Origin of the sequence: Pseudomaricurvus alkylphenolicus, assembly GCF_011683955.1 — a bacterium.
Taxonomy (GTDB): Bacteria; Pseudomonadota; Gammaproteobacteria; order Pseudomonadales; family Cellvibrionaceae; genus Pseudomaricurvus; species Pseudomaricurvus alkylphenolicus.
Genome location: NZ_JAAQPI010000001.1, coordinates 57,672 through 115,342, shown reverse-complemented (window position 1 = coordinate 115,342; position 57,671 = coordinate 57,672). Strand labels below are relative to the sequence as shown.

Here is a 57,671-nt window from a genome sequence, read left to right as displayed (position 1 = left end):
TGTACCGGTTTCTGTCTCCGCACTCTCTTCTGGAGACCTCGAAGGGCTGAAAATGCGAGATACCGGAGATGTCGCCGCGCAAATCCCTAACTTGCAAGCGTCAGGTATCGCTGGCGATGGTATGCCGATCTTCTCGCTGCGCGGCGTATCCATGAACGATTACAGCTTTAACCAGAACAGCCCGGTTGCCGTTTACAGTGATGAAGTCTACAAAGGCAATCCGTCGTTCCTGGGGGTACAGATGTATGACCTGGAGCGCGTAGAGGTTTTGCGCGGTCCGCAGGGCACCCTGTACGGAAAGAACTCCACCGGTGGAGCGGTAAATCTGATTGCCCAGAAGCCGGGCCCTGATCATGAGGCATACATCACCCTCGGCGTAGGAAACCATGATCTCAAAAAAGGTGAGGGTGCTCTGAATTTACCCCTCACTGATAATCTGGCCGTGCGGGTGGCCGGCACCTGGATAGATGCCGAAGGCTGGCTCGATAATAAGACCCCTGGCGTTGACGATGGCAACAGTATTGATGAATACGGTGCGCGGTTGAGTGTGTTGTGGAACGCAACCGAGAGCCTCGAATTGCTGCTGCGGGCGGCTAGCGGCAAGGCCGAGGGCGTGAATTTCGGGATCGTGGCTGAAAATATCAGCCCACTGGGGGTTGGCGCGGGCGTCTATGGTCTCTATAACTCCTTGGGAGCTACCACCCGTTCAGACTCCCTCCGGACAGGCCTTGATCACTGGGAGTTTGAGTCCGAACAGGATCTCAGGCGCCTGGTGGAGAGTGATTCTGTATCCCTCACCGTCAACTGGGACCTGAGCGATGAGCTGACGTTGACTTCCATCAGCTCCTATGACGAGGGTGAAGCCTTCGCCCCTGAAGACTCCGATGGAACTGCTAATGATCTGGTCAACGCCTATCAGTCCGTAGATGCTGAACAATTCTCCCAGGACCTGCGTATTACCTCGAATTATGACGGGCCTCTGAATTTTATAGCCGGTCTTTTCTATGCCAAAGAGGAAGTGCAGAGTCAGACCTCTTTGAAGTACCTCCAGGATCTGGATTTAAATGTTGATGGGGATCTTAACGCTGAAGATTGTAGCGATCCGCTGTTTCTGGCGTTGGGGATGCCCGATCTGGTAACGCCGGAAGGCATCGCCCTGGATGCGACTCTGGGTGGTTTTGGTATGAGTCTGGCGGACCTGGCTGGCTACGGTTGCCAGACCAATAACAGTTTCGATCAGGAGCGAACCAGCAGGGCGGTCTATCTTGACGGTCACTATCATCTGGACCAGAGCTGGACACTGCGCTTTGGGGTGCGCTACACCGAAGACAGGACCGAGCTGACCGATTATGCGGCCGGTTACTATGGCAACGATAGTGTGCTGGTTGCACCGACCATCGCGATTGGCAAGCAGGAGTTCACCGATAACGAAATCACCGGTAAATTGGGGCTCGATTATACCACCGAAGCTGGCCACTTGATTTATGCCAGCGTCAGCCACGGTTACCGTACCGGCGCCTTCAATGCCCAGGCATTTCAAGATCCTTCTGAAGTGACCCAGGCCGAGCCGGAAACACTGGACGCTTTCGAAGTGGGTTTCAAAATGACTGTGTGGGACAGCCGCCTGCAGTTGAACGGTGCAGCCTTCCATTATACCTATGAGAATCAGCAGTTCCTGAATGTCGATCAGAATCTGATTCAGACCCTGATCAATATCGACGAGTCTGAAATCTCAGGCCTGGAGTTGGAGCTGGTGGCACGCCCGCTGGAATCGTTGATGGTGCGCGCCGGTGTGGGCCTGATTGACGCCGAGGTGAAAGAGGGGATACTCACTGGTCAGGACCTCGCTGGCAACCAGTTGCCGCAGGCGCCGGACCTGAACTTCAACTTTTCGGCAGACTGGGATCTTCTGACCAACAGCACCGGTACCCTGACTCTGCATGTCGATACCAGCTTTACGGACAATCAGTACTTTGAAGTGGCCAATGTCGGTCACACCGAAGCGGACTCCTATTGGGTGACAAATGGTAAGCTTAGCTTTGAGTCGGCTGATTCCGCCTGGGCTTTCAGCTTGTGGGGTAAAAACTTGTTTGAAGAAGAGTACGTCACCTCTGTACTCGATCTGCAGGCCTTCTTTGGTTATGACTATACCCATGTAGGTGCTCCACGTACCTTTGGTGCTGATGTGACTTTTCGGTTCTAACAGCACGCCGCGCTAATTAAATGCAACCGCGCATCAAGCTCAAGGCGGGGGCATTTGGGTGCTCGGGCCAACATTCGACTATTCTTAGCAGAAGTGGTCAAAGGACAGTTCCAGAAATTGAAAGCTTTCTCCTCCTAGGGAATCGACTTAAGAGAAGTTATTGTAATTCAGTCACTTAGCGTATTTCCCTGCCCTCGCCATAGTGGCGAGGGCAATTTTTAGAGCTGTTCTTCGGTCGAATGAAACCAGGAGGGAAGGTAGTGCCAACCATTTTCTCAGAAAAGCTGTTCCAAAGATTTGAGGACCAGTTTCGTCCCTTTATCGACAAACTTGATATTCCGGCAACCATATTTTCCTGCCCGGATGTGGAGATCTCTGGCGCTAAATACCTGGAACTTCTGGAGGCCGTTGCCAGAAATACCAACCCTTTTATTGGCCTGGATATGGGGGAAGGCCTTGCCGCCCAGGATATGGGAGTTCTGGGCCACGCGATGGCCTCTGCGGTAACCATCGGCGAGGCCCTTGCGATAATGTCTCGCTATCTCTATGTTTTTGCCCAATCAAACACGATTCGGCTGGATATTGCTGGCGGGAAAGCTGTGTGTACCTACACCGTGAAAATTCTTCATCCAGGGCTTCATCGTCAAGATGCCGAGCTTGCTGTTGCTTATATTACACATTTGATCCGTGACCTTTCGAAAAGGGAATTCCATCCGGATTTCGTTGAGTTCGAACACAGTTCCTTAGGGGATACCAAAAGGTACTGGCAACAGTTCGGCTGTGAAGTCAAGTTTGAACGTCGAGCAAACAGAATTCAATTCGACAAAAAAGTATTGGACTATCCGGTTGTTTCGGCCGACTCGAGACTCCTTGAAGCCTTGACGTTTTATCTCGATGACAGGCTGAAGGTCCGCTCCGATGACAAGGACCTGCTGGCCAAAACCCGACACCTGATTGCCATATCTCTGAGTAGCGGGGCCCCTGACCTTAAAAAACTGGCCACCCAGATGGGTATGAGCAGCCGTTCATTGCAGCGCAAGTTAGGTGACAAGGATATTGTTTTTAGCGAATTGGTGGATTCGATTCGGAGCTCCATCGCGATGGACTACGTTTATCACACCGAATACAGCTTGACCGATGTGGCCTTGATGTTGGGTTATAGCGAGTTAAGTACCTTTTCGCGAGCTTTCAAGCGTTGGAGTGGAATCAGTCCGCTGCAAGCCCGTGAGTCCAGAGACGACGCTCAATTGCAAGGCTAATTCCCTTCCTCGCCGAGACAACACTACCTCTCGGGCGCCCCCAAGGCAGAGGTGTGGCCACATATGCATGGTTATTGGCCTGCTCAGCGCTGGTTAGCCCGGCCCCTTACGGGCTACATTTATCCATCGGCTGAATCAACTAACCGTTCGCAGAGAGCAAACCCATGAGCGAAGTTATCGATACTTACTGGTCCTTCCGCAGTCCTTATTCGTACCTGGCGATCCCGGGGCTACTGCAACTGCGCGAGGATTATGACGTGGAAATCGCACTGCGAGTAGTGCTTCCCATCGCCGTGCGCGCACCGGAAAAGGTCTTCGATCCGGATAACCTCAAGCCTGTGCTGTATATCGTGATGGATAGCCAGCGCCGGGCCGAGTATCTGGATATGCCCTACAGGTTTCCACCTAATCCCGACCCGGTAGTCCAGGATATGGCAACCCTCACCGTGCCGGAAGAACAACCCTACATTTATCGCCTCTGCAAACTGGGCGTGGAAGCGCAACGCCGTGGCAAGGGTCTCGACTTGGCAGCGGCGGTATCACGCCTGATCATGGGCGGCACCGACAAATGGGACGAGGGCGATCACCTGGCCAACGCGGTAGCCTCCGCTGGTTTAGAGCTTGCGGAGCTGGAGGCTGCCAGCGCCGATGGTGATCACATGACTGAAATTGAACAGAACCAGCAGCAACTGGATGCTGCGGGCCATTGGGGTGTACCCACCATGGTGGTGCGCAATGAGCCCTTCTTTGGCCAGGACCGCATTGATACCCTGCGCTGGCGTTTGGACCAATACGGACTGAAAAAGTAGCAACTCGCAATTAGAGAGGTAAGAGTACATGGATCTTCAAATCAGAGGCAAAAAAGCGATCATGGCGGGCGGCAGCGCCGGAATGGGACGAGCGACCGCCGAACGCCTTGCTGAGGCCGGTGCTGATCTGGTCATCACTGCGCGCCGGGAAGAGCGCCTGATAAAGGCAGCGGAGGAAATATCTGCAAAATATGAGGTGAACGTAACGCCCGTCGTCGCTGATTCTTCGAAGGAAGAAGGCAGGCAGGCCCTGTTTGAGGCTTGCCCCGACCCTGACATCCTCGCAATTACTATCAAGCCACCCGCGCCCAATGGTGATTTTCTCAAAGTAACTCCGGACATGTGGCGCGAATCCGTGGAAACGGCCCTGATCGGCCCCATCGAGATTATGCGCAATTACATTCCCGGCATGAAGGAGCGGGGCTTTGGTCGTATCGTCAACATCGCCACGTTTTCTGCAAAGAACCCGATGATCTGGCGGTTAATGTCAGGTCCCGCGCGCTCTGCCCTGATCAACTACACTGCCAGTGTGTCTCGGGAGATTGCCCAATACGGCGTAAACATCAACAACATCCTCCCCGGCATGTTCGCCACCGAAGGTGCCAGTGAATTAGCGTTGACCTACGCCGACGCCTTCGGCCTGGAACCCAATGAAGAGGTGGCCATGAATCACTTTATCGAGAACAATAAGATCCCAGCCGGATTCCTGGGTGATGCAGCTGACATGGCGCCGATGGCGGCATTATTGTGCAGCCCACTGTCTCGTTTTATCGTGGGTCAGAATATTGTGATTGATGGCGGGCAGCACTACTCGTTGTTTTAAATCTTCAAGAGTCGGAAGTGGTTCTATCATAATTTTTGGTAGAGCCTTCCGATGAATTTCGTAAAAGCCAATTCCTTGATGGATGGTTTCAGCCTGATGTGTCAGACCTGCTTGGAATGCATCTCTATACTTGTTAGTATAAAGATTGGACAGATTGAGGCGTTCTAATGACTAAAGGTTCCAAAAGCTTTGCCCGACGTATTGGCGTAGACACCAATGCAGACTTTGAGGAGCGCAAATATATGGTGTTGCGCGAAGCTGCACGAGCTTTTGTTGAAAATGGTGTTGCCAAAACATCCATCGACGAAATTGCTCGTCGACTGGGTGTTACCAAACCGACTATCTATCACTATGTCGGTAACAAAGAGAATATTATTACTGAGTGCCTTAAGCAGGGAACAAGGGGTTTGGATATCCTGCTGAATCAGCTTGAAAGCGAGGAGCTTTCAGGCATGGATAAATTACGTGGATTGTTGAAGGCTTATACCGAGAACGTTGCCAACGACTTTGGGCAATGTCTGGTGGCTATCGATGTCAAGCAGTTGAAACCAGAGAGCCGCAAGGCATTTGGCAAGGCCCGCCGGCGATTCATAGATTTGGTTCAGGGATTGATTCAGGAAGGTATCGATGACGGCTCCATCCGCCCTCAGGACCCGGTTTTAAGTGCTTATGCGATTATTGGTGCTTTCAATTTCATTCCCCAGTGGTATTTCCAAGAGGAAATTGATACAGAGCAGCTGTTTGATGGTTTCTTTGATGTTATTGGTGAGGGCCTAAAGCCTTGACAGGCTGCCAGTAGGTCTCCTTGTTCACTTTCACTCATTCCTCAACGCAGCTTATCGAACTCACAGATCGTTAAGCGCTGACGTTTCAGTTTTCCACCACATTTCCCCCTTCTTTTGGTTTTCTGTATTGCGCAATATAAGCGGCCAGGGGATTGACTTATCTCTGTTTATACCACAAAGTATAAACAGTACGGATTTGCTTTGATCGAGGAATATTGCATGACTGACGCATCGGGAAGTGACGAGCTGCGGATTTATGATCTGTTACAGAAGAACCTTAAAATGCACCCCGACGATGAGGCAGTGATTGATGGGGATGTTCGTCTCACGTATAGAGAGCTCCAGCAAAGGGTCAATCAGTATGCCCGTGCGCTTCTTGCTACTGGAGTTCGGAGGGGTGATCGTGTTGCCACATTGGCACCGCCTTGTGGGCTTTTCTTTATCAGCTATCTGGCGGCGGTTTCCATTGGAGCCGTTTGGCATGGACTGAATCCTCGTTACAAAAGCCGGGATTATCAGTATCTGCTGGAGGATGCCCAGCCAAAGGTGGTCTTTACCTTCTCTCCCTATGATGAGCGACATTACGATGAAGAATTGCAGGACCTGACGGATAAGGTGGAGACTTTCGTTACCCTTGGGCAGCCGAGAGGATCAGCGTTGGCCTTGGAGAACTTTCTGGACCATGGGGAGGGGATAACTGATTTACAGTTGGATCAGGCTCGCAACACTGTGCAACCGGAAGATGTGGCGGTTATTGTCTACACCTCTGGTACCACGGGCAATCCGAAGGGGGCCATGCTGTCACAGCGGGCTATTGCCAAGTCGGCACAAATCAATGCACGCTGGATGGGTGAGGGCTTGCGCAAAGTAATCTGTCCCGCGCCTATCAATCATGTCGGCTGTTTAAATAATATCTGCATGAATGTATTCGCCTGGGGTGGAACCATCATCTTTTATCATCGCGTCGATCCGATAGCACTATATCAACTGAATCAACAGGAACGGCCACCCTATATGGTCACCAGTCCAACGGGTTTTAATATGCTGCTGGACAGCCCGGCGTTCGAGCTGAGTCTGATCGATTTCGTTGAACTTATCGTCTATGGTGGTGCCACTACTGCCCAGAGTACTCTCGAACAGTTTGTGCCCCTGGGAGCCAAAATGTCGTCGGTATATGGCCAGACGGAAACCTGCGGTATCGTTACCGCTACTGCGTTTGATGCATCACTGGAAGTAAAGGCCGAGACCATTGGGGTGGCGCTGGAAGAGGTGGAACTGAAAGTGATCAACAGCTCCGGTGTCGAGGTGGGAGTAGGGGAGCCAGGCGAGCTGCTAGTGAGAGCGCCTTTTGTAATGAGCGGGTATTACAATCGACCTGAGGCAACTGCGGAGGCTTTGACGGAAGACGGATTCTTGCACACCGGTGATATCTGCAAGTTAAGAGCGGATGGCAACTATGAGTTTGTGGGTCGAATCAAAGAGATGTTTAAGTCCGGTGGCTATAACGTGTATCCGGTGGAAGTCGAACAGGCCATCTGTGAACATGCCGATGTTGCACAAGCGGCAGTGCTGAGTATGGCGGATAAAAAATTCCAGGAGGTGGGGTTTGCGTTTGTGGTACCAAAGGCCGGCGCCAACTTGGATGCTCCTGCTCTAAAAGCTTTCTTGAATGAGCGCATTGCCAACTTCAAGATCCCCAAGCAATTTGAGTTCTTGACCGAAATGCCGCTGCTGCCCAACTCGAAAATTGATAAGCAACGATTGCGCGAAGATCTGAATGAGCGCATTGAAAGCGGTCAGCTCGGATGAGCTGACCCATCATTTTCTCGTAGCCAGGCCAGCAAGGCTCGATTGACTGCTTGAGGTTGCTCGAGTTGTAAAAAATGCCCCGCATCGTCTATTAGCTCAACAGAAAGGCCTGCGGGAAAATCTTCCTTTTTCATGCATAGCCGAAATGCTTCAGCCTTGATGCAGCCATCGTTCAAGCCTGTCAGCCCTAGTGTTGGGATCCTTATCTCGCCATTCAGCAGTTCGCGACTCAACTTTCCTTGTGGGGAGGTTGTATCCAGCGCCAGCCGATAATATTGAAGGCTCGCTTTCAGTACACCGGCTTGCTGAAAGCGTCTCTTTAAGTCCGGCAGTTCCTGAGTTACTCCGGCCCAATTCGGAGACCACTTGCGCCAAAGATATTCCAGAAAGGCGTAATTTTTACGTTTTACCCACCAGTCCGCAAAGCCTCGTAACTGAAAGAAAAATAAGTACCAGGAGTTCTTAAGTTGCTGAGGAACTCTCAATCCCTCTTGTTGAAATCGACCGGGATGGGGGACTGATAACAGGCTCAGTGAGTGCCAACGCTCAGGAGCCATTGAAGCGGCTGCGGTTGCTATGGTAGATCCCCAGTCATGACCAATCAGATGTGCTCTGTCTGCGCCCAATTGGTCAAGCCAGGCCACTGCATCTGAAGCCATATCTGCCGCGTGATACCCTTCGAGGCTGCCTTGGGAAGAAGGCTCATACCCGCGCATGGTCGGGGCTATCGCACGGTAGCCGGCGGCGGCAAGAGCTGTGAGCTGATGTCGAAAGCTGCAGGGGCCATCAGGAAATCCATGGAGTAACAGCACCAGAGGCCCGGAGCCGGCGCTCAGAGCGGTGAACTGTCGTTCGCCATTTCGCAGAATAATTGATTCCAGTGAATCGATATTACTGATGCTGTTCACGGTGATCGGCCTCCTGTTGTCGAACCGGGATAAACAAATCGATAGATGCCTCCATATTGCGCATACTTTCTTCACTGGTAACAAACCCAGTTTTGACAGCATATTGCCCCATCACCGCTAAACCCAGTGCCATGGACAGGTTTAGCAACGTCAGTTGATCGCTGTCGTCGTCACTACGCCAACCTGCTTTTTGGGCCTCTAGCGTGAAACTGTGTACAAAGGCTGTGTAGTCGCGGTGAGATTTGGTAAACGTTTCCCCGGCCAATCGTGGGAGTTCCGGATGGGTGAGCACTACAAAGTGGGCAGGGCGCTTGGCTGCGTGCAGCACATAATGCTTCAGGAGTGTGTTCAAACGCTCAATAGGATCGTCGCTGGAAATGCCTGCTGCCCCAGCGACAAAGTCCTTGAGCGCATCGAGAGCACGGGCGGCAAGAACGGAGATCAGTCCATTTCTATCCTTAAAATGCCTTGATGGCGCGTTGTGCGACACACCCAGATCTTTCGCCAGGGCACTTAGTTTCACTGCGTCCAGGCCCTTTTCCTCAATGACCTCCTCGGCTCTTATAAGCAGGGCTTCTCTCAGGTTTCCGTGGTGATAGCTCATATGTATATACCAGTGGGTAAAAAGTTGTTGACAGCCCTCCTGTGGGGCCGCTAACCTAATGTTGAAGTTTACAACATTGTGCGGAATCGTCAAATTTAATCACAGGCAGCTGCACTCGATTATCGTGCCACCAGGAGCCCACCGATGGATTCAATTACTGTGCGTCAGATGGACTTTCATTTTGACAAAGACATGGAGCTGGTGTTTGTCGACCAGGATCCGGCCATGTCTTATATGTTTCTCGGCAGCTGGATGCTGTTGCCTTATCTGGAGCCCTATCTGATTCGCTCTGTGCGCATGGCCATGAAGCAGGTTAATGACCAAGAGTTGAAGGAGGAAATGCAACGTTTTTGCGCGCAGGAGGGTAACCACTATAAAGAGCACGCGAAGGCCAATGAAGTTGTACGACTGCGCAGCGGCGCCGCAGATAAACTGCAGGCATTGGAAGACACAATCGATGCTGAGTACAAGCGACTGAGCAAGGAGAAGTCCTTGCGTTTTAATCTTGCCTACGCTGAAGGCTTTGAGGCGATGACCTCTGCGACTTCACGGGCTCAGTTTGAAGTTGGTTTTTTTGACGCGATGCACAGTCCCATCCGCGAGTTAATTGAATGGCATGTGTTGGAGGAGCTAGAGCACCGCAATGTGGCGTTTGAGGCCTACGAAGCTGTTAGTGGCGGTTACTTTTACCGTTTGTTCGTCGGGCTTTGGGCTCAATGGCACTTTATTTCTCTGAGCATGAAGTTGGCCAAAATTCTTCGTGACGCAGACCCAAATACCTTTCAAAAATACAACAGTCGCTCCCAGCGTTGGTTGCGAATAAAACGCACAAGCAAATACCTGCTTAAGGCGCTGCCCAAGGTATTGAATATCTATATGCCTTGGTATTCGCCGCGTAAATTTGAACTGCCAGCTGTGCTCGCACAGGTACAAAAACGGTACAACGAACTGGCCACGACTACCCGTTAAGCTCCACGGGCAATAATCCAATTCAGTGAGAAAACACTATGAATAAAACGTCTGAACCACAAGACAAAGAAGCTATCCTGATGAAGCTCGCCGAATCCGCCAAGAGCATGCCCTTGATTCCTGAGCACGGTGTTGCCGACACCCTTCATGTGGGTATTGAAGACATGCCTTGGGTAGATCTGGGCAATGGGGCCGAGATCCAATTACTCCACGTCGATCTTGCTCAGGGGCTTTGGATTACTCGCAACCGCATGCAGCCTGGGGTTGCGGTTGAAAAGCACTACCATACCGGCAGTGTTTTTGCTGTAACTCAAAAAGGTCGCTGGTATTACAAAGAAACACCCGATCAGATCAACAGCCCCGGATCTTATCTGTTTGAACCGCCAATGTCCGTTCACAGTTTGATGGTACCTGAAGATCAAGATGGGCCGACTGAAGTCTGGTTTGCAGTCTATGGCGCTAACATCAATCTTGATGACAATAATCAGGTGACTTCTATTGTGGATGCCAATGCGGTTCTGCAAGGATACCGAACTTATTGCGATGCTCTCGGGCTGGGCTACGACAAGCTGATTGTCGTGGGCGAAAATCTTACCGACGATTGAACGAACAGGAGGCGTCAACATGCAGGCCGCTATCATCCGAGATAAACAATTCTGGATTGAAGACATTCCCACACCGCAGCCGGGACCGGGGCAAGTGTTAGTGAAGGTGCTGAGCTGTGGGATCTGTGGCTCGGATATTCACTTGTTCAATCAGGGGCCGGATTTGGTGGCCAAAGCGGCTGCCGCAGGCGCCCCAATCGACGATATTGGCACTGATATGGTGTTAGGGCACGAGTTTGTGGGCGAAATCGTTTCCTTTGGGCCCGAGACCACGGAAGCCTTGGCAGTTGGGGATCGGGTTACCAGCGTTCCGTTCCTGATGAAGGACGGGGTCGTAATTCCCATCGGTGCCAGTAAGGCGACTACGGGTGCCTACGCACAGTACTTGTTGTTGACAGAGGCTGCGTTAGTTCTGGTTCCTGAATCTATGAGCAATGACGCCGCGGCGTTGGCCGAACCCCTGGCTATAGGGGTTCACGCGGTGGCGAAAGCCAACGCGGTTAGCACCGACGCGGCGCTCGTTATCGGTTGCGGGCCTATTGGCTTGGCGACAGTCGCGGCACTGCGTATGCGAGGTGTTACGCAGATCATTGCGGCGGATTATTCAAATCGTCGCCGCCAGCTGGCGGAGCAAATGGGAGCGTCACGAGTCGTCAATCCCGCTGAGGAGAACCCCTATGAGGCGCTGCAGTCAATTACCGCCACTGACAACATCATTTTCGAGTGCGTGGGGCTCAAGGGCCTGATCCACGAGATAATTGTCGGAGCGCCCCAGGGGTCTCGAGTGGTGATAGCGGGTATATGTATGGAGGAGGATTTGTTTATGCCCATGCTAGCTGTCAGTAAGGAGCTGTGCCTGCAATTTGTGACTTACTACACGCCGGAGGAATTTGCAGAATCGCTTCAGGCATTAGCCGAGGAGCGTTTTAATTGGCGACCCTGGATCACCGGTAGAGTGAATCTGCGTGGCGTTAGCGACGCATTTGAGGCGTTAAAAGATCCTGAGCAGCACGCCAAGATCTTAATTGAGCCTTGGTCTTGAGGCTCGTTTTACCTCTCCTACTTCTCTACCTTTAGGTCGCAATTGCGGCCTTTTTTCGGACTCGTGCTGCCAATCCGGAATGAAGAACGGGATATTAATGAACAATTTATCCATAAAGTTTCTTGACTGCCTGTGTATATACCAAATAGTATAAACATAAGTGACTACCGCTCGGTATAAACAGTGGTAGGCACTGAATTTCAACAAAGCTCATTGCAGAGAACTATCATAAAGACAATTACAAGAGGCGACTCCCATGGAACATATCGGCTTAATCCGTTTTCCCCGTAACCTGATAAGCGCTACTCTGCTGGCTGCATTGTCGCCTGGCGTAATCCACGCTGATGAATTCACCGACTTCTCCATAGAAGAAATTGTGGTGACAGCGCAAAAGAGGGAACAGTCATTAACAGATGTGGCTGGCTCACTTCAGGCATTTACCGGTGACAACTTAGAAAATCTGGGTGTCACTGGGCTGGAAGACATTGCTGGCATGATTCCCTCTGCATCTTTTGTAAACGCTCCCGCCGCCGGTTGGCAGACGATGCAAATTCGTGGGATTTCCAGTGGTACGACCGGAGAGGCAACCACAGGATACTACATAGATGAGTTGGCATTCGGCGTGCCAAATTTGCAGGTGGCACCTCCGGCTCGTTTTTTTGACCTTGAACGAATTGAAGTACTGCGCGGCCCTCAGGGAACACTTTACGGACAGGGTTCTATGGGGGGCACGGTGAAAATCATAACCGCTGATGCTAATCCCAATGAATTTCAGGCGAAATTCCAGACCGGTATCGCCAGCGCCAGTGGCGCGGATCTGAGTTACTATGCAGATTTTTCTGTCAATTTGCCGCTGATCGAAGACAAGCTAGGTCTGCGTGTCAGTGGTGGTATGGATAAGACTTCCGGTTACGGTAAATCCCCGGACTTTCCCGATGAAGACAAGCTGGGCGATTCAGATTCCAGTAATGTTAGAGTGAAACTCAACTTCACACCCAATGATGAATTGAGCATTGAAGCGACACTTTGGCATATGGAGTCCAACCAGGATTTCAGCAGTTTTGTGGATGCGAAGGGTGAGCTCTATCCAGCTTTGGATCAGGCAACCGCTGCCACTTTGGCACCAATTGCCGGCGCTGCTGATCTGGCGGTTATTCTCGACCCCGTGACCTTCGCCGTTGTGGGTCCAAACCCGGATCCAATGGCTGGTGGTACCTTCTACCAAGATGCCTACAGTGACTACCTGCAGGCGCGTTCTGAGTCTCACAACGAGTTGGATTCGGGCTTGGATATGGCTTCGGTCCAGGTTGACTGGGATTTGGGCTTTGCCACGCTGGTCAGCGGCACCAGTTATATGGATCACCAGTTGCCTTGGACTCTGGAGTTTGCGGGGGGGCTTTCTGACATCACAGCCCTCTATGAAACAGAGAGTGTTACTCAGGAACTGCGTTTGGTCTCCAACGGAGATTCGAACCTCAACTGGTTAGTCGGGGTATTCATTAGCGAGGCTGAATTTGAATCCGAAACTTTAACGACTTTGCCGAATTTGGGACCGGTTTACGGCCCTCTCATCGGAGGCTTGACAGGAGATACCCTTGTCAAAGGAAAGGCGGATATCAGCACCCGTTCTGTATTTGGTGAAGTATCTGCGATGTTGTTCGACGGGGTTTTGGAACCCAGTCTGGGCCTTCGGTACTTTGAGGATGAACGCACTTTCACCGGTATTAGCGAGGGTGGTTCATCTTCCGGAACCTCGAACTCGCTGAATCCTCGATTAGCCGTTAAATGGAATCTGGCAGAAGAGGGAATGGTTTATGCGTCTGCAGCCAAAGGTTTCCGAAGCGGTTCAGTGCAGGGCACAGATTCGGTCGCAGGCGCTGCCGCGATGGGCATTAATACCGAGACATTGTTGGACGAAGACTCTCTTTGGAGTTTTGAGCTGGGCAGCAAGTGGACATTGCTCGACGGTAGTTTGGTTCTTGATGCAGCGCTCTACCACTCCCAATGGGATGATGTGCAACTGCAATTCAGTACTGCCACGGTGGTTGCCAACGCCAATGCCGGTGATGCTGAGATTACAGGCTTTGATCTGGGTGCTATGTATGCCACTCCTGTAAAAGGATTGACGCTTCAGTTGGCGGCGAATATTAATCGATCAGAATGGACGTCCGTGGATCCGGTTATTGCTGCCGTATTGCCGGGTGTGGAAAAAGGGGGAGAACTTGCCAACGCCCCTCAGCGATCAGCAACATTTTCGTTGGATTACCAAACCCAGGTATTTAGTGAACTAGAGGGCTTCGCGCGTTTTTCCTGGTCTCATCTGCGTCCACAGATGGAGGTTACTTCGGGCAGTACCACTGAAGAAATGAATGATCTGTCACTTCGGTTGGGGGTAAAAGCTGGCGACTGGGAATTTACCCTCTTCGGCGAAAACCTTCTTGATCAGGCTGGCCCCATAGGGTTAACAAATTACACCCCTGCGCCAGAACAACGACTCTACCCACGTAAGCTGGGTTTGAACATCAAGTTCCAAATGTAAGGTTATTAACCACTTTTTCTATTTTTATTGAGGTTTATCTTTATGCGCGAAGCCGTTATCGTTTCCACCGCTCGCACTGGTATGGCCAAGTCGATCAAAGGCAGTTTTAATAATACGCACCCCATCGCTTTAGCCGGGCATTCACTTCACAATGCCATCAGCAGGGCGGGCATTAGCGCCGATCAATTGGAAGACGTGATTCTCGGGAGTGGTATGCCTGAAGGCGCGACCGGGTTCAATATCGCTCGTACCGCTGCGGTGAAAGCCGGTTGCCCGGTTTCTACGTCTGGTGTGACGGTTAATCGTTATTGCTCGTCCGGTCTTCAAGCCATTGCCATGGGTGCCGGCCGTATTCTCAACGAAGGGGTGCCGGTATTGGCTGCCGGCGGCGTGGAATCAATCTCCATGGTACAGATGTCCGGCAAAATGAATATGCATCAAGCGACTGAGGCGGAACTGTTTTCGAGTAAACCCGCGTTATGGATGGGAATGATCGAAACTGCAGAAATTGTGGCGGAGCGATACGGTATTAGTCGCGAAGATCAAGATGAGTACGCTCTGCAAAGCCAGCAACGTACCGCGGCGGCACAGGAGAAAGGCGCTTTCGACGACGAAATCGTTCCTATGGATGTCAAGTGGGCCAAACTGGACAAGGCCACCGGTGAAACCACTTTGATCGATAGGTGCGTAGATCGCGATGAGTGCAATCGCCCTGAGACTACCCTGGAGTCTCTAGCAGCGCTGGAGCCCGTACACAAGGATGGCCTGGTGATAAAAGAAGGCCGCTTTGTTACGGCCGGCAATGCAAGTCAAATGTCTGATGGCGCCAGCAGTGTTGTGATGATGGAAGCCAAGCTTGCAGAGCAGCAGAATTTGACTCCGCTAGGGGCATTTCGTGGTTTTGCGGTAGCCGGCTGTGAACCTGAAGAAATGGGTATTGGACCGGTCTACGCAGTGCCCCGTTTACTTGAGCGCAATGGCCTAAGCATCAGTGATATCGGTCTGTGGGAACTAAACGAAGCGTTTGCCTCACAGTGTCTGTACTGTCGAGATGCGCTGGGAATAGATCCGGATATATTTAACGTTAATGGTGGTGCCATTTCCATTGGTCACCCCTACGGAATGACGGGCGCGCGTTCAGTAGGCCACGCCTTAATCGAAGGAAAGCGCCGCGGCGTAAAATTCGTTGTGGTTACCATGTGTGTTGGCGCAGGAATGGGTGCCGCAGGATTGTTTGAAGTTTATTAAAGGGTTGGCGACATGATCAAAATTGTGAAAAGCAAGGAGCTGCCATCACTACTTGGCTATCAAGCAGAGCCGACCGAATGGTTTGAGGTAACGCAAGATCAAATCAACAAGTTCGCGGATACCACGCTCGATCATCAATTTATTCACGTGGACCCCGCCAAGGCGGCGGAAACTCCATTTGGTGGCACCATTGCTCATGGGTTTCTTACACTATCGATGATTTCCCATTTCTCGCAATCGTTTTCTGTGGTGGCGGAAGACGCGGTTATGGGATTGAATTACGGTTTTGACAAGGTGCGTTTTCTAACGCCTGTCAAAGTAAATTCTCGGATTCGTGCCCATGCCGAAGTGACGGAAGTTACCCAAAAGTCTCCCGGGCAATTTCTAATACGTTACAACATCAGCATTGAAATCGAAGGCGAAGATACACCGGCCCTAATAGCGGACTGGTTGGGTCTGTTGGTCGTTCCGGTTTGAACATATATTGCAGCACTTAAAGGTTACGAGGTAAAAAATGACAATTCGATTTGACGGTCAAGTGGCCATTATTACGGGAGCCGGAAACGGACTTGGCAGGGCGCATGCTCTGTTGCTGGCCGAGCGTGGTGCCAAGGTAGTCGTTAATGATTTGGGTGGTGCTCGTGATGGAAGCGGACGTTCCTCAGAAGCGGCCGAAGACGTTGTGACGTTGATTGAAAAAAATGGTGGGGAAGCTGTCGCACATGGTGCTAATGTGGCCGACTTCGATGAAGTACAGGACATGGTTAAAACCGCCATGGAACGCTGGGGCCGTATTGATATTTTGGTCAACAACGCCGGGATCTTGCGTGATAAGACTTTCAGCAAGATGTCGCTGGACGATTTTCGCTTAGTTATGGACGTGCATGTGATGGGTTCGGTTCACTGTACCAAGGCTGTGTGGGATATCATGCGAGAGCAGAACTATGGCCGAATCGTGATGACCACCTCTGCGAGTGGTATGTACGGTAACTTTGGGCAAGCCAATTATGGTGCTGCCAAAATGGCTGTGTTGGGTCTAATGAATACATTGGTCCTGGAGGGCGAAAAGAACAATATCAAAGTCAATGCATTAGCCCCAGCGGCGGGTACTCGCATGACGGAAGAGTTGATGCCAGAAGAGCTGTTTAAACTGATGAGCCCTGAAGTCGTGAGCGCAGGTCTGGTAACGCTCTGTGCTGAAAATGCTCCGAATCGGCAGATTCTTTGTGCCGGCGCAGGTGGCTTTGCCAGTACTCATCTGTACGAAACATCGGGAACTTACATAGCGCCTGAGCAGCTGACACCCGAAGCAGTTTTGGATCGAGGCAGCGAGATTTTTTCGCGAGAAGGTGAAAAGGAATTACACGGCGCTGGTGAACAATCCCTAAAGTTTGTCACTCAAGCGATGCAACATTATGGCATCGAAATGCCGAAAGATTGAGGTAGATGTGATGGAATTTGTGAAAACTGAAATCAATGGACGCATTGCCAAGGTGAAGCTGTCTCGCGGGGATGGGCGCAACGCGCTGTCCCATCAGGCTATGACAGAGCTGCGTGATACCGGAAGAATGTTACAAGATCAGCCAGAGATAACCGCTGTTGTGCTATACACAGACGGAGGCAATTTTTCCGCTGGAGCTGACCTTAGCGATGCCAGCCATTTCCGCGATGACGCCAGTCTGCTTGAACTCCGTCACATCATGAAGCTAGGGCCGGATATGTGCAAGGCTTGGGAGGACATCGAAGCCTACACTATCGCGGCCATTGAAGGCTATTGTATTGGGGGGGCTTCTGCATTGGTTGCGGCTCTGGACTACCGGGTCTTGGCTAGGGGAGGGCATATGCGTCTTCCGGAGATTGGCCTCGGTATCAATATGAGTTGGCAAACCATACCCAGATTAGTCGCGCAAATTGGTCCGGCTCGGACAAAACAGTACGTGACCCTGAGCGAGTTAATTGAACCTGAAGAGGCGTTATCCTGGGGGCTGGTTGAAGAACTCGCCGACAATGGTACCACGTTGGAGCGAGCCATGAGTTTTGCCGAACGTGTCGCAGCTCTGCCGCCGCTTCCGGTGAAGATGACCAAGATGGCGGTCAATGCGACCGCCAACGCTCTGGCCCAGGCAACCAGTTATATGGACAGGGACCAATACATGTTGACAGTACAGACTCAGGATTTCAAGGAGTCGGTCAATGCCTTTTTTGAAAAGCGTGATCCTAAGTTTACTGGAAACTAAGGAGTGCCTTTAATTCTCCTGTTGGTAAAATGTAATTATGGTTTTTCTGCTGATGTCTGGGTAGGTGCGAATTCTACTGCGACAGGAGCATAACCCGAAATCTGGAACCCTACTTGATACCCTATAAAGGTAATAAATTTTGTGAACGGCTGAACTTGTCGTCCCTTCGGCCAACGCGACTTGCTCTGCAGCGGGACTGGCAAAGATCGCTGCAGTCGTTGGATCTACTCAACGAGCGGGGAGAGTGCTACCAGGCAGAAGTTCTGAAGTGCGCCGGAAGAATAGGCTGATCGGTAATGATCTCTTAGTGGGTTGTGCTTTTCGTTCCACAGAGACATGCCCGTTCCATCAGCCTTGAATTCCAATTTTCGAGTACGATTAGTAATCCATAATGGGGTTATATACCCCCCATACAAATATACTTGCTTTCCAGGTGCTCATCCAATCCATATCTGGAGCCCTCACGTCCGATGCCGCTCTCTTTGATGCCCTTGCGCCAGAATTGCTCAAAAGCGATCTGGAGAAGTACCTCTTCGTCAAATTGTCTGGGGCGCATCTATGTCTCCTTTCATTGATTCCAGTATTTACACAAAGTCAAAAACCTTGTCTTGTCAATGTCGAGACTTTGATGAAATGACGGCAATTTACACCCAGTCAATATGGCGGCGATTGGAGCCCTGGTTCAATCGATCCAGCTATCGAAGAGGCATAAAGTGAATGTATGTACTGGATGACTACAACAAGATTATGTAAGTTCTTGTACTTGACAAAGGCTTCTTTATCAAAACAAAAAGAATAACTGTCTACAATCAACCTCAATGATCTGAGAGAATTACCTCCTTAAGGTGATCGCCTTTCAGTGCCTGGCGTATCACGACGTAATTTATGACATAGTTAATGACATAGTTATTGATATAGCCAATTGTGAGGATCTCCAGATGCATCTTCAGAAATATCCGGCTTTTTGGGTTCTTTCCCTTTTATTCTGCCTACTGTCGAATACGGTCTTTGCCGGCTCTTTAAATTCCGGTGATGTTTCGCAGGTGCTACAAGGCGCCAAGCGTATAGAGACGTCAGACGGATGGTTTGAAGTCATCAAGCTGCCCATGGAGGTTTACGCTTTCCACGAGCCAGGCCACATTGAACAAGTAACGTCTTTCCTGATCCTGGGCGAAACCCGGGATCTCCTCTACGACACGGGTATGGGCATAGCCAGTATCAAGACCGCCATCAACGAAGTACGCCGTACCGAAGGTCTTCCTGAAAAGGAACTTATGGTGCTTAACAGCCACGGTCACCTGGATCATATCGGCGGCAATCACGAGTTCGACCGTATTTACTTCTACGACAACGAATGGCGGGTGCGTAAGTTGACCGAAGGCATTGTGCCCGGGCAACCGATGTGGGTCCCGTATTACGCGGAGGTGACGGGAGATCCCGCACCGCCAACTTCTTTCTCCCCGGAAACCATGGGGGTATTGCCTGTTCCGAAGGACAGGCTGCACAGACTGGATGTCAATCAGGATATTGATCTGGGTGGACGCCGTTTAAAGGTGATACTGTCCAGAAGTCATACCGACGATTCGCTGATTCTCTTTGAACCCGAGCAGGGCCTGCTATTTACCGGCGATGTATTTGTGCCGGCAGGCTTTTATGTGCGGGATTTTGACGAATTGTACAAAGATCTGAAAGTGCTTAGCGGTTTGAATGTGAGCTATCACTACAACACCCATGGGCCACAAATGTTGGAGAAACATGTACGTAGCCGTGTACAGGCTGCGGTGAAAAAAATTACGTCTGGTGAGGAATCCTCCAAACAGGAATTCTATCTGGGAGCCATGCGCAAGGTTTACCGTGTTGACGGGTATACGTTCTGGTATTTGCCGGAATTTCTGATGTATTAGTGCGTCTTTTTTCATCTGCCAGAGGCTAAGTGAATCTACAGCCTGGTACCGTCGAATTGCGGTCGTGTGCGGTTGTCCTCTTAGGGCAAGTTTTTGTAGCCGGAAGATATTTATCGATGTGGGTACTACGGGTAATTATTGACGGAGTATAGGGACAAAAAACCTAGGGACGACCCATGAGGCCAAAGTTCTGGAGAGGAGAAACAAGTGCCAGGTGATATTTTTATTGAGGATTTGTCGGAGCCGGTATTTACCGAGCAGCAACGTGCAATCATAGAGCAGAGTCAAGACTTGGTGGTTGATCTTAGTCGCGAATCCATTCTGGCGGAAGCTGAGCGGAAGACGGGATTAAGCGACTGGGGGCCAGAGGACTTTCTAGAGCGGCTGGACCTGCTGTGCGAGGAATGGAACGCCGACCAAGGCCTGACCAATCTCGGCCGCGACTCGCTTCGGTACAAGCTCTTGCAGGACGCCACAAACCGACTGATGATCCAGGATCAGTTCAATCGGCATCCGGAAATTCACTCCGTGCAAATCGAGGCACCCATCATTGTGGCGGGATTGCCTCGCTCAGGTACCACGCATCTGCTTAATCTGATGGGCGCCGATTCGCGGTTGCGGGCTCTGGAACTCTGGGAATCCTACGAGCCTGTACCCACCCCGGGTGAGGCCCTCCTGGAGGATGGTACCGATCCCCGTTTTCAGCGCTGTGCCCAGATGTGGGAAGATCTGAAAATGATGCTACCGCACCTGGAGGCGATGCACCCCATGACGCCAGACCACATACACGAAGAGCTGGAGTTGATGGGCCCTAATTATGGTTCTTACATCTATGAATGGCTCGGTTTTTCGCCGCGTTGGCGCGACCATTACTATGGCGAGGATCAAACCTATCAGTATGAATATATGCGAGATGTGCTGAAGCTGCTCACCTGGCAAGATCGAAACACTGACAGGCCCGCGCGTTGGGTGCTCAAATGCCCTCAGCATTTGGAGCAGCTTCCCGTGTTAAATAAGGTATTCCCTGACGCAACCATTGCAATAACACACCGTGATCCGGTCTCGGTGATTCAGTCCACGGTAACCATGATAGCCTATGGACAGCGCTTCAATCGTAAAAAAGTAATGACAGGTCAATTGCTGGAGTATTGGACGGATCGGGTCGAGCGGTTGCTGCGAGCATGTACCAATGATCGATACAATCTGCCGGAGTCACAGAGTATTGACGTACCTTTCCATGAATTTATCAAAGACGATACTGGTATGGTGGAGAGAATCTACAGCAAAGCCGGGCTGGAGATGACTGACCAGGCCAGGGCGGAACTGAGCCAATTTGTGGATTCTCATAAAGACGATTATGGCAGGGTTGTTTACGATCTGAAGCGGCAGTTTGGTGTGGATCCGGACGACCTGCGTGAGCGTTTCAGCTTCTACTATGATGCTTTCCCCGTTAAGCGGACCAAAGGCTAATAGTTAACCACTGAGAATTGAGCGAACAGGCTGCCTTTGTTTTTTCAAAGGCAGCTGTCGGATTGCTTAGGCGACGTAGGCGGGGTAGTCGCAATAGCCTTCTCGGGTATTGGTGTACAGTCGGCTTTCATCTGTGGGAGCCAATGGATAGTCATTACGGAACCGATCAACCAAATCCGGGTTGGCGATAAAGGCATTGCCAAAGGCGATGGCATCCCCTTCCTGCTTATCGATTGCCTTTTCCGCGCGAGCCTGGGTATAGCCGCCGTTTAGAATCAAAGGCCCTTTGAAGTACTGTTTGGACAAACCAATCACATCAATGGTGCTGGCTCTCATCAGATGCAGGTAGGCAAGGGGGAGGTGGCTGATGCCCTGCAAGAGGCCCCGTGTGGACTCCTCTGGATCGGGATCCTTAACATCATTAAACGGGAACCCGGGGCATATACGCAGCCCCACTCGTTCTGCGCCATCAACGGCGGCCATGGCCTCAAGTGCCTCCAGGAAAAAACGCACTCTATTTTCCAGTGAGCCACCATAGGCATCAGTACGATGATTGCTTCCCGGTGACAGAAACTGGGCCGGCAGATAGCCACTGGCGCCGTGCAGTTCCACGCCGTCGAAGCCAGCTTCATAGGCGTTTGCCGTGGCTTGAGCATATTCGTGGACGATGTTCTTTATCTCTGCGACATCGAGTTCGCGAGGCATGGAAAAGGGCTTCATACCTGCTTCCGTGTACACCGCACCATCGGCGGCAATGGCGGAGGGCGCAACCGTCTCGGCTGTTTTGCTCTTATTATCCGCATGAGAACAGCGGCCGACATGCATGACCTGCAACACAATGGTGCCGCCCTGATCGTGTACGGCGTCAGTTATCCTTTTCCAGGCGTCGATTTGATCTTGGTTGACAATACCAGGTGTGCGACAGTAGCCCTTGCCGTTTTCCGAGGGGTAGGTACCCTCGGCGATAATCAGTCCGGCCGAGGCGCGTTGGCGGTAGTACTCCAGCATCATCTCAGAAGGGGTGCCGTCATCAAGGGCGCGACTGCGGGTCATTGGGGCCATAACTATGCGGTTGTTCAGTCTCAATCTGCCGAAATTGCAACTCTCTAACAGTCGGCTCATCACGCTTTCCTCAATATATTCAAAAACTTAATACGGGTATTTGGGATAGATTACAGTACTTGATCATAGCGGATCAGGCACAGGGGGACTTGCCAAAACCAATTGAAACCTGTTCTTGAGCTTACAGCGACAGGTCGGGAAATCGGAAGCAATCAGACTTGCCAAGCCGGGGGAGAGGTCTGGTCGCAGAGCGGCGTTGCGGACCGCGGTCTACCCACGAATCCGCAACCTCTGTCATCAGGACGGGGTCTTTTCAGCGTAGAATTGACTGAAATACTTGCGCCATTGGGCAATGGGACCGTCACCGTCACAGAGGATTGGCTGATGCCGGTACTTCTTATGGTTCCAGACGGGAATGTCCACTTCAGCAAAGCCGGCGGCCTCACCGAGATCAGAAGAACCGATGGCTTGATCGTAGAGTAGCTCGGTTTTGATTTGCTGCTCGGAACCTTTAGGATGCTTCTCGAATGTAAAGAGATAGCGGCTCAAGGTCGATTCCGTGGTGATGGGCAGTGGAATAGCAAACATCAAAATGCGGGTATCGCCATGAACGTGATGAATCACCTGAATGGATGGGCCGTAGGACTTGCCGAGCACCTTCATATGTTCATCGACGTAGATGTCGAAGTTAAAGATATGGCCGTCGGCGCTGCTGACGCCCTCTGGCATAATCGGGCTGCGATGGAGATACTTGATGTGGGGGCAATCAACGGAGTTCTCTCCCAGCTCCTGTATGCAGGTATCAATGGTCCACTCGCCCAGGCGCGGCTCGATATAGTTATCAGACTCCAGCTCAGGCACGTCGGGTATAGAGAAGCTGGGCTCGGCGTTGTCCGGATGATACCAGGCCCATATTAATCCGTAGCGTTCTTGAGTCGGGAGGGTACGGAGTACCGATTGGCGTTCGCAGATTTTCGGAGTGTTACCGTAGGGAACATCTTTGGTCCAGCCATCGGCGTCAAACTGCCAGTGATGAAACGGGCAGCGGATGTTATTGCCTACGACCTCACCACCGTGGCCCAAATGCGCGCCCAGATGTGGGCAAAACGGGTCACTCATGCCGACGGAGCCGTCCTCTCCTCGAAATAGAACCCATTCTTGATCAAACGCCTGGATGGTTCTTACCTCGCCGATGGCGAGTTTTGCGGACAAATCAATGGCGAACCATCCGAATGGAATCGGGAATGGGCAACGCTCCAGTTCCTTGGAGGTGGCGATATGTCTCACTTTGGGTGGTTGACTCATGTTAACTTCCTCTAGGTGATGTAGCCTAACAGTTGGCGTGATTATTCCGGTCAGTGTACTTCGTTATATTCAGGGTGCTCAGAGCGACACTCACATCGCTACAAGCAACTTTCACTGACATTCTTTCACACAAAAACAGCAGGCGTTTATCCCGGAGGGACAAAAAAATTATCTTTGGCTAACAAAATTTCACTCTTATCGGTCTGTATCGCCCCCAGATAGATACCTATTAGGACACCTGTTTCTATCGCCTCTACGGGGTTTGTCATTTTGAGATAAGACAATGTAAGGGTTCGCAATTGTATCGCTTGTCCGCTGGGGATAACTTTTCTGCAAGTATTATCAAAAGTGCAGGAGACAAGTTTATGTTAGTTCTTAAGCCCGGGGCTCGTTTAAAGAGTGCGGTATGCGATACCGAAGTTATGGTCGTGAAAGGTTCAGGCGAGGTTGACCTTCGCTGCGGTGGCGCCTCAATGGTTAACGCCACCGAACAAGGCGAGGGCCAGCTGAACGCTGATTTCTCTGCCGGCTCTCTGGTGGGAAAACGCTACACCACTGAAGACGCCGCCATCGAGTTGCTGTGCACCAAGGCGGGAGAGGGTTCACTGTCACTCGGGGAAGCTCCGCTGGGTATCAAACAGGCACAAACCCTGCCGTCGTCGGATTGAATCTGCCATGAACATTTTTACCTTGCTGAAAATGTCCGCGGAGTGCTTTCCTGACCGCATAGCGCTGACCAGTGGCGATGCTCACATCAGTTACGGTGAGTTATTGCAAGCAGCCGAGGGGGCTGCCGAGCGATTTCGCAACAGCGGCTGCAAATATGTATCGGTCATTGATGTCAGTAGCCCGGCGGTGCCAATAGCTTTGTTTGGCGCTGCCGCAGCGGGTTTACCCTATGTGCCCATCAACTATCGTTTGACCGTTGATGAGATTCAGGCACTGAAAGAGCGAATCGAGCCCGCCTACATAGTGACAGAGGACAATCGGGACAACTTTATTGAGGAATCTCTGGCCTTTGACGGGCAAGCCCAGGAACCGCCGGAAGATCCGCAGGCCATCGCCGTGCAATTGTTTACCAGCGGCACCACCGGCAAACCCAAGGCGGCAGTGCTGCGTCACGAAAACCTGATGAGTTATATCCTTGGCTCTGTTGAGTTTGCCAGCGCAGATGAGGCCGACGCCAGTCTGGTGTCCGTCCCTCCTTATCATATCGCCGGTATTTCGGCGGTTATGAGTTCGATTTACACCTGTCGTCGTCTTGTGCAGTTGCCCAATTTCGATCCGGTTGAATGGCTCCGACTGGTCAGCGAGGAGCGGGTCACCACGGCTTTTGTGGTTCCCACCATGTTGTCCAGAATCATTGAAACCATGGAATCGCAGAGCACAGCTCGGATGCCGAGTCTCAGAGCGGTTGCCTACGGCGGCGGTAAGATGCCGGTGGCGGTTATCCGTCGTGCCCTGGAGCTGTTTCCAGAGGTGGCCTTTACCAACGCCTATGGTCTGACGGAGACCAGTTCGACCATTACACTGCTGGGACCCGACGATCACAAGCTGGCACTGGCGAGTACCGATCCACTGATTAGAAAGCGCCTGGGCTCTGTCGGCAAGCCACTGCCGACCATTGAGGTGCAAATCCGCGACGACGACGGAACCGTATTGGGCAGTAATCTGGCCGGAGAAGTTTACGTTCGCGGGGGCCAGGTGTCTGGCGAATATCTGGAACGCAAGGCCGTTCAGGATGATGGCTGGTTCCCGACCAGAGACAAGGGCTACCTTGACGAGTTCGGATACCTCTATCTGGATGGTCGCGCCGACGATGTCATCGTGCGTGGCGGTGAAAATATTTCACCGGGGGAAATCGAAGACGTTCTGTTGGCTCACGACTCAGTAGCCGATGCCTGTGTTGTCGGTATTCCCGATCAAGATTGGGGAGAGGCGGTGGCCGCCGCGGTAGTGCTGAAGCAGGGAGTGCAAGTGAACGTCGATGAGCTGCAGACATTGGTTCGCGAGCAAATGCGTTCATCCCGGGTACCGGGCCAGATTCGATTTATGCAGGAGCTGCCCTATAACGATATGGGCAAATTGCTGCGCAGAGTTGTGAAAGAACAATTAAGTCAATAATAAATTCGGAGAATAATCTATGACCACACCACTCGAGGGAGTTCGTGTACTGGACCTGTCCCGGGGTACCGCAGGGCCGATGGTTTCAATGGTTTTAACCAGCAATGGCGCTGACGTTATCAAAATTGACCCCCCGAGTGGGGACGACTTTGCATCCCAGTTGGGATACAGAGCCTGGCAGCGGGGCAAGCGCAACGCCGTTTTTGATTTGAAGAATGATGCTGATCGCACCGATTTCCTGAATCTGGTCAAAACAGCGGATGTACTGTTGGAGAGCTATGCCCCCGGGGTTACCCAGAGACTGGGCATCGATTATGAAACAGTTTCCAAGATCAATCCTCGACTGGTGTACTGCTCCATCACCGGCTACGGCCGCAACAATGAGTTGTCGGATCGGCCTGCCTACGAGGCTCTGGTGGCTGCCCGTCTGGGTTTCCATTTTGACCAGCGCGGACGGGTTGGCGGGGTTTTTCATACCTCCGGTGGCGAAATCCCATTCGAGGATGTGGAATTCAATCAGGACGCGGTAGAGGGGCCCAGGCACCATGATCGCGATGGCCCTTTATTTAACGGTAACAACTGGCTCAGTTCAGGGGCTACCTATGCGGCGCTCACCGGTATCAGTGCAGCGCTGTTTGTGCGTGAAACCAGCGGCCGTGGCCAGTGGGTGGAAACCAGTCTGTTACAAGGTGCTTTGAGTGCCGGTATTCTGGCCTACAGCCGGGCCGACAAACCGGAAGCTCCGCATTTCGCCACCTGGATCAATGATTCGCGCTCACCGAAAGGCAATTTCGAATGCTCTGACGGTCGCTGGATCATCAATTGGGTGCCCAATCCCAACTTTATTTTGGGTTCTTCTGAAGGAGATACTTTAAAACCCGCGGCGGAAGGCCCCACCATGTCCGTGAAGCAAGACCCCGATCGAATCATGCCGGGTGTAGAGGACATGATGGTGCTGGATCACTATCATCCGCAGCTGGCCGCTGCCTATAAGCGATTCCCGTCGGATGACTGGGTAGAGGCGGGAGCTGGCACCCAGTGTATTCAAAAAATCCGTACGCCTGAGGAAGCCCTGAATGATCCGGAGTTTCTGAAAGACGGCTGCGTTGTCGAGGTTGAGGATGCGGAGCTGGGCACCACCCGTCAGTCTGGCGTATTGTTCAAACTTGAGAAAAACCCTATATCCATTAAGGGCGGCGTCGCCAAATCCGGGGAGCACACGGAAGAAATCAAACAGGAGGCCAAGGCGGCCGAGTCATTGGCCATTGATGCCGGCAAAGCGCCAGCACCTGAGCATCCGCTGGCGGGCATCACGGTGATTGACCTTGGTTTGGCCATCGCCGGCCCCTATTGCGGGCAGGTGCTGGCGGATATGGGGGCAAACGTCATTAAGGTCAATGCCACCTATGACTGGTACTGGCATTCCAATGCCATTGCCATGTCGGCTAACCGTGGCAAGCGCAGCATCGCGGTCGACATGCGCAGTCCGGAAGGTGTGGAAATCATCAAAAAGCTGATCGCCAAGGCCGATGTGGTGATTCACAATATGCGTTACAACGCTGTCGAGGACAAGGGGTTGGATTATGAATCCCTGAAGAAATTGAATCCCCGTCTGATCTACTGCCATACCCGCGGGCACGAGAAGGGTCCCCGTGAGAAACACCCGGGCAATGATCAAACCGCTTCTGCGCTCACCGGTACCCAATGGGAAGATGGCGGTTGTCGTCGAGGAGGTCGCCCTTATTGGACCATGACCACACTGGGGGATACCGGTAACGGGTTTTTGGCTTCAATCGGCATTCTGCAGGCACTGAGGCAAAGGGAATTAACCGGCGAAGGGCAATTTGTGGACACTTCCATTGTCAATGCTCACCTGCTGAATACCTCGCATGTGATAGCGCCTGCCGGTGATGGAGTCTTTGACAGGCCACATCTTTCCGGTGACGGAATGGGTTATTCAGCCGGCTACCGACTCTATAAAACCGCGGACGATTACCTGTGTATTGCCGCCCACAAACAGACGCACTGGGATCAATTGTTTACCGCTGTTGGTCACCCCGAATGGGTTCAGGAAGGGCGTTTTGCCACGGTCGAAGCGCGCAAAGAAAACAACGATGCACTGGAGACCGTGTTAGCGGATATCTTTGCGTCGGGCACTGCCGCAGACTGGTTTAAACGCCTCGATGAGGCGGGTGTCCCCTGTGAGATCTCGGATTCCGAGTTCAGTCGGGCTATGTGGCAGGATAATTCGTTCCTACTGGAAAACGGGTGGCTGGTTAACTTACCCCACCGCGTCCTGGGGCGGGTTGGGCATGTCGGTATTGTCACGGATCTGTCAGAAACACCTGCTGTTGTTCAGAGCGGACCGCTGATTGTGGGTGAACAAACCCGGGAAATACTGGCTGAGCTTGGTTATTCAGAAGAGCAGCAGACAGCGTTGTTTGCCGAAAATGTTGTCTCGGATGAATCCTGTTATATGTATGACATAGGTGAGGCTATCTAGTCCTACTCTGTCACTCAGAAAACTCCTCTGCGTGGGGTGGATTAGGCGAAGCCGTAATCCACCCCACGTTAGGCGCTGTGTCCTTCAGGGCGTAATCAACGCCCCTCTTTCACAATAATGAAACTCCCTATTCATATATATAAATATGTTATATATATTTGCTTGTATATTGCCTGCAGGATGGAATTTTGGCTTGGAAGATTATGGTAAGAGAATTAGTGACCCTGCCAATTCACTTCTTGTTTGCGTCAACTATGATGGATACAAGTCGCATGTAGGTGGAATGGTGTGCAAGTGGACGCCATTCGATCTGAAGTCATAAAAATACAGAGAAGAGAACGATGAACAATAACACTGCAACTCATTACGCTAAAAAGGTCTTTAAACCCACCTGGATGGCTCTGGCTATTCAGCTGGCAGTTCCCGGTGTACAGGTACAGGCAACTGAGACCTTCGCGCTTGAGGAAATTGTCGTTACCGCGCGTAAGCGTGAGGAAAGCCTGCAGGATGTCCCTATTACGGTATCCGCGTTCGACCAGAACGCATTGAAAGAAATGCAAATTAACGATGTTACCGACCTGCAGAGTTCCGTCAGTAACGTCTATATCGCAGAAACCGGCGGACTGACCTCAGGAGCCACCAATGCCTCTATCCGTGGTGTTGGTGCTCCCTTTGGTGGCTCTTTTGAGCCCAGTGTTGCGATTTACATTGACGATACCTACATCCTGGGAAATTCCGGGCAGTTCGTCAATCTACTGGATATTGCACAGGTTGAAGTCCTCAAAGGTCCTCAGGGTACCCTGTACGGTCGAAATACCACGGCGGGGGCAATCAAATTTACATCGCAGCAGCCAGCCGACGAGTTTGGCGGGAACGTTGAGGCCCAAGTTGGCAGTGACGGCATGTTGGGTATGAAAGCCACTGTGACAGGCCCTCTAACCGAAACCTTGTCTGCAATTGCTTCTGTAACCTACAAAGAACGCGATGGTTTTCAAACCGATGTAAACACCGGAGAAGAATTCTGGACTGAGGATGTAAGCGGCGCTCGAATCGCTCTGGCCTGGGATCCGACTGACAATCTGTCGGTTAATTTTTCTTACAGCACCATTGAAAACGACTCGGTGGGGCGTGTTCCTTCCTCGATTTACAATTCGCTGAGTCGCGAGGAGCAACTCCAGATTGCGCAAGCGGCAAACTTTGTTCTGCCCACTGGTCTGGAAGCCTACGAATTTCTGCCCACGGATCGCTCAACAGATGCTCAATATAACAATGTAGACGATGTCAGCACTGAACTGGATCTGGGCATTTTCAATGTGGAATCCAAACTCGCCAATCTGGTGGTGAGTTATGACATCAACGATTTCTGGTCGGTGAAGTCAATCAGTTCCAGTTACAGCAACGAGACACTGCGTAACACGGAGGTGGACGGCACCGCGTATGGATATATCGTCACTAAAGATGGTCCGCATGACAAACAGTTTTCACAAGAGTTGCAGTTGTCCTACTCTTCAGACAATCTGAATATCATCGCCGGGCTTTACTACTTCGATCATGAGAATAATCCAAGTGTTGAAGACACCGTATTAACATCTGCCCTGTTTAATAATCTGACCGTCGAAGGGGTCCGCGACGCCTTTACCGGAATCCTGGGATCACGGCCCAGCGTTGAAGATACTCTTAATCAATGGTTGCCTCTGGCCGGACAAGAATTAAATCCCGGATTGATTGTGCAGGGAGAATCATTGGAAGCGAAATCCGAGTTGGAGAGCAAAGCTGCCTTTGTCAACATCCAATGGGATATTACGGATCAGCTGACACTCAACCTGGGTGGCCGTTACACCGAAGAAGAAAAAGACAGTCTCAATATAATCCAGACCACTAACATTGTGGGTGCCTTGTTCGTCGATGGCATCGGTAACCAGTATTGGTACGATGACAGAATTGCCGGCGCCACCGAGGCCATGACAGCACAGCTCGGTGATCCCTTGTTCACCCAATCAGTCATGAGCCTGGATGGCGGCGTGGATGTGATCGAGGAAGAGGGAAATTGGAGCAGCTTCGACTATTTGATTGGTTTGAGTTACCACATATCAGACCTGGGTATGGTATACGGCAGCGTATCGACCAGCTTTAAATCCGGCGGCTTTAATGGTATCCCTGACCCGGAAACATCGACCTTTGATGAAGAAACCCTGACCGCCTATGCGATCGGTTTTAAGTCTACCCTAATGAATGGTCGTATGTTGTTCAATGTTGAGTGGTTCAGAAACGAAATCGATGATGTCCAGTTCCGTAACTTTATTGTTCTGGAAGACTCGGAAGGGAATCTTGACCTGGAGGCCGTGGTGGGCAATTTCGGTTCGGCAATCACCGAGGGTGTCGATATGACCATTGGCTACGCCTTGACAGAAGACTGGCGATTGGACATGAACCTCAGTTACCTCGATGCCGAGGTCACAGAATCTTTGGAACAGCAGGAAGTTGACGGTGAATTTATGACAGTCGACGTCGCTGAACATATGGAGATGGGACGCGCCCCGCAGTGGAGTGGCAATGTCAGTACTCGATATAGCCTGTCACTGGATTCTGCCGGAGCTGTCGAGGTTTTCTTGCAGTATGCCTATGTGGACGAAACCCCGGCTACTCAACCCTGGGACAGTCGTTCCGTGGCTTTGCAGGAGGCGATATCGGAATCACACGGTCTTTGGAACGCCCAGGTAACCTGGTACTCGGCCGATGACCAGTGGCGAGTATTCGCCGCGGGCAAGAATCTGGGTGACAAGCGCGTATTGACCGATGCCGTTGATCTCGGGTTGGGTGTGGTGACTGGCGGTTACAATTCTCCGCGGACCTGGTCAATGGGGGTTGAGTACAGCTGGTAGAGTGTTTTGCCGCTGAGGCTACAACCACTTATCTCGCAACAAGGCTCGCCCCCAAAAGGGGCGGGCCTTGTTTCGTTTTACGTCTTTTGTATGCGGTTTCATTCAATCCTAAACCGTTTGTTCGAAAGGGATAATTCTTTGTTAGGTTGCGATCTTTATGATTCACAGCAAACCCACATACTAATCCCGTCCATTCTAATAACCAATACTGACTAACTGCTGCGAGGTGATCGAACGATGAATCCCCAGGATGATCAGGTACCGGCCGTACGGCGGCCCGATCCGATGTATACGGCCGAAAGTGCCTTTTTTTGGGAGGCTGCGGAGCGTGGCGAACTTATGGCGCAACAGTGTCAAGGGTGTCAGCAGTATCTGCATCCCCCTCGCCCTATGTGCCCGGAGTGTCTGAGCATGGACCTGCAACCGACACAATTGTCCGGTCGCGGCAAAGTGTACAGCGTTTGCTCGCCCCAGTATCCACAAATTCCCGCTTTTGATTATCCGCTGTTGACGGCATTGATCGATTTGGAAGAGGGTATTCGCCTGCTGTCGAATCTGGTTGATGTGGAGCTTGAGTCGGTGCAACCAGGCATGCCGGTTGAAGTCTGCTTTGCGGCGACAGTTGGTGGCAGAGCGGTGCCTCAGTTTCGGCCGGAGGGCAACAAATGAGTAAGCTGAACACAGCAATTGTCGGTCTGGGTCAAACCGAATTTTCCAAGGATGCCGGTCGCAGTGAGTGGCATATGGCCTGTGAATCCATTACCGCTGCATTGGATGATGCCGGTCTTACCCCGGCGGATGTGGATGGCATGTGTACTTTCTCCATGGACAAAGTGGAGGATGTAGAGCTGACCGCCTCTCTGGGTATCGAAAATCTGCGTTACTCCTCACGGGTAGGGCACGGCGGCGGCGGGGCCTGCGGAATCTTTACCCACGCCGCCGCTGCGATTCAGTCGGGTCTGGCGGAGGTCGTTGTTGTCTACCGATCGATTCGCTCACGCTCCGGCAAACGCTTTGGCGGTCCCACACAGAGCAACGACGCGGGTGCGGGAACCGGCACCAGTTTTCTGGAGTGGAGCATGCCGTTTGGGGCGCTGTCACCGGGGAATTGGTCGGCCATGAATCTTCAGCGCTATATGGACGTTTATGGCGTGACCAACGAGGATGTGGGGCGTGTGTCTGTCACCATGCGCAAACACGCGGCAACCAATCCGGCGGCCTGGTATTACCAACGTCCGATCACCCTGGAAGAGCAACAGGCGTCCCGATGGATTATTGAGCCTACCCTGCGCCGTGCAGACTGCTGTCAGGAAAGTGATGGATCGGTGGCCATGGTTCTCACCACGGAGGCCAGGGCCAAAGACCTGAAGCAGGTACCCGTAAGAGTTTCGGCAACCAGTCAGGCAGTACCCAAGGCGGTTGAGGTTGTGACCAATTACTATCACGGTGAGCTGTCGCAGTTTAAAGAAGCGCAATACCTCGGACGCGAATTGTATCGCCAGACGGGTTTCGGCCCCAAGGACTTTCAAGTGGCGATGCTCTATGACCACTTTGCCCCCATCGTACTGATGCAATTGGAGGCTTTCGGGTTCTGCGATTATGGAGAGGCCAAAGATTTTGTGAAGGACGGGCATATTGAATTGGCGGGCAGCATCCCGGTCAATCCGAACGGAGGTTTGATCGGCGAAGCCTATATTCATGGGGTCAACAATGCAGCCGAAGCGGTGAGGCAGGTTCGCGGGACCTCCGTCAACCAGGTTGACGACGTCGAAAATGTCCTGGTATCAGCAGGTATGAGCGGTGCAATCTTCAGTGCGATGTGATTTCGATGTCGGTAAGGATCTGGACCTCGAGGGGCAACAGATCCTGGCGACCACCGTTTTCGAACCGGTAGGGCCGGTCAAGGCCCTGTTGGTGTGTTTTCCTGGCGGAGGATGCAACCGCGGATGGTTCGATCTGCGCCCGAAAGGGGATGACAGCTACAGTTTCGGCTTGCACTTTTGCGCCCGGGGCTATCGAGTTGTAACGGTTGACCATTTGGGTGTTGGTGACAGCACAAAACCTGATAATGGGTTCGACGTCGCGATTGAGACCATCGTTGACGCCAATACCAATGTTGTCAAACAAGTACTCGGACGATTCGGAAACAACGTGCCTTGTATTGGTGTCGGTCACTCCATGGGGGCAATGCTCACAATATTGCAGCAGTCTGTCAGCGCCAGTTTTGACGCACTCGCCCTGCTCGGTTTTAGCAACTGTGGTATTCCTCACTTGCTATGTGACAGGGCGCGCTCATTTATCGGACGGGCAGAGCAGGCAAGAGAAGTGCTGGCCGAAATAGCGGACGCCCAGTTCGGTACCGGTTATGTGGATCTTGATCTTAGCGGTCGCGAAACCGAAGGCGGGCGTTTGTCTCCGCCAGTGGCTGCGGCTCTGGCCCAAAGCCGAGGACGGGTGCTGGCCATGCCGGCGGCATTGAGTATCATTCCGGGCTGCGTCTCAGCCGAATGCCGGAGGCTGGAGATGCCGTTATTTCTCGCCGCTGGTGATCGTGATATCTGCGATCCGCTGGAAGCCATGCGCTCGCAGTTCCCCGCCGCCAGGGAGGTGACCTGCCACCTGCTGGAGGATGCCGGCCATATGCATTTTATTTATCCGTCCCGTATTCAGCTCTTCGAAGCGATGCTGAGTTGGCTGGACGAATTGGTACCTGTCATCAAACGTCAATGATGGCGTCATTTATCTATTGGGAAAGGCAAAAAATAACATGACTAATGAAGTAAACAAGAAAACGGCACGCAGATTCTTCGAGGATATGGGCAAGGAAAATTGGCGTGACACGTTGAGTGACATTTTCGCGGAAGATTTAAAGTGGTGGATTCCAAAGGGAGCCGCGGGGGACTACCCCGGTGAACATCAAGGAAAAGATAATATCGTATCCATGATGAGCGAGGCTGCCAACGGTGCCTTTCATCCCGATACTCAAAAAGCCGATGTGCTGCTTGAGGTCGCCGGTGACAACTGCGTAATCATGGAAACTGTGATTGTCGGAGATACCACCATTGGTCCCCGTTACGAAAACACCTACGTGTTTATTTTCAAATTTGACGAGTCCGGGAAAATCAATGAACTTCGCGAGCATGTCGATACCCACGTCGCCCGTGAACTGTTTGGCAATCTTTAACACTTAAAATCAACCTGTAGGAGGAAAGCAAGTGGCCTTAATCAAAGAGAAAGACGTTCTTGCTTGGGTGGAAAAAACCGCCGGAGAGAAAATTGTTGATATAGAGCGGCAGTCAGGTCGCGAATCCGGCGGTCGGCCGGGGTGGTTCGTGACTCTGGAAAGCGGCACCAGGTATTACGCGCGGGGTTGCCGGGACGAAGACTGGGGCTTTACCAGCAGCTACAGCCTGAAAACGGAGGGCGACATACTGGAGCTATTGTATAACGAGGGCATCAAAGTACCCAAAATCGTCGCTCGCAATGCGGAACCGCCTGTTCTTCTGATGGAGTATGTAGAAGGTGAGAATGACTTCACCAAGATCGAAGACAGCGCTGAACGGGATTCTGTGGCCAGGGATTTCGCAGCGATTATGGCGAAATGGCACGCAATCGATGCGTCAAAGTTTGAAGCTCTGGGTTTAAAAAAGCCCCAAACCGCCGCGGACTATGTGCTTCAGGATCTGGAGGTATGGGAAAAAGGCTGCTTTGATAACCTGATTGAACCGGTGCCCCTGATTACCTTTGCCTGTAAATGGCTGCGTGCCAATATACCGCCGGCTCCCGAACGAGCCGTGCTGGTACAGGGAGATACAGGACCGGGACAATGCCTCTTCAAGGACGGCAAAATTGCCGCCGTGGTTGACTTCGAGTTGGGTTTTCTTGGCGATCCCATGAGAGAGTTGGCTCAAATCCGTACCCGTGATGTCTGGTACCCGACGGGCAATCTTGGCGTGTGGTTCAATGAATACGCCCGAAAATCCGGTGTAGAACTGGATATCGATAAACTGCGCTATTACAACGTGATTGCGATGCTGATTACAACACTGGCGCTGGCTCCTGTTGCAGAAAAACCGTCGGCTGAAGATGATCATGCGGAATGGTTGGCGCAGGATGCCTGGTCTAAATTGGCCTCCGCAGAAGCGCTGGCGGAAGCTGTAGGCGTTGACGTGGAAGCACCGGCGATTCCCGACCTGGACAATAATCCGGGGTTGCGGGCTTGCGATATTCTGATTAAGAATCTGAGCGACGAGCTGTTGCCAAATACCGAGGACAGTTTCCTGCAGCACCGCATCAAAATGGATCTGAGGTTGCTGGAACACGCCAAAGCCACAGCCGGTCTCAGCCGTGAACTGGATATTCAGGAGCTGGACGATATGGAAGCGCTGCTGGGGCAAAGACCTTCGAGTTTGAAAGAAGGGCACAGACTCCTGAACGATCTGGTGTCGGCGGCAGGCGCTGATCAAAACGAAAAACTGATCAAGTACTTCTATCGTCATGCGGTCAGGCAAGTTGCTCTGATGGGCAAAGGAATGGGAAGAGCTCAGAACGCTGTGACCGCACCCTTGCCTGAAGTTGAGCCGCTTGCTGTGGCGTGATTCAGACAGAAAATCATGAGGCCAAAAAGGGGGATTCCCCCTTTTTGGCTTGCACGGAAAGGTGTTAACTGTGTAATCTGAAACAGGACAACCATACCGAATTCCCGCTGAACCAGACGAAGGGCGTAGCCTTGCCAACTAATAATCCAACTATATTGGGGTTGAAAGTTCAGGCCGTTACAGAAATTCCCCAGTTAATGGGGCATTACTGTCGCACACTCATGAATACCGCGCTTGAACACGATCTCAAGCTCTCTGTGCAAGCGATCGCGGCTGATGATGATTGGCAACCGGGGAATTACGCGGCATTGATTCGTGAGGTTGCCGAGCAACTGGATGACGAGCTGATGGGGTCAACCCACGACAGGATAAAACCAGGAGCTTTTCGCCTTTTTATTGAATTGATTTCCCATCAAGAGACCCTGGGCCTGGCCTTGCAAAAACTGGTATCGCTTTATGGGATTGCCACCCACAGTCTGAAATTCGAACTGACGGTGGTTGAGGGCGTCGCCTATTGGGCCATGCAGATCCATCCAGCTGATGTCGATACCAATGGATATCTGCGCGAAACGCTTCCGCGCGCGGTTCACAGCCTTTCCAGCTTTCTTATCGGTGCGCAAATCCAACTGCGCGAGGTTCAGTTTACGCACAAGGCCAATGGCCCCGCTATCGAATACGCCAGGATCTTTCACTGCCCGGTATTGTTTGAGCAGGATCGTCACGTTATTTCCTTTGATGCGAGCTATCTTGAGCGTCGCATTGTGCGCAGCGAAGAGGACCTTGCCCAGCTATGGGCGGCAATCAGTCAGAAGGTGGATGGTGTGACTATTCCGGGCGATACCTCCGTTGGAGAAGCGGTAAGGGCGGAGGCGCGCTTGTCTTTCTTGAGCACTCAACAATTTCCTACACTGGATGAGTTGGCCGATCGATTTTTCAAAAGCCCCCAGACCTTGCGTCGGCGCCTTAAGGAAGAGGGTATTCGCTATGCTGATCTGAAGGAGAGTATTCGCCGTGAGGTTGTGGTTCAGTGGCTGGAGAATCCTTCCATTCCACTAAAGCAAGTCGCGGATATTGGTGGCTTCGCGGAACCAGCCGGTCTTTCCAGGGCGGTTAAACATTGGTTTGGCGTGAGTCCGTCGGAATATCGCCAGCAGGTGGTTGGCCAATCCTAGCAGTATCCTTCGCTAATCAAATGCTTGTTGCGGAACGCAAAAATACCCCGCTGCCAATTGGGAGCGGGGTATTTTTTTGGACCAAAGATCAGCACCAATGTTATTTGCGTGGCGCTCCGCGGCCACCCATGATCTTGGTGAAACCACCGTCAACCACCAGTGTCTGCGCGGTAATGTAACTGGCTTCATCAGAGAGCAGGAAGCAGGCGGCGTAGGCCATATCCCAGCCGGTACCCTGGCGTCCCAGCGGTACGATTGCTTCGGTGGCAGCCCGTGACTCCACATTTTTGTTGCCCCAGCGTCCCAACGGTGTATCAACCATACCGGGCACAACAGTATTGGAGCGTATGCAGAGTCTGCCACCTTCAGCGGCCGAAGCGCGGCACAGTCCTTCAAGTGCTGCCTTGGAGACATCGTAGGCCGGGAACGGGCTGCCTGAGCGGCGACCCGCGATGGAGCTTACGAAGACAATGGAGCCACCCACAGGCATAAGCGGCATGGCTTCTTTCACGATCAGGTAGTGGGCACGCAGGTTAATATCCATGACACGATCCCATTCCTCGGTATCGATACCCAGACCGGGTGCGCGGGCCGGTATGCCCACATTGAGAATGATGCCATCAATGCCGCCCAGCTTTTCAACGGTTTGTGTCACCAGGGCGCGGCATACCTCTTCCATCTGAATATCGCCGCTCAGTACGCAGCCACTGCCGCCCTCTTTCTCGATAACATCCAGCGTTTCCTGGGCAGCAGCTTCATTGACGTCGGCACAGGCCACCTGAGCGCCCTCACGGGCTGCCAGGATGGCCATGGCACGGCCATTGCCGACGGGAGGATTATCCCCCTCACAGGGGAGGGAGCCTGCGCCCACAACGAGAACTCGGCGTCCGGCCAGTCTGGCTCTCACCTCTGCTTCGCCTTTGGCTTCCGCTGGAATCCAAACGGGTAATTCAGCTGTAGTTTCGTTCGTCATTTCTTTATTCCTCTGGTGCGTAATCTCTCGTCTGCAGTCAGACTGACTTGATTGTGATGACATCGAATATTGCACTTGGCAGAGGCAGATTCAATACGCTGGCAGGTAGCTGTAACCTTTGGCCAACGAATTGTCATCTGGCGTACACCCAATTCAAATGGGAAGCGGGATAATAACAACATAAGCCAATTGGAGCCGTTGAATAAGCCATGTATGTAGACTACACCGAAGACCAGAAAAACCTGCGCAAGGAGCTTCGTGACTATTTTTCCGGTTTGATTACACCGGAAATTCGTGACGCCGTGAGAGGTAAAGAGAGTGGTGAGCTGTTTAATCGGCTGATCCGCCAGATGGGTGAAGACGGTTGGCTGGCAATAGGATGGCCAAAAGAATACGGCGGCCAGGGGCGTGATACCCTTGAGCAAATGACTTTTTTCGAGGAGGCGCTTCTGGCCAACGCGCCGCTGCCGTTTATCGCGTTGAATACGGTAGGTCCGGCGCTGATGGAGCATGGTTCCGAAAAACACAAGGCCTTGTTCTTGCCCGGCATTGCGCGAGGTGAACTCCACTTCGCGATTGGCTATACCGAGCCTTCGTCCGGGACTGATCTTGCCAGTCTGGTCACTACCGCTGTCAAGGAGGGTGAGGAATGGGTGATCAATGGCACCAAGGTATTCACCAGTGGTGCAGAAGGCGCAGATTATATCTGGCTGGCGGCCCGAACCGACAGCGAGGCTCCCAAGCACAAGGGCATTACACTCTTTATTGTGGATACCAAGGCCGAGGGCTTCAGCCATGCGCCCATTCATACTGTAGGTACTTATCAAACCAACATGACCTATTACGACAATGTGCGCGTGCACGAGTCGATGGTTGTGGGTAAGGTCAATCAGGGTTGGCAGCTTATGACGGCGCAACTCAATCACGAGCGGGTCGGTTTGGCAGCCTGGGGTATTCAGGGCTGGAAGCTCTATCAACGTTGCCTGGACTGGGCCCGTGAACCCCGCGCCCATGGCCGCCGGGCTATTGACGACAGCTGGGTTCAGAACAATCTTGCTGAAGCCTACGTTCGACTTGAGGCTATGCGTCTGATGAACGCGCGTCTTGCCTGGGAGCTGGATCAAAAACGTCTTGATCCGGCACTGGCGTCCGCCATGAAAGTCTACAGCACTGAGGGACTGATTGAAGTTTGTCGTCTGCTGATGGAAGTGATTGGTCCGGAAAGTCTTGTCCGGGCGGGATCGGAGGCGGCGGCCCTGCAAGGGGATCTGGAGCATCAGTATCGCCTTTGCCAGATCAATACCTTTGGTGGCGGCGTTAACGAGGTTCAGCGGGGCATTGTTGCAAACTTTGGTTTAAATATGCCACGGCATCGTTAAACGCTTTTCAAACTTTGGATCTTCAGGAAATTCTTTGAGCTCTTCTGGTTCAGGCTACGGCGGTAAAGTGCCAGCCATAGCCGATCCTTCAGAGCCCGCTAGGGCCTGCCGGCCCTTCTCACTCAGTCCTCCCAGCTGGCGTCACCGGTAACGAGTTCCACGGCACGGCCGCCATCAACATTAAGCGCTACACCGGTGATATAGGAGGCCTCGTCCGATGCCAGGAATAAAATGGCGTTGGCCACTTCTACTGGATCACCAATGCGTTTAAGCGGTATCAAGGCACTACCGGCTTTCTGGGCGTCCTCTGTAGGCATCACAGCCTGGGTGGGTGGGGTCAGTATGGCTCCGGGCACGACCGCATTGACGCGAATGTTATGCGGAGCCCATTCAACAGCAGCATTACGTGTCAGGGTGGTCAGTGCACTTTTGGCAGAACTGTAAGCCGCCATGCAGGGGGTAGCCAGTTGTCCGCAAATGGAAGATATATTAACGACGGAACCCTGGGAATGCTTCAGGTGAGGATACGCAGCGCGCATCATAAACATTGTGCCGTCCACGGTAACGGTAAAATTCTGTCTCCATGATTCAGTACTCTGTTCCGCCAACATACCCGGGGCAATGGAGACTGCGTTGTTCACCAGAATATTGAGTTGTCCGTAGCTCTCTACAGTATTGCTTATCAGCCCGTTGACGGCATGCTCATCGCTGACATCCACGGAAAAGGCTTCGGCGGTACCACCCGCGAGGGTGATTTCGGTAACCACCTCTTGAAGAGGTTCCAGTCGGCGTCCGCAGATGACGACCCGGGCTCCCTCGGCGGCAAATCGTTTCGCAATAGCTGCTCCAATACCGGAACCCCCGCCAGTGATTATGGCAACTTTGTCTTTGAGTCTGTCAGTCATGGTTTTCTCCGTTAACACCTTGTTGGCAGTGTTTTGATTTCCCGAAATATGGGTTGTTCAAAAAGCAAAAGGGCCTCGATTGAGGCCCTGGGAGCAAAAGCGGGATTAAACCGCTTCGCCAATGTCATACATGTAGCAGGATTCGTCGGCAACGACCTTGTCCGTAAACAGGGCCTCTTGTTGCTCTTCTGAGTATCCGAGTTCTGTCAAAATTTCGCGGGTTCTTTCCCCCACGATCAGGGGGCCGCTTTGAATAGTGGGCGGCGTTTCTGACAGGTCAAATGAACAGCCGACGTTGCCTGAGTGCCCCACCACGCGATGTGGATGGTTAACCAGCCAGCCGTTTTCTCTGATAAAGGAATCTTCTTCCCACATGGTGCGGGTAAACTTGGGATCACTGATTTCACAGGGTACACCTGCGCCATCCAAACGCTCAAACCACTCACTTGCGGACTGACCCGCAAAGGCCTGCTCCAGCAGTTGTTCAAGTTCGGCATTATTGGTTTTTCGAGCCTCTGCGGTTGCAAATCGATCTTCGCTTGCTGAATCCGCACCGAGAACGCTCGAGAGCAGGGCACTCCAGTGGCACTCTGTATGAGCGACAACACAGAGATACTCATCGGCGGTTTTATAGAGTCGATAGCCGGCGGCGAATCCAAGACCATCTCCGGAAAGGTGTGGTCTGTCGAAGCTGCCTTCACCCGCAGGAACGACAACGTGGGAGGTATTGAGCAGATGCGCATTAACAATGGAAGTATCCACAAATTGCCCTTCGCCGGTTAATTCTCTCTGACGCAGTGCCTGCAGAATGGCAATCGTTGCCAGACAACCGTTACCGGTGTCACCCAGTGTCGTCATGGTCCAGTAGGGGCGTCCGCCGCGACTGCAGCCACCGTCTTCCCACTGGGTACCTACCAGCGCGGAGCTGGATTGGTCGTTACCTGGCAGTAATTCGCGTGGCCCTTTTTCGAAGCCGCGGGTATGGCAGTAGATCAAGCGGGGGTTGATTTTCTTCAGGGATTCGTAGTCAAGTCCTTTTCCCTCTACTGCTTTGTAGCGCATGTTGTGGAGAAGCACATCGGCCTTTTCTACCAGCTTCTGAATAATCTCCACGCCTTCCTGGGTTTGCATATCAACGGCAATGCTGCGTTTGCCACGGTTGGAGCACATGGCGATGGCAGTGGAATGCCAGAACCAGTCATAGGTGGCATTGATTTTAATAACGTCTGCTCCCAAATCAGAAAGCAGCTGCCCGCTGAAAGGTGCGGCGATGGCCATCCCCAGGTCAAGCACGGTAATGCCCGCTAATGGCTGCTTGGGGGCGGGTGCTGTGCTGCGTTCAACATCCAGTGACTTGGCCTGTTCTGCCTCGCGTTTGATCTCCTCGGTATGTTCACCGGTTTTGGCGACACCACCTTTGATGGTGACCGGGTTCTTTTCCAGATTGAACAACACACCGGGCTGTCGGGTGGTACCCAGCTCGTCATCTTCGATTTCAACAATACAACCATCTTGCAAAAAGCCGGGATCGTTAAAACCCTCCTCCGGTGAGCGCACCTTCTGCAGACACTGGCCACTTTCGGAACCGGCTTTTGCCCACTCGTCAGCGGTAAAGCGTTTGAAGGATTCAGCCAGTTGCGGGTAGTGGTGGTTAAGAACCATGATGTCATCGAAGTTCGGCATGATGCGATCCGGATCCTGACGAGGGGTCATTTTCTGAGCCTCTTTAGAGCTCTTGATGGTGTCACCCTCTGAGGCGGAATACACAAAGCTGGGATTGGGCGTACAGTGCGTGACCCAGCGACCGTCCTTACACTCAAACTCGCCCTTCGAGGTGCGGGAGTCGGAGATCCAGGAAGCAAAGTGCGGGGCATCGGGCTTATCGGCTCGTGAATAGGCCATGATGCCGGCCGTCAGGGCGCCCCGCAACAGACTGGTTTCCACCAGTTGGCCGCGTCCGGTAGTTTCGCGCACATACAGTGCCGCACTGATGGCAATCAAGGCATTGTAGGTGGTGCCGGCACTGGGCCAGGCATTGGCGGAAAACAGGGGGCCATCGCGATCTTCATTGCGCGGGCCCTCAACACTGTTGGGATCAAAGTCGAAATCTTCAAATGGAATCTCTGCACCCGAGGTATAGTAGATGCCGCCCACACGACCACGTTGTTCGTATTGAAAACCCAGACGTGCCGCTACCAGGGCATCGTAGGCCGGTCGGTCGGACCATTCGTTGTCACGACCGTAACCTGTGATCGAGCAGTACACCAGACGCGGATTGATCTTGGCGAGAGTGTCATAATCGATTCCCAACCGGGTTGTAACGCCGGGGGCGTAGCTTTCCAGCACCACATCAGCCGTCTTCACCAAATTCAGAAAGGACTCGCGATCAGCGTTGTCTTTCAGGTCAAACACGGCGTTGCGCTTGCCCCGTTGCCAGGAGTGGTAACCCAGTTGCGATGCAAACTTGTCCCCACCCGGCGGGTCGATCTTGATGACGTCGGCACCATTGCTGGTCAGGACCATGGACGTCATCGGACCGGCGGTTCCTCTGGACAGATCGAGTACGCGGATTCCCTCGAGTGGACTTGGCATATAATTTACTCCGTAGCGATACGTGATGTTCTTGTGACGCTTAACATCTTAGAGAGGAGGGGAGGGAAGTGAATTCCTCAAAAGATCAATTCCTTGACCTAAGTTACCAAAGCCGGGCAGCGGCGCGAGGCGCAGTCGAGCAGGAGCTGATTGCTGTTGAAGAGAGGGACTGGAAGTGAGGGGACGGAGCTGGCGCGGGCACCGAACGGAGTCGAATACCCGCCATGTCGATGTCTGGGGTCAGGATACCGCCAGCCAGCTCGCTCCGATAGAGTCATCCAGGGCCAGCAGCTGTCCCAGCTTGCCCAGTTGGAGTGCAGTGGCACCGAAGCTCATCTCGGTATTTTTCGCCCACAGGTAGAAGCGGTGGATCGGGTATTCCAGATCCGAGCCGATACCGCCGTGCAGATGCTGGCTGGTGTGAACAACCCGATGTCCACCGATACAGGCCCAGTATTTGGCTGCCCTGACTTCTGCGTCGGCTTGCAACCCTTCTGACAGACGCCAGGCGGCTTGCCAAAGTGTTGAGCGAATCGCCTCGATATCAATAAAGGCGTCGGCGGCGCGCATGCCGACGGCCTGGAAGCTGCCAATGGCACGGCCAAACTGCGTGCGCTCGCAGGTGTATTCCGCAGTGCGTCGCAGGGCCTCTTCGGTAACGCCCAACTGAATTGCACACAGCGCGGTATTGGCCCGCAGCTCGATCCAGGACAGGATATGCTCTCCGTCGCCGATTTCACCCAGCAATTTGCTGCGATCCACACTGACGTTGTTCAGTAGCAGCCTGGACTGACTGTCACCCAGCATTGTCCGTTGCGCCTGCAGGTCGACCCCCGGCGCATCGGTATCAACGATAAACACCGAGCAGCGATTATCCTCGTCGATAACCGGTACCAGGATGGCGGAAGCCTCCTGGCCATAGGGAACCGCGTGTTTTTCACCGTTCAATACCCAGCCTTCCCCCTGGGTGCTGGCCAGCACTTGGGTCTGCACCGCGTCCGCCATACCGAGTTCGGCTACGGCAGCCGAAAGCTGGTGTTGTCCGGAAGCCAGGGGTGTGAGGTATTGGCGTTTCTGGTCGTCGCTGCCAAAGGCGGCGACAGGCAGCCCTGCCATTACCAGATTGCTGAGCAGGGGAACGGGCGCCACGGAGCGGCCCTGTTCCTGCAGCAGCAGCGTCAATTCGAAAAACCCCAGGTCAGAGCCTCCACAGGATTCAGGAATCGCAAGCCCCAGGATTCCCTGCTCAGCCAACAGCGACCAGAGCTCAGAGTTGAAACTTTGGCCACTACGATCATGCTCCAGCAGAAACTCATCGGTCACCTGGCCCTGGAAAATCTGGTTGGCCAGACTCTGAAGGGCGCTTTGATCTTCGTTCAGTGTGAAGTTCATGGTTCGGCTATACCTCGTTGGGTACATCGAAATAGGATTGATAACGGTGATAGAGCGCACGCACCTCAGCCAGTCGCTCACCCTCCGGAACATCGTATTGATGTTTACCAAATTTACCCTTGGGCTTGGCCTCCAGGTAAGCGTCGGTACGTTTGGTGACGTCTGCGTCAAAAGGCAGCCCGGCCTTGCGGTATACCTTCTCGATTGCTGCAGCCGGGTCGCTGATCAAATCGGCGTAGCGGGAGCTGATCACCTGATCACGGGGAATATCCCCATCTTCAATCCAGTCGACAATACGTTCTAGTCTTGCAGACATGGCGCCGGCGTCAAACAGGCCTTCAAAGGCGGTTACGTCGAGCGGTTTGTCGCTGCGCTGCCAGTAAATCGTGCCCTGAATATTGGTGACCGAAGCCTGAGCAACGATGGGGTCGCGATGGGTGATAATCACACTCGCCTCAGGGAAATTTGCAAACAGCTGGGGCAGATAATTCATGTGCGACGGTGCTTTTAACAACCAGCGCTGACGAGGGTTGCGCCATTGCAATACCTTCAGCATACGCTTGTAAAACCCGTAGGAGTAGTCCCAATCCGGATTCTTACCCAGCCATTCCATGTAGGACGGAATCTGGTAGAGGGCGGGCGCATACTCGCTGATAAAGCTGCAGGCCTGGCCGATAATGCACTCATTGGGGATATTGGCATCCAGCTCATGCATGGTCTTGAAGCTGGGCGTGACCCGGTTCCACTGGGTGATCATACGCTGGCACTGTTCAATTCTCGGGTCAGTGAGATAGGTTTCCTTCTCCGGCGGCGGATAGGGGAACATCATTTCCCACTGTTTTGGTACTCCGAAACGTGGATCCTGGGCCAAGAGTTCAAACAGAATCGAGGTGCCCGAACGCGACAGGCCGGCAATGACGACAGGATTGTCGACTTGTTCCTCTTCAATTTCAGGGTGCTCATCAAAAGCAGCCTGGACGCCCAGCAGTCCGTTCAGCCACACCAGCAGATCCTGGCGGGCCATCAGTCGGCCAAAAAAGTTGAGCTCCGCTTCTTCGTTCAGGGATTTCACCAGAACTTCAAAGGGCTCACGCCATTCGTCACCGCCAAAGTTTTCTTTGCCAGTCATTTTTTTGGCCGTGGCTATCAACTCTGCCGGATCCAGGGGTACCACGGCATCGATGTCCATCGCGCCGGCTTCAGCGTTAAACTGTTGTACCCATTCAGGTCTTTCCGGCGCCTTCCAGGAGAGGGAAGAACTTGACATGATATTGTCCTCAAATACGAAAATTTAACTCAGTAGCCAAAACGCTGATTGACACCACGACGACGGGTGGCGAGCTGTTCTCTGCGCCAATCGGCATCCACCCTTTTAATGTCGCCGGGCAGTTTATCTGCCAGTTCACTCAGTTTGACCTGCTCGGCAACGGGCACCGGATGATGCTCAGACATCATCCAACGGTAGGTGACATAGCCCTCGGAATGACCGGAGCAATCGAGCCAGTTGGGCACGCCGGGATCAGTGTGGGAAACCACAACAATCAACTCACCATCATCCTGTAGTGTAGCGTAGTGACAATTGGTGTTTGATAACCGATAGCGATAATCGACGGTTTCCCAATAATAATTGCCAAATTCGACCGACCAGTACAGGCAGTCAGCGGGCTGAACCCGAATAATCAAAGCCTCGTCCTTTGGTAACTGCCAATAGCACACAAGCGGATCACCGCCTGGAGTGGCGTCAATGCCTTTGTCTTCCAGCTGCCAATAGGACATGAATTTGTTGGGAGTGGGCTTCCACTTTTCCAACATTGCCGGCCAGTATTCAATGGACTCTTCCAGCCAGTTGGATACCCGTGACAGTCCTTCGGCAAACGCCTGTGGCGACAGAACATCCGGTACCTCGTTGCCCGCACCGAGGCGCTCAATGCGCGCCTTCATGGGTTTTTCATTTTCCCAGTCGGCAAAATACTGGCGGAAGGTAATGCGGAAGGTGTTCGGGGTGGTCTGCAGCCAGTTGCCGGGGTGAGGGTCCGGGCTGACGATCAGTTCAAAGGAGCCATCCTCTTCAGTTTCAATCTGCTCACCAAAAAGTGCATTGCATACTTTGCCGCCCCACGGCGTGTCACCGGTTTCAACTGCAGTTACCGAAAAATACCTGGAGGAGCCCCGGTTGCCAGTGATGCGATAGGTATCTGTGCCGTTGACCTGGGCACCCACATAGCAGCAATCGGAATTATCCCCACCCTGTTTGCGGGTGGGGGAAAAGTATCTCGCCAGTTCCGGAAACTTGGGGTTTTTATATTCGTATTCGAAGTCCATCGACAGGGACAGATTCCGAAGAATTTGCTGGAAACCGGCGGTACGGTCTACGGGAGTGCCCGGTGCCATCTCGCGGAATGGAATACGGCCCATAGCTTTAAGGGAGTCGCAAAAGTCACTCCAGGCCTGGAGCAATAGCTTGTCTTCAGTGTTTTCGTTCATATTCGGACCATTCTTCACATCAACAGAAATATTGGTTATAGAGCGATTTTTATTATGTAGGACATTGTCCTATAAAAGCAAATAAAAAAATACCATTGCTGGTATTTTTGGTTAATAGCTAGATTTTGACGAGATCGTCTATATAGCCGAAGGCCTCTTCGAGGATTCTGGCTTTGGTGTAGTAGCGGCGTTCTCTCAGTGCTGAAAGGCTTAGTCCTATGACCATATAGCTCACCCGTTTAGCAATCAATTCCGGATCCAAATCCGGATTGATCTCACCGTTTTTCTGAGATTCTTCAATGCTTTGCTTATAGTGAGCACGAGTGCGGTGCATGGTGCTGTTTTGCAGAGTGTAAAAGCGCTCATTGAAATTCGACAGATTCCAAAGCGCCACTCGAACCTTCCATTCGTCTCGGCTGCTCTTGTTGATGGGCAGGACTGAATAGACTCTTTGATGCAGCGCTGGCATGTCGGTTTCCGTGCCGGCATTTTCCTTGACCCGTTGCAGATAGCGATCATTGCCCCAGGATAAGGCGGCGTATAAGAGCTCTTCTTTGTTCTCAAAATAGTGCTCGATAACACCTTTTGAGAAACCGCAGGCCTTGGCGGTATCGCGGATGGTCACCTTCTCAGAGCCTTCTTCAGCGAGGGTGCGAAACACGACTTCGGCGATCAGGTTGCGGCGTTCCTGATGATCAACAATCTTTGGCATAGTCTGTCCAGTTTGCTTATTTATGCTTGCAGGGCATTGTAACATGGCCTCTTAGATCGACATAGACGATTGACTCCGGGTGACATCTCATTTTAATATGACATTGTCATATAAAAATATAGATGCTCAAAAATCATTGAGAACTCTGTATATCCTGAGAAAAACTATGTTTGGAGGTTGACTGTGGATTTAGGTATTGCGGGTAAGACGGTAATCATCACTGGTGGTAGTGGTGGCATTGGCCGAGGGCTGGTATTGGAATTTGCGCGTGAAGGCTGCAATGTAGTCAGTGCCTCCAGGGACGCCAAGACCGGAGAGAGATTGGCCCAAGAGGCGCAAGAGCAGGGCTTTGCCGGAAAAATTCTGGCGGTAGCGACTGATGTTACTGATCGCGCTTCAGTGGATGCCATGGTAGATCTGGCTCATGAACACTTTGGTCCCGTTGATATTTTGGTGAACAACGCCGGTGGTGTTGCACACCCGGCGAACTTTGAAGACTTTGACGAAGCCGGTCGTGACTGGGAAATCAAACTGAACATTGATGGTGTTGTGAACTGTTGCCAGGCGGTGTCCAAGGATATGCTGGAGCGCGGTACCGGCAGCATCATTAACATTTCTTCAACCTCTTCACTGTTGGGTGAAGCGGCTCACAACCTGGTCCACTACGGCGGTGTAAAGGGTTTTGTTAACAGCTTTTCGAAGTCTCTGGCTTGGGAGTGGGCCAAGAAAGGCGTACGGGTTAACACGGTTTGCCCCGGCTGGATCGTCCCCCATAAGGCGGAACAGGTTGGCGAGGGCAGCTTCTGGAACCGTTTCGGTTTCGAGCAAATTGGTAAGCCGGACAAGATGCAGAAGGATATGGAAGCAGGCACTCTCTACAATATGAGCAGCCTGCCATTGCCCCGTCTGGGTCGTCCCGAAGATATGGCCTACATGTGTATGTTCCTTGCCTCTGAGCGTGCCGGCTATGTCACCGGCCAGATGATTACTGTCAGTGGTGGACAGTTCATGCACTAAGTTGTCATCCACCGCCCCGCAGTAATATGCGGGGCGGATTTGGCAACACAAGTGGTCAGTAAACCTATTAACAAAGAAGGTAAGAAGTTATGTCTCAACGGGTGAAAGACAAAGTCGCCGTTGTCACCGCTGCCGGTCTGGGCATCGGCCGTGCCTGTGCTGTTCGGTTTGCATCAGAAGGCGCAAAAGTCGTGGTTAGTGATATTAACCCTGACAATGCTGCCAAAACCGTGGAAATCATCACAGAAAATGGTGGTGAAGCCGTTTCCATGATTACGGATGTGACTCAGGCGGATCAGGTGGATGCACTGGTCAGTGATGCCGTTGCGAAATTCGGTCGTCTCGACATTATGGTGAACAACGCCGGCGGGGCATTGCCGAATCAGTATCTGGATGCGAGCCTTGAGGAATACCACAAGATCATGGCGCTGAATATGCATTCGGTCCATTACGGCCTGCGTGCTGCGTTGCCGGTTATGAAAGAGCAGGGTGGCGGCAGTATTGTCAGTATGTCGTCCGGGGCGGGCCTGGGATACTGCGGTGGCCTGAGCATCTACGGGGGCGCAAAAGCCGGTCTTGCACATTTGACCCGGGGCGTAGCCGTGGAATATGGCAAATACGGAATCCGCGCCAATGTGATTTCTCCTGGTCCAATGGATACTCCGGGCCTCAGAACCTGGTTGGAAACTCTGCCAAACGGTTACGAGAAGTGGAGCGAACATGTTCCGGTTGGCCGCTTGGGATTGGCGGAGGATATTGCTAACGCAGCGTTGTTCCTGTGCTCCGATGAGGCTTCTTTTGTGAATGGTATCTTGATGCCGGTTGACGGTGCGGTACACGCTAAGCTGTCTGAACCCTAAAAACCCCTGGAGGAATACCGGTCAATGGGAATGCTTAATTGGTTAATGTCTCCCAGGGGCTTGGCCACGGATCGTTGGTGCGTAAAATACCTCGGCGTTTCGCCTCTGAATCATGTATTTGCGCGGCAGGGTGGTTTTAAGGCCAGGCCGGCACTGTTGCTGGAAACAGTAGGCCGAAAGAGCGGCGTACTTCGGCCTGTTGTGCTACCTTACTATGAACTGGAAGGGCGTTTGTTTGTCGTCGGTTCTAAAGGTGGCGCGCCGAAAGACCCCTATTGGGTAGAAAATCTCAGAGCTTGGGCTTACGTTTCCATTCGCAAGCGACGCAAGAAAATTTCAGTGCAGGCCAGAGTGCTGTCGCCGGAGGAGCGTCGCCCGATTTGGGAGGCCATTTGCGAGTTGATGCCCGTCTATCGTCAATACCAGCAAAGCACGGATCGCCAGATCCCTGTTGTCGAATTACAGCCCCAAGGCTAATGTTCTGATTAGCCGGTCAGTAGTTGCTGTAGGCCCGTTGTCGGGCCTCTGCGTGCTTCTTGCGAAATTCCCGAGGGCTAAGACCGGACCAGCTTTTCACTGCACGAGCGAATCCGCTGGGTTCTGCAAATCCACCAAGACGTCCGATTTCAGACAGCGGCAGATTACTGCCCGTCAGGTATTCCTCCACAACCTGTCGCCTGATTTGTTCTTTGATCAAGCTGTAGCTGGTGTCTTCTTCTCGCAGGCGGCGTCTCAGGGTCTGGCTGCCGACGTAGCACTCGCTTGCGATCTGGTCGATAGTGGGAAACTGGCGATTTTTTGTAAAGTGATCGTGTAAGCTGCGTGTTACTCGTTCTTTAAACGAACCTCTGTTGTGAGGGAAGGTAATCAGGTCGATCTGTGGGTGATTGACATATTCTTCAAGGTGCTCTTTGGTTCGAACGATGCGGTCAGACAGATATCGGGAGCCGAATACGATACTGTTGTGGGGCTGTTCAAACTGACATTCGCAACCGTACACCGCATCATACTCTTCCGGTGCGACAGAGGGTTGATGGCTAAAGTTCACCTCCAAAAGAGGAACATTTTTGCCGATGAGCCAACCGCTAAGACGATGCCAGGAACGTAACCACCACTCCTTCATGATGTTTTCCGGATCCACGTGGGGGTTGTTGAACGCGATTCTAATCTCAGATTTACCGTCACCTGTCTCCTCCAGATGAAACCTGAATTCTGAGACCGCAGTGTCAAAATATCGAAAACCAAGCTTCAATGCATCCCTGAGATTGTGTTTTGTCATGGCTATTTCACACATAAACTCAAAGTTACTGCGGCCCTGGTCTCTGGGTATCTGACCCATAAAGTCGTCGTACTTTCTGATCTCGCGGGTAACTATCGCCAGTTGTCGCGGTGTAAAACGATGGTTGTCGTCATGTATCGCAGAGACTTCAAAGCCGGCGGCCTGGCAGACGGTCTCTACGTCCCAGCCTGAAGTCTCGGCGCTTCTCATAATTACCCGAACATATCGATCGATTAAATTTTCAGCCGACATCCCGATAGCCTCTTGATCTGTTGATGCAAGTTAACCTTTGAATTTTCATTGCTTAAATAGCGCCAGATCTCAAAAACTTGTCTCAAGGTGACAAGTTTTTGATTCCAGGGTCGACCGGTGATCGGATTGGGCAAGTTACTATGAGCGTTATGCTTGTTTCTCTTCATATAATTCAAGCATCACAGGGTCGTTTTCACGTTCCAGGTACATAGAGGCTACCCCGGCGTCTTCGAAACGCTTGAAAAAGACTCGTGAGTAACCAAATTCCTTTGCCTTTTCTTCGGTCTTTTCGATGTCATCGACGGAACAGCGAATATGCTGAACACCTTCGCGTCCGGCTTCGATGAATTCTTTATAGGGTGTTTCACCGGATACGCATTCAATCAGCTCGATCTCGACATCACCTTCCATAAACAATGCAATTTTCAAGGAGGATTTTTCCTGACGACCTCGATATTCCCACTCCAAATCAGGAAGGTTCATGACGTAGCTCTGCCCAAACAGCGGTTCATAGAGTTTTATAGCTTCTTCGAGGTTTTTCACGACAAACCCCACTTGGTTTACCGATGACAATCCCAGCGCATTCTTTAATTCTTTATTCATAGTCAATCTCTCGTTATTGCAGCCGCAATCAGACCGCAGGTAGTTGGTGGTTGAAGATATTTACTAAAATATAATATGTGCGTATTATAATTTCAAACCTGTTGAATCTACATGACGATGACGACCGTCTGTGTCATCGAATCCCATAGCCGTGCGCAATGAAATTGGAGAGTTGGAGAGAAAGTTATGTTTAAAGGCATTCAGTATGACTACAGCGGTGCAAAGGTCCTGGTTACCGGTGGCACCAGCGGAATTGGCCTGGCCTGCGCAAAAGCGTACCAGGAGGCGGGAGCGTCGGTCATCATTACCGGTCGCAAAGCATCAGCTGAAGAATACGGAGCGGATCTCGGTCAATTTGAGTATCGTCAGCTTGAGGTCAGTTCGAGAGAGCAGTTGTTGGAGCTGGCGGCCGGTCTGGACGGTTTGGATATTCTGATCAATAACGCAGGAGGCACTCAGGATGACGAATGGAGTCACGACGGTTTTGATCAATCCCTGAATATCAATCTGGCCAGTGCATTTCATCTGAGCAAAGCCTGTGAGCCGCTCTTGAAAGCGAGTGAATTCGAAGGCGGAGCCAGTATCATCGGGATTGCCTCCATGACGTCGTTCTTCGGTTCCGAGTGGACGCCCGGGTACGGCCCGGCCAAGGCCGGTATTGTGCAATTGGCCAAAACGCTGGGCCACAGCTGGGCGAAATCCGGCATTCGCGCCAACGCCGTGGCGGCGGGATTCACACGCACCAATCTCACCGAGTCAGTCATTGAGCATATGCCGGCATTGGTTGAAGAGATGTTTGTGCGCCAGGGCCTGAAGCGGGTAGGGGAGTCTGAGGATATCGCCGCGGCTGTGTTATTCTTGACGTCTCCGGCGGCGAGCTGGATTACAGGTCAAACTTTGTCGGTTGATGGCGGGTTCACAATCGGCATGTGATAAGGAACGGTACATGACGTCTGCCACCCTCAATAAACACCAGAAAAATTCGGGTAAAACCCGGGACAAGCTCATCGAAGCCGCAGAAGAACTCTATGGCAGTGGCAGCATAGACGCGGTTTCATTGAATGAGATCACGGCCGCAGCGGGGCAGAGGAATCGAAATGCCCTGCAATATCACTTTAAAAGCCGGGATGGATTGCTGCAGGCTATCGTTGACAAGCACAGCTCGCAGGTGGGTGTTCATCGTGAGGAGTATGTGAAAAGGGCCGGAGACGGCGAGTGGACGGCCCCGGAGGGTGCCGCGCGGTGCCTGGTGATGCCGGTTGTCGACTATATTGATACCAATCCCAAGGCGGTGAACTATGTGCTGATCATCTCACAGCTGACGGCGCTGAATGTGGTCACCGATGATCTGACCGGAGCCATGGGAGTCAACTTCCCTCAGGAGCCGGGCTTGAGAGAATTGCTGGATGATGCCATGAGTGCGCTGCCATCAGCTGAGGCGCAGCGTCGTATTCATTTGGCGGTCAATATTGCCTTTCACTCACTGGCGGACATCTATCGTACTCAGATCAAGAAAAGAAAATCTCTGAAAACCAAGGCAAGAGATCAAATGATCGAACAGCTTGTCTGTGTTTTGGAGTCATTCTTTGCTGCTACTGCCAGAGAGTAAAGTGTTTATGTATGAAGGAATTGAAAAATATGTTAACTGAAGCTGACATCATCAAGGTTATGGAAGCGGCTCATGACACCAGCAATATTGAGCGCGAAGATCATATCAGAAGTGTCTTCCAGACGTACGCTGATGCCTTTAGTAACGATGATATTGAAACTGTCCTGGGGCTGTTCGCGGATGATGCGGTTCTGGAAGACCCGGTGGACACAACGCCCATCAAGGGCAAGGCAGATCTGCGAGTATTCTACCAATTCGCCATGGCGCATGTAGACAGGATAGTTCTGGAGGGCAATGTACGGGCTGGTAGAAACAAGGGCTCTGCGGCAATGTTGGTCTATGCCAAAAGTGGGGACAGCATCAGCGAGACCACAGATGTCATGGAGTTCAATGAGGAGGGCAAAATAGTGTCAATGAAAGCCTACTGGGGTGCCGGGAATACCCGTCCCCTATAATTCAAAATGTCAGGACAGGACAGCTGATTGAACAACCAGGCTCTGTAATCCTTTCCATCAAATGAGATACTGAGGCTCCGGGTTAAGGCCAGAGGTATTGACGATGTCGGTAGAGGCAAGGCTGGTTCCGCTACATGCGTTGCCAGAAGATCGCGGATGGTTGCCGATACAGCCCCATCCCGTCATCGCATATGGCGAAGGGCCGATTTCTCCCAATGCGGACGTGGTGGTTGACTCCCAACAGCAGGCTGAGGGATTGGCGCAACGCGTTCAGCAGTTTCCATTGGCCGCACTGACCCTGGTCCAGGTGCTACGGGCTACGGAGCATTTGCCGATTGCTTCGGCGCTGGATATGGAATCCATGGCTTATTCAAACCTGCAAACCGGAGACGAATTCAAGCACTGGCTGGCTCAAAGAGGAGCAGAACCGCAGACTATCACCGGCGAGGGTGATCCTATTCTCCTCAACCGGGATGGGCCGAAGTTAACCGCGATTCTCAACCGGCCCGATTCCCGCAACTCCATGACCGTCGAAATGCGGGATGCCTGGATTGAGGTGCTGGAACTGGCAGCTCTGGACGACAGCATTGAGTCGATTCAATTCAGTGCTAACGGCAGCTGTTTTAGTGTCGGTGGGGAACTCAGGGAGTTTGGATCACTGCCATCTCCGGCCGTGGCTCACTGGGTACGCAGCGTCCGCAGTCCCGCGCGCATGTTAGCGCAATTGTCGGAGCGATTGACCTTTCGCGTTCATCGGGCCTGTATCGGTTCCGGTATCGAATTGCCGGCTTTCGCGAAGCGCGTGATTGCGGACAGAAAAACAGTGTTCCAGTTACCGGAGCTGCAGCTGGGGTTGGTCCCGGGCGCAGGCGGCTGTGTCAGTATCCCCCGGCGAATCGGCCGCCAGCGTACCGCCTGGATGGTACTCAGCGGGCGTAAGATCAATGCCGAAACAGCCCTGGATTGGGGCTTGGTGGACGAGCTGCGTTCTTAAGCAAGATCAATGGTACTTGCTGAAACCATTTAGGCAATACTCCCTGTAGCAGCGGGCTCCGACCGCGACTGGCTCGGTAGCCCTGTTTCAGCTATTGTCGCGGTCAGAGCCCGCTGCTACGGTGAGTTCGAGCTTTGAATTTATGCTTAAGCAAGCGCCATTGAATCAAAGATGACGTTTCCATCAACGATGGTGGTTGTTACTTTAACTTCATTAAGGGCTTTTCTCGCACTGTGCCAATTGCGGTCCAGCAGGCAAAGATCGGCGTTGGCACCCACGCGGACTGCGGTGGATTGAACGCCGGGTGCGTGCAACTCACTGGTAAAAAGCTGTAACGCCTGTTCCGGCGTCAGGACCTCGTGTTCGCCCAGGGTATGTCCATCGGGAGTACAACGATTGACGGCATGGTGCATGGATAGCCAGGGATTGGGAGTGCCGAAGGGGGCATCGCTGCCCCCGGCAAGTGGAACGCCCGCTGACAGAAATCCCCGGCATCGGTACAGCCAGGGTTGATCATCGGGCTCAACATCGACTCTATACTGATCACCACGCTCGCCGATAAAGTGGGGCTGGGTTACCACCCTCAGCCCCAGTTCGCGGATCTGCTGCAGCTGTTGCGGTGGGGTGACGGAGGCGTGTTCTATTCGATCTCCCGGTTTCGCTCCCGCCTGTTGCAGGGCTTCCAGGCTGAATATCAACTCCACACGGGTGACGCAGTGAATGGCGACATTGCGATTGTCCCTGTGAGCTTTTTCAATACGGTCGCAGAGTTCGTAGAAATCCGGCAGTTGCGATTCAAGCAGGTGAATTTTCAATTCACCGCGCGTCAGCCAGTCGCTGTCTACCTGGTGCGACAACTGCGGGCCACCCATGACACGTACTCGCTGCAGCAGATCACCCTGCTGCTGGCATTTGGCGAAGTACGCCCAATTGTCAGGCCCGTTACTCGGGGTTGTGTCGGTCAAGCCGGTAACGCCGTAGCTGGCCAATATACGACTGACTTCAGATAATTCGGGAGGCTTGTTGGGCAACTGGGCGCGCAGCCAGGCATCCAGTTCGTAGAGCCGACCGGTGGGCTCGTGGTTAACCCGCTCGACACTGGCACCCGCCGTGACGAGTTTCGATTCCCCCAGAATCTCAAGCGCCTTGCTGTTCAGAATCCAGAGCCGACCGCCACGTTGTTGGACTTTCACTGGCCTGTCGGGAATCCATTGATCCAGCCAATAACGATCAATATCCCCCGCCAGGGAATGATGATAGCCCACGACCCGAAGCCACTCCCCGCTGTTGCGGGTATTCTCAGCCTGCAGTTGCCGCGTAAATTCCCGTTCCTGGTTAATTTTGCATCGGGTAATGTCCAAAGACTGTAGTGATGCCGCCAGTGACAGCAAATGGATATGGTGGTCGTGCAGGCCGGGCAACAATGCCCGCTCCCGCGCCTCAAGGGTCGGGACTTTCTCCTCGACTAAAAGTGTTGGCGCGATGGCGACCACTTTACCGTTGCGGATCAAGACATCCTGTAATTCTGTTTCAGGAGCGATTTCGGCCTGTCGAATCAGCATAGGGCCGAACTCTCTTGCAGCACCGATTGAGTATGTGCCCCCAAATCTGCCGCTTTGGTCCTGGCTGTGCGGGTTGTGAAAGAGGTCGGTGGTTCAGGGCAGTCTTGAAGCACCTCTCGCCACTGCTCAAACCGCTGGCGATAGTCACCATGGGCGGGCGCCGTGGCGCTTATGCAGTGCGCAACGGTTGAGTGCAGAGACAATGACAGCAAGCGGCCACCGCCTGACAGCCAACTGGCATAGGCTGCCAGGGCAGTGTGCATCCCGGTCAGGGGATCGGCAATGGCGTCCCCAACCATCAGTCTCTGTCCGCAAGCTTGTTGCATAATGGCAGGCAGACCGGCGGCTGCAGCCGCATCATCGCCAAAGCCGATCCAGTTGGCTTGCGGTTCATCCCGGCCATAACCGCAGATACTGATCCAGCTCAGCCCGGGTTTCTGCTCCAGGCAGTCTTCCGCCAGGATGCCCATTTGCCGCAGCGCGCGTGGGCGAGAACCTTCAATGACAATATCGCAGCGGTTGATCAGCTGACGCAATTGGGCGTGTCCCTCAGAGGTGTGCAGGGGCAGGGCAACCGAGCGCTTATTCTGGTTGAGTAAATCAAAAAAATCCGCATTGCCGTTGCGGGCGCCGTCTTCCCGTTTGGTGCTCTCCACTTTGATGACATCGGCTCCCAGTCCTTGCAGTAAATGGCTACAGAGAGGGCCAGCCCAAAGCGATGCCAGGTCCAGCACTCTGGGCGCGTTGCCGGCGGGCAGAGAGGGTTTGGTCTGGTAATGGGAGCCGAGCCAGCGGCAATCGGTTGGTGGGGTGAGGTGTGCATCGGCAACGGCCAGTCCCAACAGGCGCCCCTGCTCAATCAGTTGCAGACGACAACGGCAGGACACGGCTTCAGCAATGGCGGCCCAGTGCCTATCAACCGGTTGTTCGAGCCAGGCGGGCAACAGTTGCCAGTCAGACTCTCTGGGCAGGTTAAGTGCAATAGCTCCGTTCTTGCAGGTCAATAACTGACAGCTGCCCCCGGGGGAAGATTGTCCCTGTCGAGACAGGCCCATAAGGTGGGCCCGCTCGGTCAGCAGCATGGCGGCATCAACGTCAATCAAAGCCGATGGGTTCTTCAGCGGCCCTGCCGCCGCCAGCGCACGCAGGGCCAGCAATACGCCCTGGGCACAGTTGGGTAGCGGCACGGGACAACAGGTCGCGTCCGCCTCGGGCAAGCCTGTGAGGGCTTCGAGGCCGGTTTCACGCCATAGCTGGGCGGGGTGACACTCCGAGTGCTCATGTAACGGCCTGACGGCAGCGCCCAAATCACTGAGCAGCTTTGCCCCGTAGTCAGCGCTGATTGGATCGCCGGGCAGCTCAATTGGCGCCAAATGATTCAATAAATCCATGCATCCATGCTAGGCATTGGTCTGTTGCGGTACAAGGGAAATGTGTTGCTTTGTCGTCTTGAGACAAGTTTTTGGAGTGGTTTGATATTCAAAGCGCCTGGGGCTGGCGGTAACTTTGAAACCAGTTTAGAGACAGAGAATATAGCCACCATGAGAGACAGCACCACCGATAATGACCTGCTGGCCCGAATCGACCGTCTGGAGTCCCTGGATGCGATTCGCCAGCTGGTGTCAAAGTACTCCGTCAGTTTGGACATGCGCGATCTGGATGCCCACGTCAATCTGTTTGCCCCGGATATCAGGGTCAGCCGGGAGCTGGTGGGACGCTCGCATCTCAAGCGTTGGCTGGACG

Annotated in this window: 51 protein-coding genes (2 of these 51 cut by a window edge); 35 read left to right on the top strand and 16 right to left on the bottom strand. The window is 52.7% G+C overall.

Annotation, left to right across the window (positions count from 1 at the left end):
• The 6 genes from HBA55_RS00485 to HBA55_RS00460 form a co-directional block, all read left to right on the top strand.
• A protein-coding gene (locus HBA55_RS00485; protein WP_166985322.1) for a TonB-dependent receptor crosses the window boundary here: on the top strand, positions 1 to 2,203 show its 3' portion. Its footprint begins 140 nt before the window's first position; only the last 2,203 of its 2,343 coding nucleotides appear in the window; its start codon lies off the left edge, out of view; the stop codon is at positions 2,201 to 2,203.
• A 260-nt stretch (positions 2,204 to 2,463) separates the two neighbouring features.
• Complete coding sequence (locus tag HBA55_RS00480; protein ID WP_166985319.1) at positions 2,464 to 3,462, top strand: AraC family transcriptional regulator ligand-binding domain-containing protein; 999 nt, start codon at positions 2,464 to 2,466, stop codon at positions 3,460 to 3,462.
• 164 nt (positions 3,463 to 3,626) lie between these two features.
• Positions 3,627 to 4,271, top strand: a complete 645-nt coding sequence (locus tag HBA55_RS00475) for a 2-hydroxychromene-2-carboxylate isomerase (RefSeq protein WP_166985316.1) — start codon at positions 3,627 to 3,629, stop codon at positions 4,269 to 4,271.
• 28 nt (positions 4,272 to 4,299) lie between these two features.
• Positions 4,300 to 5,094 (top strand): SDR family oxidoreductase, encoded by a 795-nt coding sequence (locus HBA55_RS00470; protein WP_166985313.1) that lies wholly within the window; start codon positions 4,300 to 4,302, stop codon positions 5,092 to 5,094.
• A gap of 167 nt (positions 5,095 to 5,261) precedes the next feature.
• A complete protein-coding gene (locus HBA55_RS00465; RefSeq protein ID WP_166985310.1) occupies positions 5,262 to 5,879 on the top strand; it encodes a TetR/AcrR family transcriptional regulator in 618 nt (205 codons plus the stop codon).
• A 219-nt stretch (positions 5,880 to 6,098) separates the two neighbouring features.
• The gene (locus HBA55_RS00460; RefSeq protein WP_166985307.1) at positions 6,099 to 7,688 is read left to right on the top strand and encodes a class I adenylate-forming enzyme family protein; all 1,590 of its coding nucleotides are present in this window, start codon (positions 6,099 to 6,101) and stop codon (positions 7,686 to 7,688) included.
• On the opposite strand, the gene HBA55_RS00455 is transcribed toward HBA55_RS00460, so the two are convergent.
• Both HBA55_RS00455 and HBA55_RS00450 read right to left on the bottom strand, forming a co-directional pair.
• Positions 7,676 to 8,596, bottom strand: coding sequence for an alpha/beta fold hydrolase (locus HBA55_RS00455; protein WP_166985304.1), 921 nt, complete (start codon positions 8,594 to 8,596; stop codon positions 7,676 to 7,678). The genes HBA55_RS00460 and HBA55_RS00455 overlap by 13 nt on opposite strands.
• Positions 8,580 to 9,200, bottom strand: a complete 621-nt coding sequence (locus HBA55_RS00450; RefSeq protein ID WP_166985301.1) for a TetR/AcrR family transcriptional regulator — start codon at positions 9,198 to 9,200, stop codon at positions 8,580 to 8,582. The genes HBA55_RS00455 and HBA55_RS00450 overlap by 17 nt, the downstream gene beginning before the upstream one ends.
• Positions 9,201 to 9,344: 144 nt before the next feature.
• On the opposite strand from HBA55_RS00450, the gene HBA55_RS00445 reads away from it, so the two are divergent.
• The 8 genes from HBA55_RS00445 to HBA55_RS00410 all read left to right on the top strand — a co-directional run bounded on the left by HBA55_RS00445 (position 9,345) and on the right by HBA55_RS00410 (position 17,840).
• Complete coding sequence (locus HBA55_RS00445; RefSeq protein WP_166985298.1) at positions 9,345 to 10,169, top strand: metal-dependent hydrolase; 825 nt, start codon at positions 9,345 to 9,347, stop codon at positions 10,167 to 10,169.
• A gap of 38 nt (positions 10,170 to 10,207) precedes the next feature.
• Complete coding sequence (locus HBA55_RS00440) at positions 10,208 to 10,774, top strand: 2,4'-dihydroxyacetophenone dioxygenase family protein (RefSeq protein WP_166985295.1); 567 nt, start codon at positions 10,208 to 10,210, stop codon at positions 10,772 to 10,774.
• Positions 10,775 to 10,793: 19 nt separating this feature from the next.
• Positions 10,794 to 11,816 carry a zinc-binding dehydrogenase gene (locus tag HBA55_RS00435; protein ID WP_166985292.1) on the top strand — a complete coding sequence of 341 codons (1,023 nt, stop codon included), beginning with the start codon at positions 10,794 to 10,796 and terminating at the stop codon, positions 11,814 to 11,816.
• Positions 11,817 to 12,072: 256 nt separating this feature from the next.
• Positions 12,073 to 14,355 carry a TonB-dependent receptor gene (locus HBA55_RS00430; RefSeq protein WP_166985289.1) on the top strand — a complete coding sequence of 761 codons (2,283 nt, stop codon included), beginning with the start codon at positions 12,073 to 12,075 and terminating at the stop codon, positions 14,353 to 14,355.
• 42 nt (positions 14,356 to 14,397) lie between these two features.
• Positions 14,398 to 15,603: an acetyl-CoA C-acyltransferase gene (locus HBA55_RS00425; RefSeq protein ID WP_166985286.1), complete on the top strand. Its 1,206-nt coding sequence runs from the start codon at positions 14,398 to 14,400 to the stop codon at positions 15,601 to 15,603.
• A 12-nt stretch (positions 15,604 to 15,615) separates the two neighbouring features.
• On the top strand, positions 15,616 to 16,080 hold the full coding sequence (locus HBA55_RS00420) for a MaoC family dehydratase (RefSeq protein WP_166985283.1): 465 nt from the start codon (positions 15,616 to 15,618) through the stop codon (positions 16,078 to 16,080).
• Between the two features lie 37 nt (positions 16,081 to 16,117).
• On the top strand, positions 16,118 to 17,044 hold the full coding sequence (locus HBA55_RS00415; protein WP_166985280.1) for an SDR family oxidoreductase: 927 nt from the start codon (positions 16,118 to 16,120) through the stop codon (positions 17,042 to 17,044).
• A 10-nt stretch (positions 17,045 to 17,054) separates the two neighbouring features.
• The gene (locus HBA55_RS00410; RefSeq protein WP_166985276.1) at positions 17,055 to 17,840 is read left to right on the top strand and encodes an enoyl-CoA hydratase/isomerase family protein; all 786 of its coding nucleotides are present in this window, start codon (positions 17,055 to 17,057) and stop codon (positions 17,838 to 17,840) included.
• Positions 17,841 to 18,237: 397 nt separating this feature from the next.
• On the opposite strand, the gene HBA55_RS00405 is transcribed toward HBA55_RS00410, so the two are convergent.
• Complete coding sequence (locus tag HBA55_RS00405; protein WP_166985035.1) at positions 18,238 to 18,396, bottom strand: hypothetical protein; 159 nt, start codon at positions 18,394 to 18,396, stop codon at positions 18,238 to 18,240.
• A 382-nt stretch (positions 18,397 to 18,778) separates the two neighbouring features.
• Between HBA55_RS00405 and HBA55_RS00400 the strand changes: the two genes are divergently transcribed.
• Positions 18,779 to 19,744, top strand: coding sequence for an MBL fold metallo-hydrolase (locus tag HBA55_RS00400; protein ID WP_166985273.1), 966 nt, complete (start codon positions 18,779 to 18,781; stop codon positions 19,742 to 19,744).
• A gap of 207 nt (positions 19,745 to 19,951) precedes the next feature.
• Complete coding sequence (locus HBA55_RS00395) at positions 19,952 to 21,214, top strand: sulfotransferase (protein ID WP_166985270.1); 1,263 nt, start codon at positions 19,952 to 19,954, stop codon at positions 21,212 to 21,214.
• A gap of 66 nt (positions 21,215 to 21,280) precedes the next feature.
• Here the strand turns inward: HBA55_RS00395 and HBA55_RS00390 are convergent, their stop codons facing one another.
• Positions 21,281 to 22,336, bottom strand: coding sequence for an alkene reductase (locus tag HBA55_RS00390; RefSeq protein WP_166985266.1), 1,056 nt, complete (start codon positions 22,334 to 22,336; stop codon positions 21,281 to 21,283).
• A gap of 237 nt (positions 22,337 to 22,573) precedes the next feature.
• Complete coding sequence (locus HBA55_RS00385; RefSeq protein WP_166985263.1) at positions 22,574 to 23,581, bottom strand: Rieske 2Fe-2S domain-containing protein; 1,008 nt, start codon at positions 23,579 to 23,581, stop codon at positions 22,574 to 22,576.
• Between the two features lie 365 nt (positions 23,582 to 23,946).
• On the opposite strand from HBA55_RS00385, the gene HBA55_RS00380 reads away from it, so the two are divergent.
• From HBA55_RS00380 to HBA55_RS00335, 10 genes are all read left to right on the top strand, one after another.
• Positions 23,947 to 24,249 (top strand): hypothetical protein, encoded by a 303-nt coding sequence (locus HBA55_RS00380; protein WP_166985260.1) that lies wholly within the window; start codon positions 23,947 to 23,949, stop codon positions 24,247 to 24,249.
• A gap of 7 nt (positions 24,250 to 24,256) precedes the next feature.
• Positions 24,257 to 25,705, top strand: coding sequence for a class I adenylate-forming enzyme family protein (locus HBA55_RS00375; RefSeq protein ID WP_166985257.1), 1,449 nt, complete (start codon positions 24,257 to 24,259; stop codon positions 25,703 to 25,705).
• Between the two features lie 19 nt (positions 25,706 to 25,724).
• The gene (locus HBA55_RS00370) at positions 25,725 to 28,208 is read left to right on the top strand and encodes a CaiB/BaiF CoA transferase family protein (protein WP_166985254.1); all 2,484 of its coding nucleotides are present in this window, start codon (positions 25,725 to 25,727) and stop codon (positions 28,206 to 28,208) included.
• Positions 28,209 to 28,549: 341 nt separating this feature from the next.
• Positions 28,550 to 31,090, top strand: a complete 2,541-nt coding sequence (locus HBA55_RS00365; protein ID WP_166985251.1) for a TonB-dependent receptor — start codon at positions 28,550 to 28,552, stop codon at positions 31,088 to 31,090.
• A 237-nt stretch (positions 31,091 to 31,327) separates the two neighbouring features.
• The gene (locus HBA55_RS00360; protein ID WP_166985247.1) at positions 31,328 to 31,759 is read left to right on the top strand and encodes a Zn-ribbon domain-containing OB-fold protein; all 432 of its coding nucleotides are present in this window, start codon (positions 31,328 to 31,330) and stop codon (positions 31,757 to 31,759) included.
• Positions 31,756 to 32,913 carry a thiolase C-terminal domain-containing protein gene (locus HBA55_RS00355; RefSeq protein ID WP_166985243.1) on the top strand — a complete coding sequence of 386 codons (1,158 nt, stop codon included), beginning with the start codon at positions 31,756 to 31,758 and terminating at the stop codon, positions 32,911 to 32,913. Before HBA55_RS00360 ends, HBA55_RS00355 begins: the two co-directional genes overlap by 4 nt.
• Entirely contained in the window at positions 32,891 to 33,820 is a 930-nt protein-coding gene (locus tag HBA55_RS00350; RefSeq protein ID WP_166985240.1) for an alpha/beta fold hydrolase, read from the top strand. Before HBA55_RS00355 ends, HBA55_RS00350 begins: the two co-directional genes overlap by 23 nt.
• A 37-nt stretch (positions 33,821 to 33,857) precedes the next feature.
• Positions 33,858 to 34,274, top strand: a complete 417-nt coding sequence (locus tag HBA55_RS00345) for a nuclear transport factor 2 family protein (protein ID WP_166985237.1) — start codon at positions 33,858 to 33,860, stop codon at positions 34,272 to 34,274.
• A gap of 31 nt (positions 34,275 to 34,305) precedes the next feature.
• A complete protein-coding gene (locus HBA55_RS00340; RefSeq protein WP_166985233.1) occupies positions 34,306 to 35,688 on the top strand; it encodes a phosphotransferase in 1,383 nt (460 codons plus the stop codon).
• Between the two features lie 221 nt (positions 35,689 to 35,909).
• Positions 35,910 to 36,860, top strand: a complete 951-nt coding sequence (locus HBA55_RS00335; protein ID WP_166985230.1) for an AraC family transcriptional regulator — start codon at positions 35,910 to 35,912, stop codon at positions 36,858 to 36,860.
• Positions 36,861 to 36,960: 100 nt separating this feature from the next.
• On the opposite strand, the gene HBA55_RS00330 is transcribed toward HBA55_RS00335, so the two are convergent.
• Positions 36,961 to 37,833 carry an SDR family NAD(P)-dependent oxidoreductase gene (locus tag HBA55_RS00330; RefSeq protein WP_166985227.1) on the bottom strand — a complete coding sequence of 291 codons (873 nt, stop codon included), beginning with the start codon at positions 37,831 to 37,833 and terminating at the stop codon, positions 36,961 to 36,963.
• Between the two features lie 209 nt (positions 37,834 to 38,042).
• Here HBA55_RS00330 and HBA55_RS00325 point away from each other — a divergent pair, with 209 nt between their 5' ends.
• Entirely contained in the window at positions 38,043 to 39,212 is a 1,170-nt protein-coding gene (locus HBA55_RS00325) for an acyl-CoA dehydrogenase family protein (protein ID WP_166985224.1), read from the top strand.
• A 122-nt stretch (positions 39,213 to 39,334) separates the two neighbouring features.
• On the opposite strand, the gene HBA55_RS00320 is transcribed toward HBA55_RS00325, so the two are convergent.
• The 6 genes from HBA55_RS00320 to HBA55_RS00295 all read right to left on the bottom strand — a co-directional run bounded on the left by HBA55_RS00320 (position 39,335) and on the right by HBA55_RS00295 (position 47,297).
• Complete coding sequence (locus tag HBA55_RS00320; protein ID WP_166985221.1) at positions 39,335 to 40,117, bottom strand: SDR family NAD(P)-dependent oxidoreductase; 783 nt, start codon at positions 40,115 to 40,117, stop codon at positions 39,335 to 39,337.
• 105 nt (positions 40,118 to 40,222) lie between these two features.
• Positions 40,223 to 42,709 carry a CaiB/BaiF CoA transferase family protein gene (locus tag HBA55_RS00315; protein ID WP_166985218.1) on the bottom strand — a complete coding sequence of 829 codons (2,487 nt, stop codon included), beginning with the start codon at positions 42,707 to 42,709 and terminating at the stop codon, positions 40,223 to 40,225.
• 240 nt (positions 42,710 to 42,949) lie between these two features.
• Positions 42,950 to 44,101 (bottom strand): acyl-CoA dehydrogenase family protein, encoded by a 1,152-nt coding sequence (locus HBA55_RS00310; protein ID WP_166985215.1) that lies wholly within the window; start codon positions 44,099 to 44,101, stop codon positions 42,950 to 42,952.
• A 7-nt stretch (positions 44,102 to 44,108) separates the two neighbouring features.
• A complete protein-coding gene (locus HBA55_RS00305; protein WP_166985212.1) occupies positions 44,109 to 45,368 on the bottom strand; it encodes a sulfotransferase family protein in 1,260 nt (419 codons plus the stop codon).
• Between the two features lie 29 nt (positions 45,369 to 45,397).
• Positions 45,398 to 46,585, bottom strand: a complete 1,188-nt coding sequence (locus tag HBA55_RS00300; protein ID WP_166985208.1) for a DUF1214 domain-containing protein — start codon at positions 46,583 to 46,585, stop codon at positions 45,398 to 45,400.
• Positions 46,586 to 46,703: 118 nt separating this feature from the next.
• A complete protein-coding gene (locus HBA55_RS00295) occupies positions 46,704 to 47,297 on the bottom strand; it encodes a TetR/AcrR family transcriptional regulator (protein ID WP_166985205.1) in 594 nt (197 codons plus the stop codon).
• 183 nt (positions 47,298 to 47,480) lie between these two features.
• Here HBA55_RS00295 and HBA55_RS00290 point away from each other — a divergent pair, with 183 nt between their 5' ends.
• The 3 genes from HBA55_RS00290 (at position 47,481) to HBA55_RS00280 (ending at position 49,651) form a co-directional block, all read left to right on the top strand.
• Positions 47,481 to 48,314: an SDR family oxidoreductase gene (locus tag HBA55_RS00290; protein WP_166985202.1), complete on the top strand. Its 834-nt coding sequence runs from the start codon at positions 47,481 to 47,483 to the stop codon at positions 48,312 to 48,314.
• 89 nt (positions 48,315 to 48,403) lie between these two features.
• A complete protein-coding gene (locus tag HBA55_RS00285; RefSeq protein WP_166985199.1) occupies positions 48,404 to 49,174 on the top strand; it encodes an SDR family NAD(P)-dependent oxidoreductase in 771 nt (256 codons plus the stop codon).
• Positions 49,175 to 49,198: 24 nt separating this feature from the next.
• Positions 49,199 to 49,651 (top strand): nitroreductase family deazaflavin-dependent oxidoreductase, encoded by a 453-nt coding sequence (locus tag HBA55_RS00280; protein ID WP_166985196.1) that lies wholly within the window; start codon positions 49,199 to 49,201, stop codon positions 49,649 to 49,651.
• Positions 49,652 to 49,667: 16 nt separating this feature from the next.
• Here the strand turns inward: HBA55_RS00280 and HBA55_RS00275 are convergent, their stop codons facing one another.
• On the bottom strand, positions 49,668 to 50,705 hold the full coding sequence (locus HBA55_RS00275) for an AraC family transcriptional regulator (protein ID WP_166985193.1): 1,038 nt from the start codon (positions 50,703 to 50,705) through the stop codon (positions 49,668 to 49,670).
• A gap of 147 nt (positions 50,706 to 50,852) precedes the next feature.
• On the bottom strand, positions 50,853 to 51,308 hold the full coding sequence (locus HBA55_RS00270; protein ID WP_166985190.1) for a VOC family protein: 456 nt from the start codon (positions 51,306 to 51,308) through the stop codon (positions 50,853 to 50,855).
• A gap of 186 nt (positions 51,309 to 51,494) precedes the next feature.
• Here HBA55_RS00270 and HBA55_RS00265 point away from each other — a divergent pair, with 186 nt between their 5' ends.
• From HBA55_RS00265 to HBA55_RS00250, 4 genes are all read left to right on the top strand, one after another.
• Positions 51,495 to 52,241: an SDR family NAD(P)-dependent oxidoreductase gene (locus HBA55_RS00265; RefSeq protein ID WP_166985187.1), complete on the top strand. Its 747-nt coding sequence runs from the start codon at positions 51,495 to 51,497 to the stop codon at positions 52,239 to 52,241.
• 13 nt (positions 52,242 to 52,254) lie between these two features.
• A complete protein-coding gene (locus tag HBA55_RS00260; RefSeq protein ID WP_166985184.1) occupies positions 52,255 to 52,917 on the top strand; it encodes a TetR/AcrR family transcriptional regulator in 663 nt (220 codons plus the stop codon).
• A gap of 29 nt (positions 52,918 to 52,946) precedes the next feature.
• Positions 52,947 to 53,372, top strand: a complete 426-nt coding sequence (locus HBA55_RS00255; RefSeq protein WP_166985181.1) for a nuclear transport factor 2 family protein — start codon at positions 52,947 to 52,949, stop codon at positions 53,370 to 53,372.
• A gap of 103 nt (positions 53,373 to 53,475) precedes the next feature.
• Complete coding sequence (locus tag HBA55_RS00250; protein WP_166985178.1) at positions 53,476 to 54,366, top strand: enoyl-CoA hydratase/isomerase family protein; 891 nt, start codon at positions 53,476 to 53,478, stop codon at positions 54,364 to 54,366.
• A 146-nt stretch (positions 54,367 to 54,512) separates the two neighbouring features.
• Here the strand turns inward: HBA55_RS00250 and HBA55_RS00245 are convergent, their stop codons facing one another.
• Together HBA55_RS00245 and HBA55_RS00240 are read right to left on the bottom strand one after the other, a co-directional pair.
• Complete coding sequence (locus HBA55_RS00245; RefSeq protein WP_166985175.1) at positions 54,513 to 55,928, bottom strand: amidohydrolase; 1,416 nt, start codon at positions 55,926 to 55,928, stop codon at positions 54,513 to 54,515.
• Positions 55,922 to 57,319: a CoA transferase gene (locus HBA55_RS00240; protein WP_166985172.1), complete on the bottom strand. Its 1,398-nt coding sequence runs from the start codon at positions 57,317 to 57,319 to the stop codon at positions 55,922 to 55,924. Before HBA55_RS00240 ends, HBA55_RS00245 begins: the two co-directional genes overlap by 7 nt.
• A gap of 150 nt (positions 57,320 to 57,469) precedes the next feature.
• Between HBA55_RS00240 and HBA55_RS00235 the strand changes: the two genes are divergently transcribed.
• A protein-coding gene (locus tag HBA55_RS00235; RefSeq protein ID WP_166985169.1) for a nuclear transport factor 2 family protein crosses the window boundary here: on the top strand, positions 57,470 to 57,671 show its 5' portion. The gene runs 452 nt beyond the window's last position; only the first 202 of its 654 coding nucleotides appear in the window; the start codon lies at positions 57,470 to 57,472; the stop codon falls past the right edge of the window.

Excerpts from the sequence above, each read along its gene's own strand:
- HBA55_RS00475 (WP_166985316.1), top strand. The coding sequence starts at position 3,627 with ATGAGCGAAGTTATCGATACTTACTGGTCCTTCCGCAGTCCTTATTCG.
- HBA55_RS00470 (WP_166985313.1), top strand. The coding sequence starts at position 4,300 with ATGGATCTTCAAATCAGAGGCAAAAAAGCGATCATGGCGGGCGGCAGC.
- HBA55_RS00465 (WP_166985310.1), top strand. The coding sequence starts at position 5,262 with ATGACTAAAGGTTCCAAAAGCTTTGCCCGACGTATTGGCGTAGACACC.
- HBA55_RS00460 (WP_166985307.1), top strand. The coding sequence starts at position 6,099 with ATGACTGACGCATCGGGAAGTGACGAGCTGCGGATTTATGATCTGTTA.
- HBA55_RS00450 (WP_166985301.1), bottom strand. The coding sequence starts at position 9,200 with ATGAGCTATCACCACGGAAACCTGAGAGAAGCCCTGCTTATAAGAGCC.
- HBA55_RS00445 (WP_166985298.1), top strand. The coding sequence starts at position 9,345 with ATGGATTCAATTACTGTGCGTCAGATGGACTTTCATTTTGACAAAGAC.
- HBA55_RS00440 (WP_166985295.1), top strand. The coding sequence starts at position 10,208 with ATGAATAAAACGTCTGAACCACAAGACAAAGAAGCTATCCTGATGAAG.
- HBA55_RS00435 (WP_166985292.1), top strand. The coding sequence starts at position 10,794 with ATGCAGGCCGCTATCATCCGAGATAAACAATTCTGGATTGAAGACATT.
- HBA55_RS00430 (WP_166985289.1), top strand. The coding sequence starts at position 12,073 with ATGGAACATATCGGCTTAATCCGTTTTCCCCGTAACCTGATAAGCGCT.
- HBA55_RS00425 (WP_166985286.1), top strand. The coding sequence starts at position 14,398 with ATGCGCGAAGCCGTTATCGTTTCCACCGCTCGCACTGGTATGGCCAAG.
- HBA55_RS00420 (WP_166985283.1), top strand. The coding sequence starts at position 15,616 with ATGATCAAAATTGTGAAAAGCAAGGAGCTGCCATCACTACTTGGCTAT.
- HBA55_RS00415 (WP_166985280.1), top strand. The coding sequence starts at position 16,118 with ATGACAATTCGATTTGACGGTCAAGTGGCCATTATTACGGGAGCCGGA.
- HBA55_RS00410 (WP_166985276.1), top strand. The coding sequence starts at position 17,055 with ATGGAATTTGTGAAAACTGAAATCAATGGACGCATTGCCAAGGTGAAG.
- HBA55_RS00405 (WP_166985035.1), bottom strand. The coding sequence starts at position 18,396 with ATGCGCCCCAGACAATTTGACGAAGAGGTACTTCTCCAGATCGCTTTT.
- HBA55_RS00400 (WP_166985273.1), top strand. The coding sequence starts at position 18,779 with ATGCATCTTCAGAAATATCCGGCTTTTTGGGTTCTTTCCCTTTTATTC.
- HBA55_RS00390 (WP_166985266.1), bottom strand. The coding sequence starts at position 22,336 with ATGAGCCGACTGTTAGAGAGTTGCAATTTCGGCAGATTGAGACTGAAC.
- HBA55_RS00385 (WP_166985263.1), bottom strand. The coding sequence starts at position 23,581 with ATGAGTCAACCACCCAAAGTGAGACATATCGCCACCTCCAAGGAACTG.
- HBA55_RS00380 (WP_166985260.1), top strand. The coding sequence starts at position 23,947 with ATGTTAGTTCTTAAGCCCGGGGCTCGTTTAAAGAGTGCGGTATGCGAT.
- HBA55_RS00375 (WP_166985257.1), top strand. The coding sequence starts at position 24,257 with ATGAACATTTTTACCTTGCTGAAAATGTCCGCGGAGTGCTTTCCTGAC.
- HBA55_RS00370 (WP_166985254.1), top strand. The coding sequence starts at position 25,725 with ATGACCACACCACTCGAGGGAGTTCGTGTACTGGACCTGTCCCGGGGT.
- HBA55_RS00365 (WP_166985251.1), top strand. The coding sequence starts at position 28,550 with ATGAACAATAACACTGCAACTCATTACGCTAAAAAGGTCTTTAAACCC.
- HBA55_RS00360 (WP_166985247.1), top strand. The coding sequence starts at position 31,328 with ATGAATCCCCAGGATGATCAGGTACCGGCCGTACGGCGGCCCGATCCG.
- HBA55_RS00355 (WP_166985243.1), top strand. The coding sequence starts at position 31,756 with ATGAGTAAGCTGAACACAGCAATTGTCGGTCTGGGTCAAACCGAATTT.
- HBA55_RS00345 (WP_166985237.1), top strand. The coding sequence starts at position 33,858 with ATGACTAATGAAGTAAACAAGAAAACGGCACGCAGATTCTTCGAGGAT.
- HBA55_RS00335 (WP_166985230.1), top strand. The coding sequence starts at position 35,910 with ATGAATACCGCGCTTGAACACGATCTCAAGCTCTCTGTGCAAGCGATC.
- HBA55_RS00330 (WP_166985227.1), bottom strand. The coding sequence starts at position 37,833 with ATGACGAACGAAACTACAGCTGAATTACCCGTTTGGATTCCAGCGGAA.
- HBA55_RS00325 (WP_166985224.1), top strand. The coding sequence starts at position 38,043 with ATGTATGTAGACTACACCGAAGACCAGAAAAACCTGCGCAAGGAGCTT.
- HBA55_RS00320 (WP_166985221.1), bottom strand. The coding sequence starts at position 40,117 with ATGACTGACAGACTCAAAGACAAAGTTGCCATAATCACTGGCGGGGGT.
- HBA55_RS00315 (WP_166985218.1), bottom strand. The coding sequence starts at position 42,709 with ATGCCAAGTCCACTCGAGGGAATCCGCGTACTCGATCTGTCCAGAGGA.
- HBA55_RS00310 (WP_166985215.1), bottom strand. The coding sequence starts at position 44,101 with ATGAACTTCACACTGAACGAAGATCAAAGCGCCCTTCAGAGTCTGGCC.
- HBA55_RS00305 (WP_166985212.1), bottom strand. The coding sequence starts at position 45,368 with ATGTCAAGTTCTTCCCTCTCCTGGAAGGCGCCGGAAAGACCTGAATGG.
- HBA55_RS00300 (WP_166985208.1), bottom strand. The coding sequence starts at position 46,585 with ATGAACGAAAACACTGAAGACAAGCTATTGCTCCAGGCCTGGAGTGAC.
- HBA55_RS00295 (WP_166985205.1), bottom strand. The coding sequence starts at position 47,297 with ATGCCAAAGATTGTTGATCATCAGGAACGCCGCAACCTGATCGCCGAA.
- HBA55_RS00285 (WP_166985199.1), top strand. The coding sequence starts at position 48,404 with ATGTCTCAACGGGTGAAAGACAAAGTCGCCGTTGTCACCGCTGCCGGT.
- HBA55_RS00280 (WP_166985196.1), top strand. The coding sequence starts at position 49,199 with ATGGGAATGCTTAATTGGTTAATGTCTCCCAGGGGCTTGGCCACGGAT.
- HBA55_RS00275 (WP_166985193.1), bottom strand. The coding sequence starts at position 50,705 with ATGTCGGCTGAAAATTTAATCGATCGATATGTTCGGGTAATTATGAGA.
- HBA55_RS00270 (WP_166985190.1), bottom strand. The coding sequence starts at position 51,308 with ATGAATAAAGAATTAAAGAATGCGCTGGGATTGTCATCGGTAAACCAA.
- HBA55_RS00265 (WP_166985187.1), top strand. The coding sequence starts at position 51,495 with ATGTTTAAAGGCATTCAGTATGACTACAGCGGTGCAAAGGTCCTGGTT.
- HBA55_RS00260 (WP_166985184.1), top strand. The coding sequence starts at position 52,255 with ATGACGTCTGCCACCCTCAATAAACACCAGAAAAATTCGGGTAAAACC.
- HBA55_RS00255 (WP_166985181.1), top strand. The coding sequence starts at position 52,947 with ATGTTAACTGAAGCTGACATCATCAAGGTTATGGAAGCGGCTCATGAC.
- HBA55_RS00250 (WP_166985178.1), top strand. The coding sequence starts at position 53,476 with ATGTCGGTAGAGGCAAGGCTGGTTCCGCTACATGCGTTGCCAGAAGAT.
- HBA55_RS00245 (WP_166985175.1), bottom strand. The coding sequence starts at position 55,928 with ATGCTGATTCGACAGGCCGAAATCGCTCCTGAAACAGAATTACAGGAT.
- HBA55_RS00240 (WP_166985172.1), bottom strand. The coding sequence starts at position 57,319 with ATGGATTTATTGAATCATTTGGCGCCAATTGAGCTGCCCGGCGATCCA.